The sequence below is a fragment of the Microbacterium oleivorans genome, from assembly GCF_001691565.1.
In the GTDB taxonomy this organism is placed as follows: domain Bacteria; phylum Actinomycetota; class Actinomycetes; order Actinomycetales; family Microbacteriaceae; genus Microbacterium; species Microbacterium oleivorans_B.
Genome location: NZ_MAYO01000003.1, coordinates 2,259,373 through 2,314,109 on the forward strand (window position 1 = coordinate 2,259,373; position 54,737 = coordinate 2,314,109).

Here is a 54,737-nt window from a genome sequence, read left to right on the forward strand (position 1 = left end):
TCCGGGGTCGGGACCGCGGCATCCGTCGTTTGTGCTGTGAGGTGTGTGCGGATGCAAGGGATTCGAGGGGACACGCCGGGGTCATTCACCTGTCGCCGGGGCGCCGCGCCGAATCCCTTGCATCGGCGCACAGGTGGGGCGGATGCCGCGGGTGGGGGCCCACGGCATCCGCCCCTTTCCTGAGGGGAGTCAGACGGTACGGCGGCGCAGGGTGAGCAGCGCTCCGGCGGCGAGCAGCGCCAGGGCGAGCGCGGGGAGCCACGTCACCGCGACTCCGCCGGTCTGTGCCAGCGTCCCGACCGGGGTGCTCGCGCTGGCCTGGGGGGCCATCGGAGCGGCGCCGGCGCCGGGGATCTGGTCGTCCGTGCCCATGCCCGGAGTGTCACCGGGGACCGTGCCCGGGTTCGCCGGGTTGGTGCCCGGGTCCGTCGGGTCGGTGGGGTCCGTGCCGGGGGTCACCGGGTCGACCGGGTCGGTCGGGTCCACAGGGTCGGTCGGGTCAACCGGGTCGGTCGGGTCCACGGGATCGACCGGGTCGGTCGGGTCCACGGGGTCGACCGGGTCGGTCGGGTCCGTGCCGGGGTCGGTCACCGTGCTGTCGCCGATGATGGAGACCGCGGTGTCGCCGATGGTGACGGGGATGTCGATCGGCAGCAGGATCTGCGTACCGCTGCCGACCCCGTTCTCACCCGAGGTGACCGGGGCGCCGGGCGTGGTGCCCGTGCCAGGAGTGCCGGACGTGCCGCCGCCGACGGTGGTGCTGTCGCCGATGACGGAGACGGCGGTGTCGTCGATGGTCACCGGGACGGTGACCGGGGCGACGACCTGGGTGCCCGAGCCGATGCCGTCGGATCCGTCGGTGGACGGGGTGCCGGTGGTGCCGGTGGCGGGTGCGGCCGGGGTGGCTGCGTCGGTGCTTTCGGTGGTGCTGTCGCCGATGATCGAGATCGCGACGTCCTCGACCGTCACGGGGACGGTGATCGGCGCGACGACCTGCGTTCCGGAGACGGCGCCGTCGGAGCCGTCGGTGGTGACCGACGGTGCGGTCGACGACGGTGCGGCCGGGGCCGCGGCATCCGTGCTCTCGGTCTTGCTGTCACCGATGACCGACACCGCGGTGTCCTTGACGGTCACCGGGGCCTTCACGGGGGCGACGACCTGCGTGCCGGACCCGATGCCGTCGGACCCGCTGGTCGACGCTGCGGGAGCCTTGGCGGGCTCCTTTGCGGGTGCGGCAGGTGCGGCATCCGTGCTCTTAGTCGAGCTGTCACCGATGACCGAGACCGCCGTGTCCTTCACGGTGACGGGGACGGAGACGTTGATGATCGCCTGCGAGCCGGAGGCAGCACCGTCGGAGCCGCTGGTGGATGCAGAGCCCGAATCGCGCGACGGAGCCGGGGAGGATCCCTTGTCGCTCGAGCTCGTGGACGAGTCGCCGAGCAGCGAGATCGCGGTGTCGCCGACGCTGATGGGGACGTCGACGTTGAGGAGCGCCTGGGTGCCCGAGAGCAGCCCGTCTTCTCCTGAGGTGGTCGGTTCTGCAGCCTGTGCGGCTGCCGCGCCGAAGAGGGTGATCCCCCCGGCGACAAGCGTGCCCAGCAGGGCGCGCGACAACATGGTGTTCATTTCTCTCTCCTGGAACATGACTGGGGATGGCGCGGGTGCGCCGTCACGCGGGACGTGCGGGATGCGTGCCGCGAAAACGCGCGGCGCAATCCCCGTCAGTCGGGAGAGACGTCGGTGTCGAAGAAGGGAGCGGGCAGGCCGTGCTCGTCGTTCGGCCGTCCGCGTCGCGCCCAGGCACGGTGCGCGACGGGGACGCCGAACGGAAGCAGGGCGAACAACCCGGCAGCTCCTCCAGAGGAAGTACAAGTCGGAGAACCGGTTCCCGCCAGGGGCGCTGCGGGCGCGGGCGGGGCGGTGTCAGGCCTGGGGGATGCCGCGGGCCCAGCAGCGGTCGACGATACGTCGGCGGCGGAGCCAGCCGCCACGGCCACCTGGAAGGCGTCACGCGTTGCCAGAGCGGCGGGGCTCACCCCGGCGGCGGAAGCGGGCGTCGAAGGTGCAGCGGCAGCGATCGCGGCGGGTGTCCTGCCGGTCGCGGGAGCGTCGGCATCGGGCGCCGCCAGCGACACCGGAAGAGGGAAAGCGGGAATGACGCCGAGGCCGGGTGCGGCGGGCTCTGTCACGGGGTCGACGGCGTCCACGACCGGGGGGAGCACGGTGTCGATCACCGGGTCGATCGCGTCCACGACCGGCTCGACGACCGGGCGGACGGCATCCACGACAGGAGCCACGACACTGTCCGTGATCGGTGTCACGACGGTGACGACGGGCCGCAGAACGGTGTCAGTGACGGGCTTCACCACCGTGTCGACGACGGGCTTCACGACCTTGTCGGTAGCGGGTGCGACCACTTTGTCGACGACCGGCTGGACGACCTTGTCTGTGACAGGCCTTACGACCTTGTCCGTGACGGGCTTGATCGCCTTCTCGGCGACCGGCTTTACGATCTTCTCGGCGACCGGCTTCACGACCTTGTCGGCGACGGGCGTGACGACCTTCTCGATGACGGGTGCGACCGCCTTCTCGGCCACGGGCGTGACGACCTTGTCCGTGACGGGCTTCACTACCTTGTCGGTCACCGGTGCCACGGTCTGTCCGACGACTTTGGTCACCCCGCTGAGCAGTCCATCGTCTTCGCGGTCGGCGGCGTGAGCGTGCGATGCGCTCAAGACGACCGCGAAGGCCAGCCAGAGCAGTGCAACGCCGAATCCGATCGCAGCGAGGAGACCGAGTCGGACGAACGCGCGTTGCGTTGTAAGCACAGGTCACCTCCACGATGTCTCATCGGAACGCGCGCCGTGATGGCCGCGTTCTGCGGGGTGCCTGGACCACACACGGTACCCACTTCCTATGAATTTGACAAGAGCACTTCCGGCATCCTGCCGAGGGGCAGAGACACCGCGGAAACCGGCCGACTTTCTCATTTGACAAATCCGAGATTCTGCACATGGGTGGGGATAACCCTGAACCTTCAACCGGCACTTGAGGTCGGATATCTATCCACAGACTGTGGGAAAGAAATAGCCCGGCCAGGTGCCTTTTGTTGGGGCTGCTTTTGTGAGATTCCACGCGTTGTCCACAGGCTCTCTGCACAGGGTGTGCGGCGTTTCGCGCAGATTCTCCACATAGTTATCCACAGGCTGGTTTGCGTGTGTCCGACCCCCTCCATAACGTGTGCGAGGGCCTTCCAGCGGGCCCGGAAGAGGGGCGTGCATGTCGATCGCGGATCTGTCGGACGACCGAATCGGCGGATCCCGCGGTCCGGAACGCACCCCGCCGCACGACATGCTCGCCGAGCAGAGCACCCTGGGCGGAATGCTCCTGTCGGGAGACGCGGTCGCCGATGTCATCGAGGCGCTTCGTGGAACCGACTTCTACGTGCCCAAGCACGAGCTGATCTTCGAAGCCGTCCTCTCGCTCTACTCGCACGGTGAGCCGACCGACGTCGTCGCCGTCACCGATGAGCTGATCAAGACCGGCGATCTGCAGCGCGCCGGCGGTGCCGACTACCTGCACTCCCTCACCTCGATCGTCCCGACGGCCGCCAACGCCGCGTACTACGCCTCGATCGTCCGGGAGCGAGCGCTGCTGCGTCGCCTCGTCGAAGCCGGCACCCGCATCGTGCAGATGGGCTACAACGGCCAGGGCGAGGCCCTCGACCTCGTCAACAACGCTCAGGCCGAGATCTACTCCGTGACCGGGCAGGAGCAGTCCGAGGACTACGTCCCGCTGCAGGTCGCCGTCGACGCCGCCGTCGAGGAGATCGAAGCCGCCCGCGGGCGCGACGGTCAGATGACCGGCATCCCGACCGGCTTCGCCGCCCTCGATCAGCTCACCAACGGCCTGCACGGCGGGCAGATGGTCGTCGTCGCCGCGCGACCCGCCATGGGTAAGTCGACGCTCGCGCTCGACTTCGCCCGCGCGGCCGCCATCAAGCACAACCGGCCGACCGTCTTCTTCTCGCTCGAGATGGGACGCAGCGAGATCGCCATGCGCCTCATGAGCGCCGAGGGTGCCGTGCCGCTGCAGAGCATGCGAAAGGGCATGCTCGACAGCCGCGACTGGACGACGATCGCCTCGACCCGCGGGCGGATCAACGATGCGCCGCTGTACATCGACGACAGCCCGAACATGACGCTCGTCGAGATCCGCGCGAAGTGCCGCAAGCTCAAGCAGCGCGTCGGGCTCGAGATGGTCGTCATCGACTACCTGCAGCTCATGACGAGCGGTAAGCGCGTTGAGTCGCGCCAGCAGGAGGTCTCGGAGTTCTCGCGTGCGCTGAAGCTGCTGGCGAAGGAGCTGCAGGTTCCCGTCATCGCCCTGTCGCAGCTGAACCGTGGTGCCGAGCAGCGCGCCGATAAGAAGCCCGCGATCAGCGACCTGCGTGAATCAGGCTCGATCGAGCAGGACGCCGACATCGTCATCCTGCTGCACCGCGAGGCCGCCTACGAAAAGGACAGCCCCCGCGCCGGCGAAGCCGACCTCATCGTCGCCAAGCACCGAAACGGCCCGACCGACACGGTCGTCGTCGCGTTCCAGGGCCACTTCTCGCGCTTCACCGACATGGCCGTCGGCATGGACTGAGCCGACGGGTTCGCCTCGCCCGGCGATGCGTGCCTCAGCCGCGAACAAAGACACACGACAAGCGCGTGGACGAACGAGCGGATGCCGGACAGGTACGGAGTGAGACCACGTCACTCCTGGAGGCATCATGACCCCTGATCCACTCGACTCCATCCTCGAGCGCTCCGCACCCGCGACGAGCGAGGCTGACGCGAGCGACCTCCGGGCGATGATCGCGTCAGCCCGCGCCCAGGTGCGTCGTCCGCGGCGCCGACGTCTCGGCATCGTTGCCGGCGCTCTCGCGCTCGCTCTCGCCGGGGGAGCGAGCTTCGCGGCGGCCTCCTCGTCGTGGGACTGGAACGCCGGGATGAACCCGAACCGGAGCCACACGTACACCTCTCCGACCTGGGGCGAGTGCGAGCTGAGGGTGGGCAACATCGTCGCCGCGAACCCGCTCCGCCAGTTCGAGCTCGATCGTGCCATCGACGACTGGTTCGCGACGGCAGACGTCGCCGCGGAGGTCGAGCCCTACATCGCCGGTCACCTCGCCGTGCTCGAGGGTGATCAGTCGGACGCAACGGATCCGCGCTCGGCCGACGCCTACTACTGGGTGGCCGTCGATGAAGCGCTCGGGGATGCGATGTCCGCAGGCCTCAGCGAGCGAGGATTCGACAACGCGAGCATCAGCACCGGCAGTGGTCAGGTGCACTGCGAGGGCGAGCAGTGGAAGTGACTCGCGCACTCGACGCGGCGCTGGCCGCGGCATCCCCCTCTCTCCTCGCCTACCTCCAGCGACGCGTCGGGTTCGACGACGCTCCGGACCTGCTCGGCGAGACGATGGTCGCGGCCTGGCGCCGGGTGGGGGACCTGCCGAGCGATCCGGAACGGGCGCGCATGTGGCTGTTCGGGATCGCCCGCGGAACACTGCTGAACCACGCCCGCGGCGAGCGGCGACGGTGGGCGCTCGCCGACAGGATCCGCCGGTCGACGGCGGCCGAGGCGACATCCCGCGCGGCCGATGACGGCGCCGAAGTGCGGGACGCGATCGCGCGACTCGACCCGGACCGGGCCGAGCTCGTCAGATTGCTGCACTGGGACGGTTTCACCCTCGTCGAAGCGGCCGAGCTTCTCGGCGTCCCGTCGTCCACCGCCCGCAGTCGGTACGCGAAAGCCAAGGAGGAACTGCGAGCCTCGCTCGGCGCGATGAGTGAGGCGCCACGCTGACGCACGAACTCGCAGAGGGACGACCAGGAAAAGGGAATACGCGGGGGCCGACAGGCTTATGGTTGACCAAACACAACTTCTTCCGGCGGTCACCGCCGGCCCCCCGTCGCGTGAGACCCGCCGCGCGGCATCCCTATCGGCCTTCACCCCTCCGAGGAACCGTGACCACTGCTGCCGTGTCGAGCCCGACCACCCGAAGCGCCCCGGTGATGACCCACCGCCAGATCCTGTTCGTCATCTTCGGGCTCATGGCGGGCATGTTCCTCTCCGCGCTCGATCAGACCGTCGTCGGCACCGCGATCCGCACGATCGGCGACGACCTCAACGGCCTCAGCCAGCAGGCGTGGGTCACGACCGCGTACCTGATCGTGTCGACGATCTCGACGCCGATCTACGGCAAGCTCTCCGACATCTTCGGGCGCCGCCCCCTCTTCATCATCGCCATCGCGATCTTCATCGTCGGCTCGGTCGCCGCCAGCTTCTCGACCTCGATGATCGAGCTCTCGGCCTTCCGAGCCATCCAGGGTCTCGGTGCGGGTGGTCTGATGTCGATGCCGCTGGCGATCATGGGCGACATCCTCGCCCCGCGGGAGCGCGCCAAGTACCAGGGTTACTTCCTGGCCGTCTTCGGAATCTCGTCGGTGATCGGCCCGCTCGTCGGCGGCCTGTTCGCCGGCTCGGGTGAGATCCTCTTCATCGCCGGCTGGCGCTGGGTCTTCCTCATCAACGTGCCGATCGGCCTCGTCGCTCTGGCCGTCGTCCTGCGGTTCCTGCACATCCCGCGGCACCCGCACGGCGCGGTGCGCATCGACTGGTTCGGTGCGGCCGCGGTCATCATCGCGCTCGTTCCGCTGCTGCTCATCGCCGAGCAGGGCCGCGAGTGGGGCTGGACCTCGCCCATCGCCATCGCCTGCTACGTCATCGGCGCGATCGGCATCGTCGCCTTCATCCTCATCGAGCGCGGCATGAAGGACGACGCGCTCATCCCGCTGAAGCTCTTCCGGTCGTCGACGTTCTCGATGGCGACCGTCATCGGCGTCTTCGTCGGCTTCGCGATGTTCGGCGCGATGCTCACGCTGCCGCTCTACCTGCAGCTCGTGCTCGGCTCGACGCCCACCGAGAGCGGCATCCAGCTGCTCCCGATGATCCTAGGGCTCATGATCTCGTCGATCGTCAGCGGTCAGATCATCGCGCGCACGGGTCACTACCGGATCTTCCCGACCATCGGCACCGCCTTCATGGTGCTGGGCTTCTTCACGCTGATCTTCGTGCGGTACGACTCGTCGTACTGGCACCTCGCCGGCGCGATGCTCCTCATCGGTCTCGGCCTCGGTCAACTCATGCAGACCCTTACGATCGCGTCGCAGAACTCCGTCGGCCCGCGCGACATCGGCGTGGCCACCTCGGGGTCGACCTTCTTCCGTCAGATCGGTGGCACGCTCGGCACGGCCGTGCTGCTGTCGCTGCTCTTCACGCTCGTGCCGCTGAATCTGCAGACCAACTTCAAGGACCAGGGCACTCTCGCCGACGCGTTGGATGCGGCCCTCGACCCGACGGTCGCCAGCGCACCGGCCAACGCCGGCATCATGTCGAAGGTCTACGACCCGTTCGTGGCGCAGCTCTCCGACGGGACCCTCGACGGTGCGCAGAAGGGTGTCGACGAGGCGAAGGCCGCGGCAGCCGACGCGGTCGCCCAGCAGGTCGCATCCGGTGCGATCCCCGCCGCCGCTCAGCAGCAGGCCACCGCCGACGCCGAGCAGCAGGCCGTCGCGCAGGCGGGGGCGAAGATCACCGAGCAGCTGCCCGTCGCGACGGTCGCAGCCGACGGCACGGTCACTCTCGACTTCACGGATGCCGCGGCCCGCCGCGCGTTCGTCGACCAGGCGGTCCCGAAGATCATCGACGGGATGTCGGGCTCGTCGGGTTCATCGTTCGACGACAGCACGATGGACGACACCTCGTTCCTCAACGGTGCGGACCCGCGCCTGACGAAGCCGCTCCTGGTGTCGTTCAACCAGTCGACGGTGAGCGTGTACTGGGTGGCGATGGGCGTCGCCCTGATCGCCTTCGTCCTCACCCTGTTCTTCCGCACTCCGCCGCTGCGCCAGAAGTCCGCTCTGCAGGAGTCCGCCGACGCCGAGCGTCAGCCCGAGCCGATCGCGCTCGGCTGACGCCCGGGTGGGACTGTCTCGCTACTCGCGGTCGCGTAGAAAGGGAGCCATGCGAGACCTCGTCTACTACGTCGCCGTGAGCATCGACGGCTGTATCGCGGATTCCCGCGGCGGGTACGACGCCTTCCTCATCGAGGGCGACCATAACGCCGTCATCTTCGGCGAGTACGCCGATGCGCTGCCCGGGCACGTGCAGCGAGCGGTCGGCATCCAGTCCACGAACACGACGTTCGACACGGTGATCATGGGGTGGAACACCCTGATTCCCGCACTGGATGCCGGGATCACGAGCCCGTACCCGCACCTCCGGCAGGTTGTCGCCAGCCGTCGGGAGCGCGAGGTCGATGCGGCCGTCGCCCTCACGAACGATCCGGTGGCCACCGTCCGCGCGCTGAAGCAGGAGGACGGCGCGGACATCTGGCTGTGCGGTGGAGGGGAGCTCGCCGGGGCGTTGCTGCCTGAGATCGACCGGCTCGTGCTGAAGCGCCATCCGGTGGCGCTGGGCTCTGGCATCCGGTTGTTCGGCGAGGCCGCCCCGGCGGAGTATCCCTTCACGCGGACGCGCGTGCGCGAGTTCGGCTCGGGTGTCGCGATCGAGGAGTACGACCGCCGCGTGAGCTGAGGAACGTTCCGGGGACGCAACATGACGCGTGCGGATGCCGGGGGCGACACATCGCGTCCCCGGAACCTGACGGCTAGGTCCCGCGTTTGACCCCGCGCGGCCGCCAGCGCCACCACGTGAAGTGGTGGTCGCCCTGCTCCACGTCGAAGACGCGGCCGCACACGGTGCACGCGCACTCGTAGGTCATCGACCAGCCGGGTTCGCTGGTCGACAGGATCCGAACGTTCCCGGCCTTCTGTTCGCGCTCGGGATCCCAGTGAAGTGGCCCTGGGTAGTCCTCGCACCAGCACAGGCCCTGCCCGCGGTGCTCGAGCTTCGTGAGCGCGAAGTCGACGTTCGCCGAATTGGGTCGGATCAACCCGCCCAGATCGAGCTTCTCCGTCGCCCTGCGGATGCGGGCGGCATGCGGCACGAGCGGGTCCACGAGGTCGGGGTCGCGACTGCCGAGCACCTCCCACGTCGCGTGGAGAACGCGGTCGGTCTCGCCGGAGAGGAAGTCCTCGAGCAGGGTCATGCGGGATGCCTCCGGATCAGTTTCTCGGCCACCATCATCGCTCCGCCGAGCACGGCCGGGATGCCGCCGCCCGGGTGGACAGAGGCGCCGACGCGCCACAGCCATGGCCGCCGGAGATCGTGGTGCGCCGGCCGATGGAACGGCCCGCTCATCCACAGCGGACGCGCCGCCCCGTACAAGGCGCCGTGGCGCTCGCCGAAGGTGCCGAAGTACCGCGGGTCGAGGACCGCGGCATCCGTCATCGCATCGGTCAGGAGCCCGTCGAGGCCCATCGTCCGCGAGATCCGCTCGATCTCGCGCCGGACGAACGGGTGGTCGAGGCTGTACCCCGACCCGTCGGCGGGCGCGGTCAGCAGGACGGCGAGCGTGCTGCGGTCGTTCGGGTACACCTGGCCGGCGCGGTAGAGGTTGACGAACGCCATCGTGTCGGCGGGCTCGTCGCCCGCGGCGAGGCTGCGGTGGAGTGCGTCGGGCTTCGTAGGGAGGATGACGCTGTGCGCGGCGATCCGCTCGGGCAGGGGCTCGCGGAGCGTGCCGTAGATCGCGACGGCCGAGCACGACAGGGCGCCCGGTGCGCGCCGCCGCCTGCCGACCAGGTCATTCACCCGGTCCGCGTCGAGCGCACTCACGACGATGTCGGCCGCGAACGACCCGCTCGCCGTGGTGACCCGCCCGCGCTCGATGCGCGTCACGGTCTCACCCGTGCGGATGTCGACACCCGCGGCATCCGCCATGCGCTTCAGCGCGAGCGGGATCTCGTAGACGCCGCCGCGAGGGACCCATACGCCGGATGCCGCCATGACGGCCGGCATGCTCGCGTAGAGGGCGGGCGTGCGCTCGGGCGGGACGCCCGCGTTGAGCGTGTGGATGGCGATGATCTCGCGAAGGCCGTCGGGCATCCACGTGAGGCTGTCGAGGTACGCGCGGGTGCTCAGCCGCTGGCCGTAGACGGCGAGCAGACGGCGTAGTGCGGGGAGCGAGCGCCGGTCGAGCGGATCGGCGACGAGGAGCGCCGTCACGTCGTCGGCGAGCGGCGCATGCTCGTCGCTGAACCGTTTCCACGCCGGGTACCAGCGGTGCTCCGGCGGCACGGGGAGGGTGACCTCCTCGCCGTCGTAGTAGTAGCGGCCGACCTCCGGCAGGCGCTCCAGTTCGAGCGCGGAGTGGTCCGCGCCGAGGCGTGCGCACAGCTCCTGCCACACGCCGGGGAAGGTCACCAGCGAGGGACCCGAGTCGATGCGCTCGCCGTCGACCTCGAGCCGCCGGCTCTTGCCGCCGACGGCGTCAGCCCGTTCGAGGAGCGTCACGTCGTGTCCCGCGTGGGCCAGCAGAGCGGAAGCCGCCAGGCCCCCGAGTCCTGCTCCGATGACGACGATGCGGCTCATCCGTACACCTCGAAGAACATCTTGGCGAGCTGCAACCCGCTCGCGAGCGAGCCGGCGACGTAGGGGAACGCGATCGAGACCGGGTACAGGCGCCGGCCGGTCGCTGGGGTCGGGCGAAGCAGCATCCACACGACGAGGACGCCCGCGATCGCGAGGTTGAGAGCGGCGACCGGGATGCTCACGAGCGCGAACAGGACGGTGGAGGCCACCCACCAGCATCCGCTCCACACCGCGGTCCCGCGGGGGCCCAGCAGGACCGCGGTCGTGCGGATGCCGGCCGCGCGGTCCTCGTCGATGTCCTGCACGGCGTCGTAGGCGTGCTTCGCGACGCTCCAGACGAGCAGGCCGATCACGGCGGGCCAGAGCGGCGGCTCACCGAGGGCGACCGGGACGATCAGGAGCGGGAGGCCGTAGGCGGCGTTGCTGAGCGAATCGAGGAACGGACGCTGCTTGAACCGCAGCGGCGGCGCCGAGTAGAAGACGAACACGGCGGTATAGAGCAGGATCAGCGCCACGGCCGCGGGCGGGTACGCGATGACGAACCAGACGAGGAACGGCACGTTCGTGATGGCGACCGCCCACACGATCAGCCGCACCTCGCGCGGCTCGATCCGGGCACCCTCGATCGAGCCCTTCCGCGGGTTCAGGGCGTCGGTGTCCTGATCGAAGATGTCGTTGACGCCGTAGATCAGCAGGTTGAACGGCAGCGTCAGCCACAGCAGGAGCGGCATCGCCGCGGCATCCAGCAACTGCCCCGTGAGCCACATGCCGAGCACGCCCGTGCCGATCGTGTTGATCCAGAGGACCGGGCGCGAGATGTGCACCAGGCGGCCGATCGTCGACCGCGCCGAGACGCGGGGAGCCGGAGCGGGCTGATGGTCGATGGCGGGACTCCTCGGGTGGCGACGGCGCGGACGACCGTGTCCCGCGATTGTATGCGGCGGCGACGAACCCCCGGCCGCTCTTGCGCCGGGGGTGGTCGGGTGCCGGTCAGGCGCGTGTGCCCGACAGCCAGGGGGCGAGGATGTCGCGGGCCGTCGTCCAGGTCTGACGCCCGTAACGCTCGTTGTCGACGTGGCGCAGTTCGCCCTCGCCGCTGAACATGCTCACGAAGTACTGCATCCCCTGCCAGGCGGGGAACGTCTCGTCAGGGTCGCGCGAGAGGCGTCGTCCCACCGCGGCCATCGCCGAGAGCGTCCTCGTCGTGCCCGCCCACTGCAGTTTGAAGGTCTCGCCACTGAGCTCGGAGGCGAGCTCCGCCACCTGGCGGGCGGTGATCCGGTCGCCGGCGACCTCGACGACGCGAGGGGCGTCGGCATCGAGGGCGACCAGGGCGACGGTCCGGGCGGTGTCGTCCTTCGTGGTGACGTCGAGCGTCTGGTCGGCCGACGACCAGAACAGCACGCGCTTGCGATCGCGGAGGATCATCGGTGCCTGACCGGCGAGCAGTTCGGTGAACATGCCGTTCAGCACCGACGTCGCCTGGATCGGCGCCGCGTCGAGGTCCGCGGCGAACTCGCGGCGCAGCTCGAGGTTGCGGTTGGTCCCCGGGGTGAGGCGCCGGTAGTCGGCGGAGTAGTCCGACGGGAGGAAACGGGGCACGCCGGCCGCGACCGCCGCGGCGAGGAGTGCGCGCTGCGCGTCGACGATCACGGGGCGGATGCCGCTGAGTGCCGAGACGACGACGTCGACACCGGATGCCGCGGCCACGAGCGCGTCGTGGTCCGCGTAGTCGGCGGTCACGACCTCGACCCGCGGGTCGTCGCCGAACAGCTTTGCCGCGGTTGAGCTTCCGGGGCGGGTCAGCACCCGGAGCTGGACGTCGTGGGACAGGAGCTCGCGGGAGATGCGGCTGCCGATGTCGCCGGTTGCGCCGGCGACGAGAACGGTGGTGGTCACGAGGGGGTCCTGTCTGTGGGGGTGGAGGTTCCGCGGCGCGAGCGCTCGGGCGCGGCGACGGGGTGTTCGAAGTCGGGGTCGGTGCGGGCCGCGTCGGCGGCGACGGCGACACGGGCGAGCAGGCTCCGGAGCATCGAGCGCTCAGCGGGGTCGAGTGCTCCGAGCAGACGATCCTCCGCCCGGCGGAGTTGTGCACGCGCGGTGTCAAGGGTGGCGCGGCCCGCGTCGGTCGGGTGGACGTGGCGCACGCGGCGATCGGTCGGCGCCGGCCTGCGCGAGACGAGGCCCTCGGCTTCGAGCGCGTCGAGCAGGTAGGTCATCTGCGTCTTGTCGATCCCGAGACGCTGGGCCAGCTGTAGCTGCGACGAAGGCTCCTCGGTCGTGATCGCGACGAGGACCTGATACCCGCGCGGACCCTGCGGCACCGCGCTGACCGCCTCCGTACCCAGGCGCGTGAAGGTCTGAAAGGTGAGGGGAAGGGCCCAGCCCAGCTCGGTCTCGATGCCGCCGGCATCCCAGTCGATCTCGAGCGATTCTGTGTCGGTCACGTCGTAACCGTACACACGAGAGATCGTCTTTTGCAAATACGATATCCGCTAGCGACCGAATCAGGGGCGACGGGCGATGATGTCGAAGACGTGCCAGTGCTTCGGCCCCCGACCTGACGGGCCGTCCCTCTCGCGTTCGCTGAGTTCGACGATCTGCCAGTGCGCAAGAAGATCCGCAACCTCGCTCGCCGAGTGTGTGAGCACGTCGTCGCGCGCGGCCCAATCGTCGCGATGTCCGAAGAGCTGACCCGCGAAGACGCCACCCGGGCGAAGCGCCGCAGTGATCAGCGTCCAGATGTGGGCGAATTCGGCCGCGCGAGCGAACGGAAGCGAATAGCTTGCGAGGACGAGATCGGCATCCGGCAACTCGTCGAGATGCTCGAACGACGCATCCCGCGCATCGAGACGAGATGATGCGTCCGCACGTGCCGCGATGCGCTCCCGCAGTCCGGGTGTCGCGTCGACGGCCACGACCTGCCAGCCCCGATCGAGGAGGAATCGCGAGTCCACGCCGTCCCCGGCGCCGAGGTCGATCGCCGTCCCCACGCGGCTCACGTGTTCGAGAGCCGCGATGAGGTGGGGCCGTGGCGCCCGGCCCGCCGCTGCGGAGTAGTACTGCTGCCAGTCGCTCGTCTCCGCCATCGGGCCATTCTCGCGCGGCGCGCTGCTCGCGGGCGCAGCATCCGCTCGCCTGTCGCGAAGTGCGCGGCCGCATGGCGTGTTGCGACAGGGAAGGGGATGCCGCCGGGGGCGCCCCTAGGCGCCGTCGAGGGCGACGCGCGCGCGGCGGGCGACGTCGAGGATGCGACCGACGTTCTCGACCGCGACGCCCGCCTCGTCGGCGCCGAGGTGTTCGAGGGTGGCGAGCTGCGAGGCGAGGAGCGCGGGCGGCATGAAGTGCTGCCTCGACCGCATCCGACGGTCCAGTTCCTCGGGTGAGACGACCAGCTCGACGAAGCGCGCGTCGGGAGCGGCGGCGCGGATGCGGTCGCGGTAGCGGCGCGCGAGAGCGGAGCATGCGACGACGAGGCCCGGGGCCTCGGCGAGGGTCTGTCCGACGATGTCGAGCCAGGGCGCGCGATCGTCGTCGTCGAGCGGGTGACCCGCTTCCATCTTCTCGACGTTGGCGGTCGGGTGCAGATCGTCCGCATCGACGAAGTCCACGCCGAGGTCGACAGCGAGGGCCGCGCCGACGGCGGTCTTGCCCGATCCGCTCGGACCCATGACGACGACGCGCGGTGCAGTGCTCACGATTCCACCTTCGCAGAGTTCATCGCGACGACGACCTTGCTGCTCTCAGCGGAGCGGCGGGCGGTCTCGAACGCGTCGACGGCCGCGTCGGGGCGGAACTCGTGTGTGATGACGGCCTCGATCTCGGGGCGACGCCGCAGAACCTCGATCGCCTCGTCGATCTCGTCGAGGAAGCGGAACGCGCCGGTGAGCGTCGCCTCCTTCGAGATGAGCGGGGCGATGTTGATGCCGACCGGCTGGTTCGGCAGCATCCCGATCTGGACCACCGTGCCGCGGCGGCGCACGGCGGCGATCGCCGACGACACCGCGGGCGCGGCTCCCGAGCACTCGAGGACCACGTCGTAGGCATCGGCGGGGATGTCGTCCTCGCCGACGCGCCAAACGCCGTCGACTCCGAGCGCGCGCGCCCGCTCCAGCGGCTCGGGCAGCAGGTCGGTGATCTCGACACTCGCCGCTCCCGCCTCCTGCGCGGCGACCACGGCGAACAGCCCGATCGGACCGGCGCCGCAGACGAGCACGCGGGCGCCGACGAGGGAGCCGGCCCGACCGGCGCCGTGGAGGGCGACGGCGAGGGGCTCGGCGAGGACGGCGCGACGCACGGGGAGGCCCTCGGGCAGGGCGCGGATCATGCCGGCATCCACCACCAGGTACTCGCTCATCGCGCCCTGCGTGTGCGGGGTCGTCGCGGCGCTGCCGAGGTAGCTGCCGCCGGGACGCAGGTGCGGCTCGACCGGGGTCGGCCCCTCAGGACCGAAGCGGGCCGGGTGCACCGTCACGGGCGTCCCCGGTGACAGGACGCCGGACGGGTCGAGGTCGACCCACCCCGACAACTCGTGCCCGGGGACGAGGGGCTCGGTGACGACGAACGCGCCGTTCGCCCCCTCGGAGTAGTAGTGCAGGTCCGACCCGCAGATCCCTACGTATCCGACGCGGATCCGTACCTGCCCGGCGTCGGGCTCGGGGACGGGGTGCTCCGCCACGGTGAGGTCGAGTTTTCCGTTGATGACGACGGCGTCCATGTGTGTCTCTCCTCGGTTCAGACGACCGCGGTCATGCCGCCGTCGACGAACAGGTTCTGGCCGTTCACGAAGTCGCTCGCCGCCGAGGCGAGGAACACGAGCGGTCCGCGCAGTTCCGCGACATCGCCCCAGCGGCCGGCCGGGGTGCGCTGGGCGACCCAGTCCGAGAAGTCCGCGTCGGCGACGAGCGCCGCGTTCATCTCGGTCGCGAAGTAGCCGGGCGAGAGCGTGTTGACCTGGATGCCGTGGCGCGCCAGATCCGCTGCCATCCCGCGACTGAGCTGGGCGATGCCGCCCTTGCTCGCCGCGTACGGTGCGATGGTCTGACGCCCGAGCAGCGACTGGACGGAGGCGATGTTGATGATCTTGCCCGAGCCGCGCGCGATCATGCCGGGCGCGACGAAGCGCGACACGTAGAACGCGCTCGACAGGTTGCTCGAGATCAGGGCATCCCAGTCCGCGACGGGGAACTCCGCGAAGGGCGCCCGCCGCTGGATGCCGGCGTTGTTGACGAGGATGTCGGGGGTGCCCACGCGCTCGACGAGGTCGCCGATCGCCGCTTCGACAGCCGCGGCATCCGTCACGTCGAACAGCGCCGTCTCGGGACGGATGCCGGTGCGCTCGGCGATCGCGTCGGCGCTGCGCTCGACCGCCTCGGCGTCGCGGCCGTGCACGATGACGCGGGCACCGGCATCCGCCAAGCCGACGGCGAGACTGTGCCCGAGCCCCCGCGAGGATCCCGTCACGAGGGCCAGGCGGCCGGTCAGGTCGAAGACGTCAGACAAGGGACACCAGGCCGAAGATGCCGAGCACGATGAGGAAGCCGACGAGCGACTCGATGGCCTGCTGCACGGTCCACGTCTTGAGCGTGGTCTTGACGTCCATGCCCATGAGGCGGCCGACGAGCCAGAAGCCCGAGTCGTTCACGTGACCCGCGAAGACGGAGCCCGCCGCGGTGGCGAGGACGATACAGGCGACCTGCAGCGGGTTGAAGCCGCCCGACACGACGGCGGGTGCGACGAGCCCCGCCGCGGTGACGAGGGCGACGGTCGCCGAACCCTGGGCGACACGGAGGAGAACGGCGATGATGTAGGCGGCGAAGATGACGGGGACGCCGATGGAGGCGAGCGAGTCCGAGAGGGCGTCGCCGATGCCCGATGCGCGCAGGACGCCGCCGAACATGCCGCCGGCACCGGTGATGAGGACGACCGAGCAGATCGGTCCGAGAGCAGACTCGACGATCTTGTCCAGCGCGCTGCCGCCGACGCCGCGGCGGGTGCCGAGGACGAACAGCGCGACGAGTACGGCGATGAGCAGGGCGACCTGGCTCGTGCCGATGAGGCCGAGTGCCTGCACCCAGACGGCGGTGCCGTCGACGGCTCCGGCCGAAACGAGCGCGGCGGACCCGGTGTTGAGGAGGATCAGGACCAGCGGGATGGCGATGACGCCGATGACGGTGCCGGCCTTCGGCGGGTTCGTGGGCTCGACGTCCTCACCGAACAGGCGCGGGATGGCGAGCGGGATGCGGCGGTCGATGAAGCGCGCCCAGAGGTAACCGCTGAGGTACCACGTGGGGATCGCCACGACGAGACCGATGAGCAGCACGAGCCCGAGGTTCGCGCCGTAGGTCTCGCTCGCGGTGATGGGGCCGGGGTGCGGCGGGACGAAGACGTGCATGACCGAGAACGCGGCGGCGGCCGAGATGCCGTAGAGCAGCATGTGCTTCCCGCCGATGCGTCGGGCCACCGCGAAGATGATCGGCAGCATGACGACGAGGCCGGCGTCGAAGAACATCGGGAAGCCCATGAGGAGCGACGCGACGCTGAGGGCGATCGCGGCGCGCTTCTCACCGAAGACCGAGACCATCTTCTCGGCGAGCACGCGCGCGCCGCCCGAGCTCTCGATGAGGGCGCCGAGCATCGCTCCGAAACCGACGAGGAGCGCGACCGTGCCCACCGTGGAGCTGAAGCTGTCGATCAGCACCTTGCCGATGCTGCCGACGGGGATGCCGGTGGCCAGCGCCGTGAGCAGCGAGACCAGCACCAGCACGATGAACGCGTGCAGGCGCACCTTGATGATGAGAAGGAGGATCAGGGCGACCGCTCCGGCCGCGATCAGGAGGAGCGGTAGCGCTCCGAGTGTTTGCGTCCACTCATCCATGGGTGTGTTCTCCAGTGAATCGTCCCGGTGCCGGGGTCATTCCCGGCAGCGAGCCCACGGTGCCACATAAGTACTACCTTTCGCAAGCGAATGATCGTACTTTTCGCGGTAGCGTGAGCATCGCCACGAAGGACACTGATGCCCACGCCTGCCACCACCGCATCCCACGCTCACATCGTCGAGACCCTCGGCCGGAGGATCGTCGGCGGTGAGCTGCCGCCCGGAACCGGGCTGACTCTCGCCGGTCTCGAAGAGTCGTTCACCGCGTCGCGGACGGTCGTACGCGAAGCGGTCCGGGTCCTCGAAGCGCACGGGCTGCTCACCTCCCGTCGCCGCGTGGGGCTCGTCGTCCGGCCGCAGGCGGAGTGGGACATCCTCAACGCCGACATCATCGAGTGGTCGCTCGACAGCCCGCGTCGGCGCGACGTGCTGATCGAGCTGACCGACCTGCGCGTCGCCGTCGAGCCCGTCGCCGCGCGGCTGGCGGCGGATCGCGCGTCGAGGTCCGATCGCGATGAGCTGCTGCGGTGGGCGACGTTGTTGAGCGACCTCGGCTCCCAAGGGCTCGGTGACTCGGACGAGTACCTCGAGGCCGACATCGCCTACCACCGGCTTCTGCTGAAAGCCTCGGGCAACGCCCTGTTCGAGAAGCTCGGCGACCCCATCGCCGAGATCCTGCGGGGCCGCGCGGTGCGAGGTCTGACGCCCGGGATGCCGCGGGTCGGCACTCTCGAGGCCCACCTCGCGACAGCCCAGGCGATCCATGACGGGCGCGCGGCAGATGCCGAGGCGTCGGCGCGGGAGCACCTGACGCTCGTGTCGGACGAGGTCGTCGAGGCCTGAGGTCCGACCGCTTGACGCGTATACCCTAGGGGGGTACCGTATCTGCCATGAACGGGTACGACGCGAACAAGGACGACCTGCAGAAGCGGCTGCGCCGCGTCGAGGGCCAGGTGCGCGGGATCGCGCGCATGGTCGACGAGGACAAGTACTGCATCGACATCCTCACGCAGGTCTCCGCCGCGACGAAGGCGCTCGAGACCGTCGCGCTCTCGCTGCTGTCCGACCACCTCAGCCACTGCGTCGCCGAGGCGAGCGCCGAGGGCGGGCAGGTCGCCGCCGACAAGATCCGCGAGGCGAACGACGCGATCGCGCGTCTCGTCCGCTCCTGAACCTGTTTCTGACCACAGAGGAAAGACCATGACCGACCGCATCCAGCTCGGACTCACCGACGTCTCCGCATCCGCGACGCCTGCCGCACCGGCATCCGCCGTCACCGAAGAACTGCTCGTCACCGGCATGACGTGCGCGCACTGCGTCGCGAGCGTCCGTGAGGAGCTCTCCGAGATCGACGGCGTCGAGGCCGTGTCCGTCGACCTCGTCGCCGGCGGCACCTCGCACGTCACCGTGCACAGCGCGACCCCCCTCGACGACGACGCCCTGACCGCCGCCATCGAGGAGGCCGGATACACCCGGGTGTCCGCGTGAGCACCGACGTCGAGCTCGACATCTCGGGGATGACGTGCGCCTCGTGCGCCACCCGGATCGAGCGGAAACTCAACAAGCTCCCGGGCGTCGAGGCATCCGTCAACTACGCCACCGAGAAGGCGCGCGTCCGGGCCGACGGCGTCGAGGCGGCGCAGCTCATCGCGACCGTCGAGGCCGCGGGATACGGCGCGACGGTACCGACGCCCGAGCCCGAGGCGGCCGAGGCGGACGACGAGACGAAGCCGCTCCGCCAGCGGCTGCTCATCAGCGCCGCCCTGTCGCTGCCGGTCGCGCTGATGTCGATGATCCCGGCGCTGCAGTTCGAGAACTGGCAGTGGCTCGCGCTGACCCTCGCGGCTCCCGTCGCGGTCTGGGGGGCGTGGCCGTTCCACCGCGCGGCCGCCGTGAACCTGCGCCACGGCGCCGCGACGATGGACACCCTCATCAGCCTCGGTGTGATCGCGTCGTTCGGCTGGTCGCTCTACGCGCTCTTCTTCGGCGGCGCCGGCATGCCCGGCATGACGATGACCTTCACGCTGGTCGGTGCGCCGCAAGCGGGCGGGCACGAGATCTACCTCGAGGTCGCCGCGCTCGTCACGGTCTTCATCCTCGCGGGCCGGTACATCGAGGCCCGCGCGAAGCGGGCGTCGTCCGAGGCGCTGCGCGCGCTGCTCGAACTCGGGGCCACGGATGCCGCGAAGCTGCAGAACGGTGTCGAGACGCGCGTTCCGGTGTCGCAGCTCGTCGTCGGCGACACGGTCGTCGTCCGCCCCGGCGAGAAGATCCCGTCGGACGGACTCGTCACCGCGGGGATGAGCAGCGTCGACGCGAGCATGCTCACGGGTGAGTCGATGCCCGTCGAGGTCGCCGAAGGTTCTCGCGTCGTCGGCGCGACGATCAACGTCGGCGGACGCCTCGAGGTGCAGATCACCCGCGTCGGCGCCGACACCGAACTGGCCCGGATGCGGCGGCTCATGGAGGAGGCGCAGACCGGCAAGGCCGAGGTGCAGCGCCTCGCAGACCGCGTCTCGGCCGTCTTCGTGCCCGTCGTGATCGTGCTCGCGCTCGCCGCCCTCGTCGGCTGGACGATCGCGGGCGCGCCGTGGGAGCTCGCGTTCACCGCCGCTGTCGCGACGCTCATCATCGCCTGCCCGTGCGCTCTGGGACTTGCGACCCCGACCGCCCTGCTGGTGGGAACCGGACGCGGGTCGCAGCTCGGCATCCTGATCCGCGGACCTCAGGTGCTCGAGCAGACCCGCACCGTCGACACGATCGTGCTCGACAAGACCGGCACCGTGACGACGGGTCGCATGAGCGTGACCGACGTGCTGCCCGCCGGGGTTTCGCGGGACGAACTGCTCGCCGTCGCTGCGGCGGTCGAGTCGGGGTCGGAACACCCCGTCGCCCGCGCGATCGTCGCAGCCTCTGCGCCGGGGAGCGTCGACTCGTTCCAGTCGCACGCCGGATTCGGGGTGCAGGGCGTCGTCCATGGAGCGGCGGTCGTCGCAGGCCGGCCGTCGTGGCTCGCGGAGCAGTGGGCCGTCGCCGTGCCCGCCGATCTGCCCGAGGGGACGGTCGTCGCCGTGGCTCGCGACGGTGCGTACCTGGGCGCGATCGTCGTCGCAGACACGGTGAAGGATACGAGCGTCGCGGCGATCGCCCGGTTCCGCGAGCTCGGGCTCGAGCCGATCCTGCTGACGGGCGACACCGCGTCCTCGGCGGCGCGCGTCGCCGCCGAGGTCGGGATCTCCCGCGTCGAGGCAGGCGTCACGCCGGCGGGCAAGCTCGACACGATCCGTCGCCTGCAGGCCGAGGGCCGGGTCGTCGCGATGGTGGGCGACGGCGTCAACGACGCCGCGGCGCTCGCGGCCGCCGACCTCGGGATCGCGATGGGCGGCGGAACGGATGCGGCGATCGCGGCATCCGACATCACCGTCGTCTCCGGCGACCTTCTCGTCGTCGCCGACGCGGTGCGCCTCGCGCGGCGGACCCTGGGCGTCATCAAGGGCAACCTGTTCTGGGCGTTCGCGTACAACGTCGCCGCGATCCCGCTCGCGATGGCCGCGCTGCTGAACCCCCTCGTGGCCGCGGCGGCCATGGCGCTGTCGTCGGTGTTCGTGGTGACCAACAGCCTGCGCCTGCGCGGGTTCCAGGCGGTGGGGCGGGGCTGAGGGTCCGGGCGCGCGCGGGTGCGGGCGCGGTGCCGTTCGCGGATGCAATAGTTCGCGCGCGACACGCCGAGCCGCGGCATCCTTCACCGGGGTGTCGCCCCGGATCTCTTGCATTCGTTGACAGGGTGGCGGGCGGGAAGCGTCGAGGGAAATGTTCACCGATGCAATGGATGCCGAGCGACACGCCGCACTCCGGCATCCATCACCCGCGTGTCGCTTCGGATCTCTTGCATCGGCGCACGCCGAAGCGCGTGGAGGTGCAAGCGATGATGGAGCCGATGCTCGCGAACAGCCACGTCCTCCTCACCCCAATCACTCCTGACATCGCCCGCCGGATCATCGATCGCACCGAGCAACCGGGTGACGACTGGCATCCCGACTACCCGTTCGTCGACGAACTCGACCCGTTGGCCGCGCTGGCGGCCTCGGAACTGTCGGAGACTCCGTTCACGATTTACGCGATCCGACGCCCTGATGACCGCGCCGCCGTCGGCGGATTCGGGTTCTTCGGGCCGCCCGATGCGAGCGGCGCGGTCGAATTCGGCTACGGCCTGATACCCGCGGCACGAGGGTATGGGCTCGCATCGGCCGCGGTCATGCTCGCCCTGCATCACGCCGGGCAGTGGGGTGCGCTTCGCGCGAAGGCTGACACCGAACGCACGAACGCGGCATCCCGCCGGGTGCTCGAGAAAGCAGGGCTTCACGAGGTCGGCCGACGTGGGGACCTCGTGTTCTTCGAACGCGCCCTCGGCACCGTGACACGATCGGATCATGACTGACGCCGTATACGCCGAGCTCGATCGACTGCTGGCCGCACGCGATCGCGACGACATGGCGCCGACACTGGCGGCTCTGAAAGTCATCCACGACGACCATCCGACGGACGCGCGGGTGCTCTACGAGTACGCGGGCGCGCACGACACGGCCGGTCAGGAACAAGCGGCTGCCGAGCTCTACGCACAGGCTCTCGCGGCTGGCCTCGAGGGAGATGTTCGTCGCCGTTGCCTCCTGCAGTACGGCAGCACGCTGCGCAACCTCGGTCGGCTCGATGAGTCGATCGCGCTTTTCGCCGCGGCACGGGACGAGTTTCCGGATGTCGCATCCCTCGCCGTCTTCGAGGCGATCACGCTGCACGCGGCGGGACACGTCCACGCCGCGCTCGGATCGCTCCTCGATGTGATCGCCAGCTACGTCGACTCTCCCCGAGCTCGAGCGCTACAAGCCGGCGATCCGCGGCAACGCCGCCTATCTGCGCGACCTGGACGCGGGAGAATCCGCCGGCTAGACCCCGGCCTCGCCGTGGCGCGCGTTCCGCAGCGGCTAGAACACGATCACCAACGCAGCGACGGCGAAGACCGCGGCCGCGACGCCGAGGCTGGCCGCGTACCCGAGCCAGGTGGCGAGCACCCCGGCGCCGAGGGCACCGAAGAAGAAGACGATGCGGTTCGTCGTGCGGATCGTCGCGTTCATGCGGCCCTGGATCGCATCGGGCGCGATCGCCTGGCGATACGAGATGTCGTTCGCATCCTCGATGCCCATCGCCAGGCCGAAGAGGAACTGCGCGATCGACACGATCACGAGGAGCACCGTGATGGTCGTCGCGCTGCTGAGAGGGACGACCGCCAGGAGCAGCCACGGCACGACCGTCAGGCTGCGGCCGACGAGGATCGCGTTCAGGATGCCGATCTGCGCCGGCGTCGCCGCGACCACCGTGACGATGAGCACTTGGAACGCGACGTTCGCGATGGCCGACCCGAACCCGCGGATGGTCGTCGCCGTCCAGAAGAGCCGGAATGCCGGGATGCGCAGGACCTCGGTTCGGCCTTCGCCGGACGATCCCGGCGGGCCCGCGTTGCGCATGGTGCGACCCTATCCGCGCGGGTGGGCGGGTGATGCGCGGTCAGCGGAAGTAAGCATCCGGGAGCAGTTCGCCGACCGGCCGTATCACGGGACCGTCGGCAGTGGGGATGGCGACCAGGATGTCCGGGTGCTGGTCGAGCAGGACCTGACGGCACCGGCCGCATGGTGGGATCAGGCCGCGCCCACCGTCGCCGGCCGCAGCGATGGCGAGGAGTCGCGGTGCCCCAGCGGTCGCCGCGACGCCGAGAGCGACCAACTCTGCGCAGGGCCCGCCGGTGAAGTGGAAGACGTTCACGGCCTCGTGGACGCGACCGTCGATGTCGATCACGGCGGCGGCGACGGTGTGGTTCGCGTTCTCCCCCAGCGTGCGGGCACGGGCCTCAGCCGCGGCGATGACCTGTTGGTCAGGTTCAGAGGGTCGCATGGAGGGCAACTGTAGTGTGCGCTGGGTCTTGTCATCGCTGGTGCGCAGGTTCGGACGACGCACACCTTGTCGACCTAGGCGGCGGCGTCCGCTCAATGCACGGCGCTGGCGGGTCGGAGTGTCGCGCCCATCTGCACGCGCCGCCCGTAGCGGTCGAGTCCGAGGCGTGCCTCGACCTCGACGAGGGAGCGGTGGAACGCGGTCGAGGGCTCCTCCTCGGCGAAGCCCACCGTCGCGTAGAACGGTGCGTTCCACGGCACGTCCGCAAACGTCCGGAGCGTGATCCGCGAATGCCCGCGTTCACCGGCGTGACGCTTCGCGGCCTCCGTCAGGGCCCGGCCCAGGCCCCGCCGCGCGAACGCCGGACTGACGGAGAGCTGCTCCAGGTGGCACGCGTCGTCGATCTCCAGAACGTGCACGAAGCCCACGACGTCCTCGTCGACCTCCGCGACGAGAACGAACCCCAGGTCCGTGATGCGCTCCGCACTCGGGGGCGCCTGCGACCATGCATCGGGTTCGAGCCGGTCGATCAGGAGACGGTCCGCGTCGTTCTCGATCCGTTCGATCGAGGTCGCGTCCGCCGTGGTTGCGAACCTGATGCGTGGCGACACCTGACCAACGTACAAGTAGGCGGCATTCGGGGTCATGGTCGGAAGCCCGCGAAGCCAGCCTGTCGAGGTGATCTTCCGGCCCCGCCGGTGACGGATGTAATAGTGCAGGGGCGGCACGCCGGTGATGGATGCCGGGGCGCGGCGTGTCGCGCGGCATCCATTGCATCCGTGCACGGCCGCACGCTCAGCACGCCGGTCAGCCCGAGCCGGCCGCCTCGGATAGGGTCCCGGAGTGTCCACAAACCCTTTCGGCGAGGTCTCCGTCCTGCCTGTAGCGATCCCGCTGGGCATCGCGTTGTTCGTCCTGTTGATCGCCGTGCTGGCGCGCCGCAAGAAGCTCACGTGGGCTCGGGCCGTGACGGCCGCCGTCGCCGCCGTCTACGCCGCCGGGATCTTCGCCAACACGATCTTCCCGATCTACCTGTCTCCCGTCGACAGCGGTCAGCCGTGGACGCCGAAGCTCGCACTCGTCCCGTTCTACGACTACGAGGTCGACGACGCGCTCATGAACATCGCGGTCTTCGTGCCGCTGGGAATCCTGATCCCGCTCCTCATGCGTCGCCCGTCGTGGGTGAAGGTCGTGCTGACCGCCGTCTCGGTCAGTCTGGGGATCGAGCTCGCGCAGCTGGCCGCGCAGGCCTTCTTCGCGGGCGGTCACATCGCCGACGTCAACGACCTGATGTGGAACACCGTGGGCGGCGTCGTCGGCTACGCCGTCTATCTGCTCGCCCTGCGGATCCCGGGTCTGTCCTCGCTCGTCCGGCTGTTCCGCTGGCATGACGACGCGGCGCCACGGACGGTGGCGAGCGCTCGTCACGCCGGAACGGTTTCCTGACGGCGCCTCACACGGAGGAGGGCCCCACCGGCTGACCGGCGGGGCCCTTCACCTTGTTCTCGGGCTGGCTTACTTGAACACGTCCTTGACGTTCTCGCCGGCCTTCTTGAGGTTCGCTTCGCGCTGGTCGGCTTCGCCCTCGCGGCGAAGGTCCTCGTCATTGCGGTGCTCACCCAGGGCTTCCTTCGCCTTTCCGGCGATGTCCTGCGCGGCGTTCTTGATCTTGTCGTCGAGACCCATGGCACACTCCTCAGTTCGTGGGGATCCCAGAATCCGACTCGCGCCGATTCCACTCAACCGCTTGATTTCGGCGTCGATTGGTGGGAGGCGGATCTCGCGCCGCACCCGGCACCTAGGGTGAGGACATGTTCACCGTCACCGAGTCCGTCACCATCGACCGCCCGGTGACCGAGGTGTTCGGCTTCTTCACCGAGGGCCGCGCCCGGTGGGACGAGTCGGTCATCTCCGAGGAACTGACGTCACCGCGGCCCGTCGGTGTCGGGTCGACGATGCACACGCGGATGCGGGCGGTCGGCCGCGAGGTCGAGTTCGACTGGCGCGTCACGGCCTACGACCCTGGCGTGCGGATGGCGGTCACCAGCACGAGCGGCATCATGGCGACGTCCTCGGACCTGCAGTTCGCTGACGCGAACGGCGCAACGGTCGTCGCCGTGCGCATCGACGCGGAACCGACCGGCATCATGCGTCTGGCCGAACCCATGATCGCCGACTCGATCCGCTCGTCGCTGTCGACGTCGCTGGGCAGCGCGAAGCGGATGCTTGAGAGCGCCTGACCGAACGTCATCCTTCCGGCTGACACGGATGCCTCTCCGGGCCGACGCCCAGCGCTCGACGCCTGCGTAGACATGGAGCATGAAGCGCACACTCGCCGCCCTGTCCTTTGTTCTCGTCGCCGCCGGCGTCATGACGGCCTGCTCGCCGGTCGACGGTGACGTCGAGAACCACGTTGTGAAGACCGTCAGCGAAGGGTCGACGATCCCTGTCGCCGACCTCGCCCCCGACGACGCGACGCGGTTCACGGTCGTCTGCCCCTACGAGAGCGCGGCGGACGTCGCCGTGCGCCTGGGCGTCGCGACCACGACCCTCCCGGATCTCTCGAAGCGTGACGACGCGCAGGCCCTCGTCGTCGTGACGGCGGACGGCGTCGATTCGGCCGAGTTCCCCCGCGACCGCGTCGACCTGTGCTCCACCGAGGGCGCGTGGCCGGTCTACGAGAAGACTGACACGGCGACTGCCGCCGTCGCGCAGAAGGACGACGTGTACGTCGTCACCCGCGACAGCTGACGCGTCACCTCACGAGCGGACGCACCGTCGTGAAGCCGCCGTCGACCGGGATCACCTGCCCGGTGATGCGCCCGGCATCCGTCGACAGCAGCCAGTCCATGACCGCGGCGACGTCGTCGGCCGTCTGCACGCCGCCGAGCGGGTACTGCTTCTCGGCACCCTCGCGCTGCATCGGAACGCTCAGCATCCCGGCCGTCATCGGGGTGTCCGTCATACCGGGAGCGACCGCGTTCACACGGATGCCGCGCGCGGCATACGTGGCGGCGGCACTGCGCACGAGCGCCTCGACGCCTCCCTTCGCGGCGGCGATCGCCTCGTGGTTGGCGACGCCGATGCGGGCGACGACGGAGCTCGCGAAGACGGCGGCGCCGGGCTGCTTGCCCGTCGCCTCGAGCCAGGCCTGCAGGATCCAGATGCTGCTCTCGAGGTTGACGCGCAGGATGTCGCGCGCGGCGTCGGCCTTCGTCCGATGCAGCGGGGTGATGAGCGTGCTACCGACCGCGTGCGCGAGCCACGCCGGTGCGTCACCCAGCTCGGACCGGCAGCCCTCGAGCGCCGCGGCGGCACCCTCGGGCGTCGTCACGTCGGCTTCGATGTGCGCGTCCGCATCGACGGAGGCGAGGGATGCGGCATCCCGCCCCACGGCGGCGACGCGCAGACCGCGCGCCCGCAGCCGTGCGACGAGGGCGCTTCCGACCCCACCACGGGCGCCGGTCACGAGGGCGATGTCGGTCGAGGTCATGATGCTCTCCTTGCTCAGGTGTGGGGAACCGCGATGTCGCCGCGCCGGATCGCGTCGGCGCGCTCACGGATGCCGGCGATCTCGTCGTCGTCGAGGCGCGACACGTTCTTCACCTGCAGTGACATGCGGTGATTGGCGGCGAGGGGCTCCTCGTGCCGGATGAGGTAGTCCCAGTACAGGGTGGTGAAGGGGCACGCGTCGTCGCCTACCCGCTTGGCAGGGTCGAACGGGCACGTCTTGCAGTAGGGGCTCATGCGGTCGATGTACTTGCCGGTAGCGGCATACGGTTTGCTGCCCATCAACCCGCCGTCGGCGTATTGGCTCATCCCGAGCGTGTTCGGAAGTTCCGCCCACTCGACCGCGTCGACGTAGACCGCGAGGTACCAGGCGTGGACCTCCTTCGGATCGACGCCGAGCAGCATCGCGTACAGCCCGGTGACCATGAGCCGCTGGATGTGGTGCGCGTACCCGTTCTCGAGCGTCGTGCCGATCGCGTCCTGCAGGCACGCCATCGCCGTGTCGCCGGTCCAGTAGAAGTCGGGGAACGGTTCGAACGCCTCGAACGCGTTCCGCTCGAGATACCCGGGCATCTGCGTCCAATAGATGCCGCGGACGTATTCGCGCCACCCGAGGATCTGTCGGATGAAGCCCTCGACGGCAGGCAACGGCGCCTTCTTGTCGCGGTAGGCCGCCTCCGCCGCGGCCACGACCTCGCGCGGAGTCAGCATCTTCAGGTTCATCGACGACGACAGGTGCGCGTGCCAGAGCCACGGCTCGCCCGGCCACATCGCATCCTGCGTCTCGCCGAACCCGGGCAGACGTTCCTCGATGAACAGGTCGAGGGCCTCGAGCGCCTGCGCGCGGGTGACGGGCCACCCGAACGAGTCGAGCGAGCCGGGGTGGTCGGCGAACCTGTTCTCGACGAGGGCGATGACCTCGCGGGTGGTCTCGTCGGGGTCGAACCGAGCGCGCGGGGGAACCAGCCCGGGTCCCTGCTTCGGGAACGCCTTGCGGTTGTCGGCGTCGTAGTTCCATGATCCGCCGACCGGCTGCCCGCGGGTCGTCATCAGCACGTCGTGCTTCTTGCGCATCTCGCGGTAGAAGTACTCCATCCGCAGCGACTTCCGGCCCTCGGCGTGCGCGGCGAACTCGGCGACGGTGCTGAAGAAGTGGCGGTCCTCACGGATGTCCAACGGGATGCCGCTGTGCTCGGCCACGTCGCGCAGCGCTTCGCGCACCCGCCACTCGCCGGGCTCCGTCACGACGAGTCCCTCGGGCTTCAGCGTCGTCACGTCGGCCGCGAGCTGGTCGGCCAGCGAGTCCTTCGTCGAACGGGCGTCGAGCTTCGCGTAGTGGAGGGGACGCCCGGCATCCGTCACCTCCGCGGCGAAGTGCCGCATCGAGGCGAGGAAGACGGCGGTGCGCTGCTTCGTGCTCCAGACGTGCTCGGATTCGCCCGCGACCTCGGCCATCCAGACGGCGTCCCGATCGGGGTCGAAGTCGTCGAATGCGCTCGATTCGTGATCGAGCTGATCGCCCAGCACGATGACGAGGTGTCGCAGCATGGCGCCAGCGTAGGAAGGGGCTCGGACGGTTCCCACCGCTTGTGTCAGGCGGTCGGGCTGCGCTAGCGGGCGGGGGCGGACCTGGCATCCTGGGTGCATGCCTGCGACCGACGATGCCCCCGACGTCGACGTCGAACACGTCGGCCACGGCACCCATCGCACGCGGGTGACGCGGGTCGAGACCACGGCCGGCGACGGCGGGCGCCCGTTCGTCCTCGTGGCCGGCGTCGGCGTCGCGGCGACGTACTTCGAGTTCCTCGCGCCCTCGCTCGCCGAGCACGGCGACGTGTTCGCGCTCGACCTGCCCGGGTTCGCGGGGATGCCGCGGCCCGGTGACCAGCCCACCGCGGAGTTCTTCGCAGATCGCGTGGAGGAGGTCCTCGACCACTACGGTCTCGAGGATCCGGTGGTCATCGGCCACTCGATGGGGACGCAGGTCGTCACCGAGGTGCTGATCCGGCGGCCGCAGCTGCGGCACGCGGTGCTCGTCAGCCCCGTCGTGAACGACCAGGAGTCGTCGCTCCCGATCGTCGCGCTCCGCTTCGCGCAGTCCGCGACCCGTGAGACCTTCCACCTCGCGATGACGGCGCTCTCCGCCTACGTCCTCTGCGGGTTCGTCTACTTCGTGCGGGTGCTTCCGCACATGCTGCGGTACCGGCTGATCGAGCGGATGCCGCGGGTCGAGGCATCCGTCCTGTTCATCCGCGGCGAGTACGACGCGACGTCGCCGCGCCGGTTCCACTCCCGGCTGGTCGCGGCGGCGGGGAACGCCCGTCGCTGGGAGATCCGCGGCGCGGCGCACTCGATCATCAACGCGCACGCTGTCGGCGCGTCCGAGCTCATCGTGAAGCACGCGAACGATTCCCTGCCGCCGAAGGGGCGGATGCCGGCCGAGAAGGCCGCCGTTCCTCCGCCGCCGCACGCCGGGATCAGCATCGTGTGGAGCGCGCTGCGCGAACGCGCCGCCGAGTGGTGGTCCGCCGCACGTCGCGACGAGGCGGGCGTCGAACGCGCGAAGGAACGGCACGCCCGCATCCTGTGGCGGGCGTACTCCCGCTCCCGTCAGGACCCGCGCCGCGAGGTGCGCTGACTCAGCCCTGCCACACGTCGAGCGCTCGCTCGCGCGCCGATGCCACGGCGGCGGCGACCGCCCCCGTCACGACGACGTCGCCGCTCAGCGTCGAGGCGACCAGTTCGGGCGCCGGCAGGTCGAGATCGGTCGGTAGAGATCGACGCGCGGCGGCGACGACCTCGTCCACACCGTCGGCGATGGCGCCCGAGACGACGACCCGCTCGGGGTCGAACATGCTCCCGAGGACGCTCACGATGCGCGCGAGCGCGAGGCCGACGCGGTCGACGATCCGCAGCGCATCGGCGTCCCCGCGGGCGGCCATCGAGAGGACCGTCCGGGCGTCGAGATCCTCGGGCGCGACATCCCGGAACCCTGCAGTCGCCTCGCCCGACTCCGCGAACTCGGCGGCCCACGACGCCACCCGCGAGCCGAGACCCTCGGCGCCGCGTACGCCGTCGACGTGGTCGAACGCGACCATCTCGCCGACCCCGCCGTGATGGCCGCGCAACAGATGCCCGTCGACGACGACTCCGGCACCCAGGCGGGATCCGGCCAGCAGGGCGATGTAGTCCCGGCATCCTCTCGCCGCCCCGACCGACCCCTCCGCGACGGCCGCCAGCGACGCGTCGTTCTCGATCCGCACGATCGGCGCCCACGAGAGGACGTCGACGAGGTCGGGGTTCATCCGCTCCCAGAAGCGGGTGGGATGCCGCGGCGACCGGCCCGTGCGGTCGACCGGCGCGGGCACGCCGGCGCACACGGCGAGGACGTCCGCGCGTGACCGACCCGCTGCGGCCAGGGCACGGTCGACGGTGTCGCTGACGACGCGAGCGCGTCCCGCCGCGTCGTCACGATCCAGGACGAGGCGCGCATCGGCATCCGCCATCGGCTGTCCGCGCAGGTCCGCGATGGACACCGACACGTGCTCGTGGCCAGCGTCGATACCGACGACGACGGCGGCGTCGCCGCGCAGCGCGAATCGGCGCGCCGGGCGGCCCTTGCGGTAATCCCCGGCCAGGCGCGCATTCGGCAGTTCGGTGAGCAGCCCCCGAGCGACGAGGGCCGCGGTCGCTTCGATCGTCGTCGACCGCGTCAACCCCGTGGACTCCATCGCGTCGGTGGCAGTGAACTCGAGTGTCTCCCACGCGAAGGCGAGCACGGCGTCCTGACTCGCCGGGCGAGTCGGGGGGGAGACGAGTGTCGACATCGGGGTCTTGACCTTTCGGGATCTGCCCTGCAATATTGCCTGCATCGTATTGATTTGGCGACTAAATATAGTCGCTGGGTCGAACGGTGAGGGAACTTTCGTCCGCAACGACGCGATCGGATACACATGTCATCGACCTCTTCCCGGATGCGGCGGATCGCCGCCGCACTCGCCGTCACCGCGCTGGGCGGCGCGTTGCTCGCCGGATGCTCGTCCGACGGCCGCGAGACCTTGCGCTTCACGTTCAGCAAGCGCGAGGCACTGCCGTTCATGCAGGACGTGGTGCAGAAGTACAACGCGTCGCAGGAGCGGGTCACCGTCGAGATGGACACCTCGGGCGTCGACGTGGTCTCCGCCAGCTTCGTCCGCGGCAACCCGCCCGACATCATGCTCGCGAACTACAACTACGAGGTCGCCCGCTTCGTGCAGCGCTGCGCCCTCAGCGACCTCAGCGGGACGGACGCCGCCGGCACGGTGCGCGAGGACTTGCAGCCGCTGATGGAGCAGTACGGGACGTGCGAGGGTCGCACCAGCGCGCTGCCGTACTCGGTGATGGCGTCGTCGGTCATCTACAACACGCAGATCTTCGAGGACAACGGCCTCGAGGTGCCGACGACCTGGGATGAGCTCATCGCCGTCTGCGACGCGCTCGAAGAAGCCGGGGTCACGCCGTTCTACGGCACGTTCAAGGACGACTGGACCGTGGCGCAGGGCTGGTACGACTACGCGATCGGCGGATCGGTCGACGTGATCGACTTCTTCGAGCGTCTCGCCGCAGAGGGCGCCGAGGTCGACGGTTCGTCGGAGGTCTCGTTCGAGAAGACCTTCACCGAGCCGGTCGAGAAGGTGCTGCAGCTCGCGACCGAGTACACGAACGAGGATGCCGACAGTCGGGCCTACGGCGACGGCAACCTCGCGTTCGGTGAGGGTGAGGCGGCGATGTACCTGCAGGGCCCCTGGGCGTTCAGCGAGATCGCGAAGACCGCTCCCGACGCCCCGCTCGGCACGTTCCCGCTTCCCATGACGGACGACCCCGACGACCTCGCGATCCGCGTCAACATGGACCTCGCGGCCATGATCCCCGACGCGTCCACGAAGAAGGATGCCGCCCGGGACTTCCTCGAGTACCTGTACCAGCCCGACATCATCGAGGCCTACAACGAGTCGCAGCTCGGCTTCGCGCCGACGACGGATGCCGCTCCGCCGCAGGATCCGCGCATCGAGGGCATGCAGTCCTACTACGACGAGGGTCGGATCTATCAGGGGCCGTCGGTCCTCGTCCCGAAGACGATCCCGGTGTTCGCCTACGCGCAGGCCATGCTGTTCGGCCAGGACCCCGCGCGCACGTTCGCCACCATGGACAGCGACTGGTCGCGACTCGCGTTCCGTCAGCCCGTCCTCACCGACGAGGCCGAGGAGGCAGCGCGATGACCACCACCACCGGGTCGACGACGACCCTCGTGACCCAGGGCGACCGGAAGGCGAGGCGCAGTTCGAAGCGCGTCGAGCCGATCTACTACCTGTTCCTGCTGCCGACGGTGCTGCTGTTCACCCTCGCGATCACCGTCCCGGGTCTCATCGGCATCTTCTTCAGCCTGACCGACTCGATCGGGCTGGGGGAGTGGAACTTCATCGGGTTCACGAACTACATCGCCCTCTTCAGCGACCCGGCGATCCTGCAGAGCTACCTGTTCACGGCGGGCTTCGCGATTGCGACCGTCATCGTCGTGAACATCGCGGCCTTCCTGCTGGCCGTGGGGCTGACCTCCCGCATCCGCTTCAAGACAGGCCTCCGGACGATCTTCGTGATCCCGATGGTCATCTCGGGCATCATCATCGCCTACGTCTTCAACTTCCTGTTCTCCAACTCGTTGCCGTCCGCGGGGTCGACCCTGGGCATCCCGTGGCTGCAGGAGAGCCTGCTCGCCAATCCGGACCTCGCCTGGGTGGCGATCGTCATCGTGACCGCGTGGCAGGCCGTCCCGGGAACGCTCCTCATTTACATCGCCGGACTCCTCTCGGTGCCGGGCGACGTGTACGAGGCGGCCGACATCGACGGCGCATCGAAGCGGCAGCAGCTGTTCCGGATCACCCTGCCGTTGGTCGCGGGCTATGTAGTGATCAACGTGATCCTCGGCTTCAAGGGCTTCCTGAACGCGTACGACATCATCGTCGGCCTCACCGGCGGCGGTCCCGGCACGGCGACCCGCAGCGTCGCGATGACGATCATCGCGGGCTTCAACGGCGGCGACTACGCCTACCAGATGGCCAACGCGACGATCTTCTTCATCGTCGCCGTCCTCATCTCTCTCCTCCAGCTCTCGCTCACGCGGGGAAGGAACAAGGTCTGATGTCCACCTCGCAGCCCGCGCTCGCCTTCGAACAGGCCGACGCCGTCACCGCTCCCGACCGCCCGACCGAACCCCCGCGTCGCCGGCGCAAGACGGGCGCCGAGCGCCCCAACTGGTCGGGCACCGTCATCCTGTTCCTCTGCTCCATCACGGTGCTCCTGCCGTTGTACGTCACCATTTCGATGTCGCTGAAGACGACGGGGCAGGCCGTCGACGGCAACGCGTTCTCGCTCCCGGCGCCGATCAGCTTCGACGGCTTCGTCCAGGCGTGGAATCTCACGCAGTTCCCCACCGGAGCCGCGATCTCGTTCTTCGTGACGGCCGGCACCGTGATCGCGACGATCATCCTGGCCGCCTTCGCGTCGTACGCGATCGTCCGCAACTGGGACCGGAAGCTTTTCCGCTACTCGTTCTTCTACCTGCTCGCGGCGATGTTCATCCCGTTCCCCGTCGTCGCGCTGCCGCAGATCCAGCTCACCGGCCGACTGGGGCTCGACAACCCCTTCGGGGTCATCCTGCTGGCGACGATGTTCCAGTTGAGCTTCAGCGTGCTGCTGTTCACCGCGTTCCTGCGGTCGATCCCGATCGAGCTCGAGGAGAGCGCCCGGATCGACGGCGCGTCGACGTGGCAGACGTTCTGGAAGCTGATCTTCCCGCTGCTCGCCCCCATGAGTGCGACGGTCGGCATCTTCGCCTTCCTCTACGCGTGGAACGACTTCATGCTGCCGTCGCTGATCATCTCCGATCCGTCGATGCAGACCCTGCCCGTGCGACAGAACCTCTTCCAGACGCAGTTCAGCAACAACTACAACGTCGCCTTCGCGTCGTACCTCATGGCCATGGCCCCCGCCATCCTTGCGTACCTCTTCACCCAGCGCTGGGTGATGGAGGGCGTGACCCAGGGTGCCGTCAAGGGCTGATCGACCACCGAACCCCCGAAAGGACACCGTGACCTCCGACGTGCAGACCGCACCCGAGACCGCCGATGAGATCGTGACCCCCGAATGGTGGCGACAGGCGGTCGTCTACCAGGTGTATCCCCGCAGCTTCGCGGATGCCGACGGTGACGGCATCGGCGACCTGCGCGGCATCCGTTCCCGGGTGCCCTATCTGAAGGAACTGGGGGTGGATGCCGTCTGGCTCAGCCCGTTCTATCCGTCCGACCTCGCGGACGGCGGCTACGACGTCGCCGACTACCGCGACGTCGACCCGCGGCTGGGAACCCTCGACGACGCGGACGCGATGATCGCCGCCCTGCACGACGTGGGCATCAAGGTCGTCATCGACATCGTCCCGAACCACACCTCCGATCGGCACGCGTGGTTCCAAGAGGCGCTCGCCTCGCCGCGCGGGTCGGCCGCGCGGGCGCGCTACATCTTCCGCGACGGCAAGGGGGAGAAGGGCGAGGAACCGCCCGCGGACTGGCAGTCCGTCTTCGGCGGCCCGGCGTGGGAGCCCGTCGGCGACGGCCAGTGGTACTTCCACAACTTCGCGGTCGAGCAACCCGACCTCGATTGGTCGAACCCCGAGGTGCGCGCCGACTTCGTTCACACACTACGGTTCTGGTCCGACCGGGGTGTGGACGGATTCCGCATCGACGTCGCCCACATGCTGACGAAGGACCTCCCGGATGAGCTGCCCACGCAGGCGGAGCTCGATGCGATGCCGCACGACGGGCAGCATCCGATGATCGACCGTGACGACGTGCACGAGGTGTACGCCGAGTGGCGGGCGGTGTTCAACTCCTACGATCCGCCGCGCACCGCTGTCGCCGAGGCGTGGGTCGCCCCGTCGCGCATCCCGCTTTACGCGAGCGCCGAGAGCCTGGGCCAGGCGTTCAACTTCGACCTGCTCGAGGCGGACTTCGACGCGACCCAGTTCCGGCGGATCGTCGCCGACAACCTCGCGCTCGCCGCCTCGTCGGGGTCGTCGACGACGTGGGTGCTGTCGAACCACGACGTCGTCCGGCATGCGACGCGGTATGGGCTGCCGCATCCGGATCGGGATGCCTCGGGTCGCCCCTCGCGCAAGCACGGCAACGAGTGGCTGCTCTCGGGTGGCGCCGCGTCGACCGTCGATGCCGAGGCAGGGCTCCGCCGGGCGCGCGCCGCGAGCCTGTTCGTCCTCGGTCTGCCGGGATCGGCGTACATCTACCAGGGCGAGGAGCTCGGTCTGCAGGAGGTCGGGGACATCCCCGACGCGGACCGACAGGACCCGACCTTCTTCCGCAGTCCCGGCGAGGACATCGGCCGGGACGGATGCCGCGTGCCGATCCCTTGGACAGAGTCGGGGACGTCGTTCGGCTTCGGCGCAGACGGATCACATCTGCCGCAGCCGGAGTGGTTCGGCGGGTTGTCGGTCGAGGCCCAGGAGGGCGACCCCTCTTCGACGCTGAATCTCTACCGCCGTGCGCTGTACCTGCGTCATGAGTTGCAGACGGCCGAGGAGCTGACGTGGGTCGACACCGGGCGCGGTGACGTGCTCGCCTTCATCCGGCCGAACGGGTGGACCGTGGTCACGAACTTCGGTGATGAGCCGGCCGATCTGCCCGCGGGTGAGGTGCTGCTCGCGAGCGCAGACTTGGACGGCGGTCGGCTGCCCGGCGCAACGACGGTCTGGTTGCGCGCCGGGGGCTGACCCCTCCACGTCGTCGAGGCAGCGTCTGGCGAGGTTCCGTTCTCCGGATCGATGGGGCTTCACGGCCGGCGCAGCGCTCTTGTGCCTCGATCCTCCGGAGAACGGTCCGTTGTCGTTCCCCCTCCGGTGGGGCGCTCACGCAACCAGCCGTGCCGGAATGCAGGACGATAGGCGGAGATTCGGCGCGCGGGAGGAGGACGGATGCCCGAGGGTGACAGCGTGTACCGGTTGCGGCAGCGGCTGGCCGCGGCATCCGTCGGTCACGTCGTCGTCGCGGGGGAGCTGCGTTCCGGCGCGGCGGCGGGCACCCCGCTCGCCGGAGCGCGGATCGCCTCGTACGACACGCACGGCAAGCACCTGCTGACCCGCTTCGACAGCGGGCAGACGCTGCACACGCACCTGCGGATGCAGGGGAGTTGGACGGTGACAAGGCCGGGGCGCCGCATCCCGTCCCGCGAGGATCACCGGGTGCGCGTGCGGATGCGGCTCGACGACGGGTCGACGCTGTGGGGCATCGACCTGCCGGTCGTCGAACTCATCGCCACGGCTGACGAGGGTGCGCTGCTGGCGTATCTCGGTCCCGATCCGCTGCGCGAGGACTGGGATGCCGCCGAGGCCGTCCGCCGTCTGTCGGGGCGGCCCGAGCGCCCCCTCGTCGCGGCGCTGCTCGACCAGCGGAACATCGCCGGGCTCGGGAATCTGTGGGTCAACGAGACCGCGTTCCTCTCCGGCGTGCACCCATTCGCGCCGATCGCCTCGGCGGACCTCGGGTCGCTCGTCGAGCGGGCAGCCAGGATGCTGCGGATCTCCGCCACTGTGCCGGGCATGTACCAGGTGACCACAGGCTCGACGCGGAAGGGCGAGTCCCACTGGGTCGTCGGTCGCGCCGGGCGCCCATGCCTGCGGTGCGGCACCCGGATCCTCGTGCGGGACGAGGTCGCGAACGACCCCGAGCGTCGCCGCACGTGGTGGTGTCCGCGGTGTCAGCCCGAAGCATGACGGTTACATTGGGCGCATGATCGAGCTCGCCGACTTCGTCCCGCATGCGCCCGTCGAGCCGGAGGTCATCGCGGCGTACCGCGACCGAGTTCCGGCGGAGATCGTGGAGCTCTGGGAGACCTACGGCTACGGGACGTTCGGCGACGGCTTTCTCCGGGTGATCAACCCAAGGGTGTACGAGGAGGAGCTCGGCGACCGGATCGGCAAGACGCAGGGCGACGGCATCGCGATTCCTGTCATGGTGACGGCGCTCGGCGACCTGATCACATGGGAGCCGAGCATTGGAGGCCTCGTCGCGCTGATGTTCCGCAGGAACGACGGCACCGGCCTCGGGAGTCCGAGGACGTTCTTCGGACTGTTGCGTCTCGACGGCGCGGAGCACCTCGCGGACGAGTTCCACTGGGACGTGTTCCCCGAAGCGGTCGCGCAGGAGGGGGCGCCGGCGTTCGACGAATCCTTCATCTTCGTGCCGCTGCCGTCCCTCGGCGGACCGGGTACAGCGGACACGCTGAAGAAGCGTCAGACCATCTCGGCGATCCAGGTCATGGTCGACCTGCAGGGCCCGATCGGGCACTGAGCGGCGCCCGCCGGCATCCGCAACCCCTTCGCCCGTGTCGGCCGCTCGACGTAGCGTCGCCGCATGGCTTCCATCCCTGCACCCAAGACGTGCGCCTCGTGCGGACGCGAGATCCAGTGGCGCAAGAAGTGGGAGAAGAACTGGGCCGACGTGAAGTACTGCTCGGGCGCGTGTCGGAAGCGCGGCATCCGTCCTGTCGACGAGAAGCTCACGGCCTCGATCCGGGAGTTGCTCGACGCGCGCGCAGCGTCGGCGACGATCTGCCCGTCCGAGGCGGCGCGGGCCGTCGGAGGCGAGGACTGGCGCGACCTCATGGAACCCGCCCGTCGCGCGGCGCGACGCCTGGTCGCGATCGGCGAGGTCGAGATCACCCAGCGCGGACAGGTCGTCGACCCGTCGACCGCCAAGGGGCCGATCCGCATCCGGAAGGCACGCTGACGTGCAGACCTTCGTCCCGTTCGACGACCTCGCCCGCGGCATGGCGGCGCTCGACACGAAGCGGCTCGGCAAGCAGCGCGTCGAGACGCTGCAGGTGATGCGCACGCTCACGATTCCGGATTACGGCTGGCGACACCATCCGGCCGTCAAGATGTGGCGCGGGCATCGCGCCGCGCTCATGGTCTACCAGGACCTCACGGTCGATGAATGGGTGCGGCGCGGCTTCGCCGACACGACCCGCGCCTCGACCCTGGCGACGCTCGACGAGATCCCCGAAGACGGTGCCGAGTACCGGTCGGGGACGGTCCGGATGCCGCCCTGGTTCGGCCGCGAGGACGTCCACCGCTCGCACCGCTCGAACCTGCTGCGGAAGGACCTCGAGTACTACCGCGCGCAGGGCTTCGACGACCCCGACGACCTGCCCTACGTGTGGCCGACGGCCGAGGGCGGGTAGCGCAGCGGGTCAGTACTCGATGCTGGGCGAACTACCCTCGGGCAGAACGAAGCAGGGCGAGAAGGATGCCACGTCCACCGCGTTCGCTGCGCGCCGCCCAACGATGTACCCCGAGCCGTACGGACCGAGCAGCTGCACCGCCGGGCCCACGGAATCGGTGATGTCGCGCGGGCGGAACTCGTCATCGTCCCCGTACGCCGTGAGGACCTCGTCGATCACGCTCTCCGGCGAGGTCGACTCCGTCAACGTGACCACGGTCCGCCCGGTCCATTGGTACCCCCGGTCCGCGTCGCAGGGGAGGAGGATGCCCGTCGCCCTCTGCTCGACCGACGACACCATCGTCTCGGGCAGCTTCGCGACGATCGCGTCCTCGACGCCCTGCGCCACGCGCTTCGCCTCGCCGATCGTCAGCCCCGGCCGCGTCTTCTCGACCGTCCTGTCCTCGTCGGCTGACGGTACGCATCCGACCAGCATCAGCACGGCCGCAGTCGCCGCGGCCATTCCCGTCGCCCTGTTCATCATCGGTGCCTCGATCCGTCGAGTCTGACACCCGCCCCCCGGCCGGATCCTCGAACCCTAGCCGGTGTTCGGCCGTGGGCAACCGGTTACACCGGCTCTGCGCTGTTCGATCAGGCGGATGCCGCCCACTCCCGCACCTGCGCGAGGAGATCCGCTTTCCGCCCGGCATCCGCGAAAGACGCCTCGATCGAGTTCGCGGCGAGCTGCGCCAGTTCCGCCGTGTCGAAGCCGAGCGAGGCGACGGCGGCGTAGTTGTCGCCGATGTAGCCGCCGAAGTACGAGGGATCGTCGGAGTTGATCGTCACGACGACGCCCGCGTCGACGAGCTCGCGCAGGGGGTGGGCGCCCAGTTCGGGCACGGCCCGCAGGCGCACGTTCGAGAGCGGGCACACCGTCAGCGCGACGCGGTGCTCCGCGAGATGCGCCAGCAGCTCGGGGTCGTCGATCGAACGGATGCCGTGGTCCACCCGCTCGACCTCGAGCAGCCGCAGCGCCTCCCAGACGTATGCGGCCGGTGCCTCCTCGCCGGCGTGGGCGACGCGACGCAGTCCCAGCTCGGCGGCTCGGCGGAACACGCCCTCGAACAGCGCCGGCGGGTAGCCGACCTCCGCGGAGTCCAAGCCGATGCCGAGAAGCTCGTGCGCACGCGGCGCGATCTCGTCGAGCAGCGCTTCGGCCGAGGCGACCGGGTGGTCGCGGACGATGCAGGCGATCAGTCCGCCGGTGATGCCGAACCGCTCCTGCCCGGCCGCGAGACCAGCGCGGAGCCCGTCGATGACGACGTCGACCGGCACACCGTTGGCGGCGTGGACCTGCGGATCGAAGAACATCTCGACGTGACGCACACCGTCAGCCGCGGCCCGCTCGAAATAGGCGACAGCGAGGTCGGTGAAGTCCTGATCCGTTCGCAGCACCGCCATGCATGCGTAGTAGAGGTCGAGGAACGACTGCAGATCCTCGAAGTCGTAGCGTCGCCGCAGATCGTCGACGTCGGCGAACGGCAGGGTCACGCCGTTGCGCTCGGCGAGGGCGAACGCGAGTTCCGGCTCGAGCGTGCCCTCGATGTGCAGGTGCAGCTCGGCCTTCGGGAGGGTGCGCAGATCAGGGCTCGTCACGGGGAGCCATCGTACGCACCCGCGCCCAGCGATTGCGGCCCACACTCGCGCCCCACGCCTCGGCGCACTACGGTCTCGAGAAGCGGCCATGGTGGCTTTTCCGGGGGGACGAGATCGTGACGACTATTCGACGTCGAGAATTCTTACAGGGTGCCGCCGTTATCGCGGCATCGGGAATGAGTCTCCTGCATGGCCCTGGGCCAACCGCGTCCACCATTGTCGATGGTGATAAGCAGGATTGGCGCAGGGCGTTGGCAGGCGAGTACTTGCCCTCTGGCGCCTTAAACGTGAGACCCCTGCAGGACGACCTCGAGCTGTGGGAGGTGGAGGGCGGTGGATATATGGTGGTTGATGCTGGGCGACAGACCCTCCTTGAAGCGTCGCCCACCGCTCTCAGCCCGTTCGACGGGGTTCCGGGCAACCTCCTGTACGGCGGCCTAGGTCAGTACTTCACCTTCGACTCCATCCGCGCGGTCGACCTGCGAACCGGAATCAGCGAGTCCTCCCGCGAGCTTCTGGCTGCAACGAAGGATCAAATCGCGGCGACTCGCGATCGCCTGGTGGTCTCAGCGATGGACGTCGAGGCGGTGCGAAGGAAAACGGACCCTCGTTGGAAGAACCCTGCTGCATCATTGAACTCAACTTCCAGCGACTTGGAACACGTGAAGAGCGGTGACATCAGGCAACGTGTTCCGAATTATGGTTACGTCACGGGTTCGAGGATTTACGAGAACGCAACCGGAATCTGCGGGTGGGTCGCGGGTTCGATAGTGACCCGGTATTGGCATGCGAGGTCCTCCTCTCGGAAGCTCTTGCCTACCAAGTATCGAAGCGGCACCAACATGACCTCGACCCCGAACTTTGCCACCTACCTGCAGGGGAAAGGGGGAGATGCTACCTGGGCACCCAACATCGAAGAAAGACTTGCTTGGAATGCGAAGCAGCAGAAGGTGGGGTACGTCTCTTCCTGGGCACTCGGCGCGATCGGATTGTTTCCGGAAATCGACGGAGGTTATCCCGTAATCGTGTTTGGGGATCTACCCCTCGGGAAGAAGAAGAAGAAGGGAGCTCATGCGGTTGTTGCCTACGGCGAGACGAATAGCGGCTATCCGATAGCGCACTACGGATGGGACGGCTACACCAACATCATCCTCAACGGCGCGACCGTGGGCTCGACAGCAAGGTTTCGACTCAAATGAAGGCACGACGTAAAACCATCCTGGTGTGGGGAGCTATCGCGCTACTTCTCTTGACAGGATGTGCGGGCACGACCACGCGGTCATTGGGGGTCGACGCGAGCGACGTCGCCGAGATTCAGTACTACGAATACCCGTGGGGCAGCGTTCCCTCAACGCTCGACCGGCTGACGATCGACGATCCGGCGGCGATCGCAGAGTGGCTTCGAGGCTATAAAGACATGCCGACGACCGCATGGGACCCGGAGGACGCAGGCGACGCCATTGGCAAAGAGACCCGGTCGACCCGCTTCATCCTGACTGACGGTGACATCGTCGAGGTCACCACCATCTGGGTGTCAGGGCACAACGTAATCGTGGTCTGGCCGGATGGAAAGGTCTACACGACGGAATGGGGATCTCCCGGGACGATGAAAGCCTGGCAGGAGCGGGGCATGATCCAGGAGGTCGACGCCGCAGAACGCCCGAAGGTGGCATTACCCGGCTGACCCGCCGCGGACACCACCGCCGCGCGATCAGCGCTTGGCGCCTTTGCGGCCGAACAGTGCGCCGTAGATCAGCAACACGATGAGCGAGCCGCCGATCGCGAGCAGCCACGTCGACAGCGAGAAGAACTCGTTGAGGTTGACGTCGAAGATCAGCCCGCCGAGCCAGCCGCCGAGCAGAGCTCCGACGATGCCGAGCAGCAGCGTGACGAACCAGCCGCCGCCCTGCTTGCCCGGCAGGATGAGCTTTGCGATGGCGCCGGCCAGCAGGCCGAGGATGAGGAAACCGAAAAAGCCCATGATGACTCCTTAGTGATGGTGTGTCTGATTCCGTAGCAGCGGATGCCGTCAGTTCAGTCGCTTGCGCACGTCGTGCGCCACGTCCTTGACGGCGGCGACAAAAGTCTTCGCCGTGTTGCGCATGGTCAAGCGATGCGCGACTCGGTCTGCTCGTCCTCATCGTCGGCGATGTGGACGTCGTGGATCTCGACGTTGACCTCGACGACGTCGAGTCCTGTGAGTCGCTCGATGGCGCCGGCGACCGAGGCGCGGACCTCGTCGGCGACGCGGCCGATCGGCGCCGGGTACTCCACGACGACCTTGAGGTCCGCGGCGGCCTGCGTCTCGCCGACCTCGACCTTGACGCCCTGCGTCAGGTCGGTCGCGTTGACGGCGTCACGGATGGCGCCGAGCGCGCGAGCTCCGCCGCCGCCGAGCGCGTACACGCCGCTGACCTCGCGGGCGGCGATCCCGGCCACCTTGGCGACGACGCCGTCGGCGATCGTGATCCGGCCCGCGACCTTCGGGTCGCCGGCGGGCGCGGCGGATGCCGCACGGTCGACGCGCGTCGCCGTCTTGGGCGTCGTGGTGGTGGCGGTGCTCGTGGTGGTCTTCTCGTCAGCCATGGGGGTATCCCTCACTGTGTCGTCTCGTCCGACGCCGTGCCGTCGGGGCCGCGTCGGAGGGCGTGGTCTGCGCCCTCGGAGATAGGAGGTGCCCACAGCCCGAAACGTCACAGAAAAGTGCACACGGGATACCCTCGAGGCATGACGATCACGGCACGCTACCGCCTCGAGCGGGCACTGCCGTCGGCGATCGGCATCCGCACGCTCAACGCGCCGCAGCATCCCGGAACGAACGGGTGGGTGAGCGAATGGGGTACCAACGCGCACGGCGAGATCGCCGGCTGCCCGCCGTCAGCGGCCTGACCCGCACCGCTCGTCGGTGCGCCCTCAGCGACCCCTGATCACCGACGCGGAAAGCGATCCGTCATGTCCACTTCCCCTTCACCCCACACGGCACCGCACGAGATCTGGCGCGGGATCCGCCAGACCGTCCGCACCGACACCTTCGGCGGCATCCTGCTGCTGGCCGCCACGGTCGCGGCCCTCGTCCTCGCCAACTCGCCCCTCGCGGACTGGTACGTGGGCGTCCGCGAGACCTCGTTCGGCCCCGAAGCCCTCCACCTCGACCTCACCGTCGCGCACTGGGCAGCGGACGGCCTGCTCGCGATCTTCTTCTTCGTCGTCGGCCTCGAGCTGAAGGAGGAGATCGTGGCGGGCCGGCTGCGCTCGCCGCGCGTCGCCGCGGTCCCGGTGATCGGCGCCCTGGGCGGGGTCATCGTCCCCGCCCTCATCTTCACCGCCTTCACCTTCACCCTGCCCGGCGACGCCGTCCGCGGCTGGGCGATCCCCACTGCGACCGACATCGCCTTCGCCATCGCGGTGTTCGCCGTCGTCGCGAAGGGGCTGCCGGCCGGGCTCCGCGTGTTCCTGCTCACCCTCGCCGTCGTCGACGACCTCTTCGCGATCACCATCATCGCCACCGTCTACACCGACGACCTGCAACCGCTGTGGCTCGCGGCCGCCGTCGTTCCGCTGGTGCTGTTCGCCGTCGCGGTGCGGCGCGGCATCCGTCACTGGTGGGTGCTGATGCCGCTCGCGATCGTCACGTGGGGCTTCGTTCACGCCTCCGGCGTGCACGCCACGATCGCGGGCGTCGTCCTCGCGTTCATGGTGCCGGCGACCGTGACGCCGCGCGCCCGCGTCGAGGTGGGTACGGATGCCGACGGTTCCCCCATCCACGATGCGTTGACGGCGCACTTCGCCGACCGCTTCGGGCCGATCTCGACGCTCGTCGCGTTGCCGATCTTCGCGTTCTTCTCGGCCGGCGTCACGGTCGGCGGGTGGGAGGGGCTGACGGCTGCCTTCGCCGATCCGGTGACCCTCGGCATCCTCGTCGGCCTCGTCCTCGGCAAGCCGATCGGCATCCTGCTCGCGGTGTTCCTGCTGACGCGCATCCCCGCGGTCCGGCGGACGTTCGAGCTGCGGTGGGGTGACATGGTGGGCGTCGGCCTGCTCGCCGGCATCGGGTTCACCGTCGCGCTGCTCGTGGGCGAACTCTCGTACGGCGTCGGATCGCTCGAGGACGATCACGCGAAGATCGGCATCCTCGCCGGCTCGGTCGTCGCCGCGATCGTGGGCGGCGCCGTGCTCGCCTGGCGTGCCCGTCGCGTGCGTCAGACTGGAACGACACCCCCGTCCTGAGGAGCCCCGTGAGCCGCACGCAGCCGACGCCCGCGACGTACCAGCGCAACGCCCTCGCGCCGAGCCTCCTCGCAGCCGCGGTCCTGTTCGTCGCGCCGGCGCTGATCGAGAGCGACTGGTTCCTCACGGTGCGCTTCGTCGCGACGATCTTCGCGATCATCATCGGATGGTTCGCGTTCCAGGCGAAGCACTGGTGGTGGATGCCGGCGATGCTGGCGATCGCGGTGGTGTGGAACCCGGTCATCCCGTTCGAGTTCTCGGGCCCGATCTGGAGCGCCGCTCAGGTCGCCGCCGCGTTCGTCTTCCTCGGCGCCGGAGCGACGATCAAAACGCGTCGCGAGGCCTGACTCAGCGCAGGTCGAGCGTCACGCCGGGATGGCCCGCGAACACCTCGAGCACACGGTCGAAGTAGGTCGTCCCCGCGCCGGCGAGCACGTCGTCGAGCTGCCGCTGCAGGTCATCGGCCCGGAACATACCCGGCTGCGCGAGCTTCGCGCGTAGCCATCGCGCGGTCTCGGCGACGCCGAGCGCGTTCCGGCTGCGGGCGGCATCCCGCCAGACGACCCGGACGGCGTCATCCTCGGCCAGCGATCCGTACCCGCCGTAGAGCAGGTCATCCAGCGCGTCGAGGCTGGCGCCCAGGCGCCACTCCTCTCCGCTCATGAACAGCCGATTCAGCTCCTCGTAGAGATCCGGGATGCCGCCGATGCGGCCGCCCTCGATGACGTACTCGGCCACGCGGCTCAGGGGACCTTGTGCCCTGCGGCGGTGATGAGGCCGTACCACTCGGGTCGGGTGAGAGGGATGTCCGAACCGGCGGCGGCATCCGCGACGCGCTGCGGGTTCGTGGTGCCGAGGACGACCTGCATGTGGGCGGGATGCCGCGTGATCCAGGCGGTGGCGATGGCGGTCGGCGTGACATCGTACTTCGCTGCGAGCCGGTCCATCAGCTCGTTCAGCTCGGCGTATTCGGGGGCGCCGAAGATGACGCCGTCGAAGAAATTCTTCTGGAACGGCGACCAGGCCTGCAGCGTGATGCGGTTGATGCGCGAGTAGTCGACGAGACCGCCGCCGTCGCGGGTGATCGAGTCGTCCTCGCCCGCCATGTTCGAAGCGAGCCCCTGCGCGACGATCGTCGAGTGCGTCACGGACAGCTGCACCTGGTTGGCGACGATCGGCTGCGTCACCGCGGTCTTGAGCAGATCGATCTGGCGCGGAGTGTGGTTGGAGACGCCGAAGGCGAGGACCTTGCCCGACGACTCGAGGTGGTCGAACGCGCGCGCGACCTCCTCGGGCTCGACGAGCGCATCGGGGCGGTGGAGGAGCAGCACGTCCAGGCGGTCGGTGTTCAGGGCCCGCAGGGACTCCTCGGCGGACGCCACGATGTGCTCGTACGAGTGGTCGAAGTGCCAGTCGTCGGCGACGATGCCGGTCTTGGTCTGCAACGTGATCTCATCGCGCTCCGCAGGGCCGAGGTTCAGCGCCTCGGCGAAGCGGCGCTCGCAGCCGTGGCGGCTGCTGCCGTACAGGTCGGCGTGGTCGAAGAAGTCGACGCCGCTCGCGCGGCACGCGTCGTACAGCGCCCGGATCGCCTCGTCGGACATCTCCTCGATGCGCATCATGCCGGCGACGATGTTCGGGGCCTGGCGATCGGTGGGACCGAAGGGGACGAGGCGCATCGTGCTCCGTTTCTGCGCCCGGTGGGCGCTGCCGAGTGATCAGTCTGACCCGTGACGGCTCGTCCGTCGAGGAGGGTGCGCGACAGGACCGTGGAACCGGCCACGGCGGCGGGCATCGCGATGACGGCCCCGAGTGGCACGAGGAAGCACAGCTGGGTGGCGACGCCGAACCCGAGCACGCGCGCGCGGTGGCCCTTCCGCAGGCGACGGCGGGCCGCGGCATCCAGCCCCCGTGCGGCGAAGGCCCGCGAGGTGAGTTCGTCGGCGAGCAGCCACCCTGTGAGGAAGGCAGCGACGACGGCGCCGAGAGCCGTGCCCACGAGGGGGATCAGTCCGAGGAGGGCCGCGGCGATCGCCGCGAGCAGACCGCGGAGGATGAGCCCGATGCTGTCGCCGAGGGAACGCCAGAACCCGTAGTCCGATTCGACCGGTGCATCGCCGAGGTGCTCCTCGACGGAGCGCCAGATGCGCTCGTAGAAGGGATCGCCCACGAGAAGCGTCAGAGCGGTGAACGAGACCACTGCCAGGACGATCGCACCGCCGAGGATCCCCGCGCCGATACCGAACCGTACGAGCGACGCGGCGACATCGGACCATCCGTCCGCGAACCCCGTGAGCGTCGTGACGATGTCGCGCAGGAAGACGACGAGCGCGATGATCCCGGCGAGAAGGAGGAGGCCGACGATGACGGCCGGGATCAGCCCGAGCGCCATTCGGCCGGGCAGGCGTGCCCAGAAGCCGAATCCTCGACCGAGGTCGCCGACGCCGCGGAAGAACGAGGTAAACGGATGCCGCGAGGCGGCGGGCGTGGTCATGCCCCCATCCTGCCGTGCCGATTCACACGCGGGGTCGACTAAGACCGCCGTTTATCGATATACATATATCGACTATCGATAGATCGGAGTCTCATGATCGTGCTCTCGAAGTGTGCACTCGCGGGCCTGCTCGCGGGGATCGTCGTCGCCCAGGCGTGGATCGTCCCCGACGTCGCCGGCGGGTTCGCGCAACTCGCCCCCGAGTTCGCCGGGCTCCGGCTGCCGGGGGTCATCCTCGTCGACCTCCTGCTCCTGTTCGTGCAGGGAGCGCTGCTGTGTCTCTGGCGACTTCTCTCCCTTGCGGGGGAGCGGCGGCTGTTCGAGGACGGATCCTTCCGCTGGGTCGACACGATGATCGCGTTCGTCGGTGCGAGCATGCTGACGGTGATCGTCGGAGGCGGAGTCATCGGCGGCGCGGGCGCCGGGAGTCCGTTCGTCCTGTTCCTGGTGGTGATCGCTCTCGCCGTCGGGACCGCCGCCGCACTCCTGCTGGCTGCGCTTCGGGATGTCCTGCGAGACGCCGTGCACCTGCAGGATCAGGTCGCCGCACCTGCGCCGGCCGCCGCGTAGGCACGTTCGACCGGTCCGCAGAAGGGGTTGCGCCGAGCCCGCATGTTCGTTGAAGTGGTGCGATGACAAACGAGACGTCGGCTTCCCCTGTGCAGGACAAGCCCGGTCTGAAGCGCGCGGTCGGTACGTGGCTGCTCTTCGCGTTCATCGTCGGTGACACCCTCGGCGCGGGCATCTACACGCTCGTCGGGACGATGGCGACCGACGTCGGCGGGGTGATCTGGCTCCCGCTGCTGATCGCCCTCGTCGTCGCGCTGCTCACCGCCGGCACCTACGCCGAATTGATCACCAAGTACCCGCACGCCGGAGGCGCCGCCCGGTACGTCGACAAGGCGTTCGGCATCCCGTTCCTGTCGTTCCTCGTCGGCTTCCTGATGATGGCGTCCGGGATCACGACGGCCGCCGCCCTCGCGAACGCATTCGCGGGCGACTACTTCACCGCTTTGGTCGACATCCCGCCGATCCCCGTCGCCATCACGTTCATCGCTCTGCTGACCCTCATCAACCTGCGCGGTGTGAAGGAGTCGCTCGCGACGAACATGGTCGCCTCGATGATCGAGGTCTCGGGCCTGGTCATCGTGATCGTGATCGCGGCGATCGTCTTCGGCAGCGGCGGCGGCGAGCCGTCGCGCATCTTCGAGTTCGCCCCGGACGTACCGCCGCTCCAGGGGGCGTTCGCGGCATCCATCGTCGCGTTCTTCTCGTTCCTCGGCTTCGAGGCCGCCGCCAACATGGCAGAAGAGGTCAAGAACCCCTCCCGGGCGTACCCGCGAGCGCTCTTCGGCGCGATCCTGACCGCCGCCGTCGTCTACCTGCTCATCGCGATCGGCGCCGTCATCGTCGTCGAGCCGACGAAGCTCGCGACCTCGACGGGTCCCCTGCTCGAGGTCGTCACGGCCAGCGGTCTCGCCGTCCCGGGATGGCTCTTCAGCCTCATCGCCCTCGTCGCGATCGCCAACGGCGCTCTGCTGTTCATGGTCATGGCGAGCCGTGTCGCGTACGGACTGGCCGAGAACGAGTTGCTGCCGCATGCGTTCGGCAAGGTCCTCCCGAAGCGGCGCACGCCGTGGGTCGCGATCATCGTCGTCGCGGGTGTCACGATGCTCCTCACGGTCGTCGGCGACATCTCGACCCTCGCCAACACCACCGTGCTGCTCCTGCTGCTGGTCTTCCTGACGGCGAACGTGAGCGTGCTCGTGCTGAAGAAGGACAAGGTCGAGCACACGCACTTCTCCGTTCCGCGCATCGTGCCGATCCTCGCGATCATCGCCTCGATCGTTCTGCTCACGCAGCAGGAGTGGCCGGTCTGGCTCGCGACGGCGGGGTACGTCGCCGTGGGGACGATCCTGTTCTTCGTCGCGCGCTACGGACGCCGTCGCGGCGACCGCAAGATCGCCGAGCGGACGGGCGCGATCCCGACGGTGGGCACCTCGCGCGACTAGGAGCCGTGCGCCGGCAGCCTCACCGTCGCGCGCAAGCCGCCGACTGACCGTGCTGCGAGCGCGAGCTCGCCGCCGTGCGCGCCGACGATCGCGGTCACGATCGCGAGTCCGAGTCCGTTCCGCTCGTGGTCGGAACGGCGGATGCGGGCGGTCCCGCGTTGGAACGGCTCGGCGATCGTCGAGACGAGGGCGGGGTCGAGGCGATCGCCGCCGTTCTCGACGATCAGGACGGCGCCGCCGTCGTCGCGGTGCGTGGTGACCGTCACGGGTCCGGTCGCGTCGCCGTGGATCAGGGCGTTCTGCAGGAGGTTCAGCACGACCTGTCCCAGCAGGCTCGACGATCCGAATGTCGTCGCTTCCCCGCCATGGACGACCAGCTCGACGCCGCGCGCTTCAGCGAGAGGCAGCAAGGTTTCGACGGCGTCTTCCGCAAGCAGGGACAGGTCGACGGATGCCTGCGGGAAGCCGCCTCGGTCGACGCGGGCGAGGAGCAACAAGGCCTCGACCAGATCGACGCCGCGCTCGTTGACGGCGGCGAGTCGGCCCAGCAGGTCGTCGACGTTGCGATCCGGATCCGCCCGCGCCACGTCGAGAAGGGTTCGCGTGATCGCGAGCGGAGTGCGGAGTTCGTGCGACGCGTTGGCGGCGAACCGCCGCTGCTCCTCGACCTGGGATTCGATGCGCTGCAGCATCCCATCGAACGAGTCGGCGAGCTCGCGGAACTCGTCCTGCCGGCCCGCCATACGCACCCGTGTCGACAGGTCGCCGGCGTCCGCCCGGCGGGTCGCCTCGGTGAGAGCGTCGAGCGGTGCGAGCATCCGGCCCGCGAGGAACCAGCCGCCGACCGCGCCGATGATCAACAGGGCGACCATCGCCGCGCCGGCTGGCCCGGCGAACGCGCGCAGCAGGTCGCGCTGGCTCGGCGCGAAGCCCGTGTCGGTGAAGAGGGGCTCGTCGGGCACGTACCGCAGGAGGAACAGCCAGACGACGGTGAGGATGAGCGCGCCTGCGACGAGGACGAGCCCGACGTAGCTCAGGGTGAGCGTGATGCGGGCGCTGAGTCCCCGCGGCCGCGTCACGGGGACGCCTCGACGCGATACCCGACGCCGGGCTCGGTGACGATCACCCAGGGTTCGCCGAGTCGCTTGCGGAGCGCCGACACGGTGATGCGCACCGCGTTGGTGAAGGGGTCGGCGTTGGCATCCCAGGCCTGCTCCAGCAGCGACTCCGCGCTGACGACCCCGCCTTCGGCTGCGACGAGTACCTCGAGGACGGCGAACTGCTTGCGGGTGAGCGCGACGTAGCGGCCGTTCCGGTAGACCTCTCGGCGGAAGGGGTCGACGCGCAGTCCGGCGTACTCGCGAACAGGCGGACGGACCGAGGCGCGTCGGCGGTCGAGGGCGCGCAGACGCAGGACGAGTTCACGCAGCTCGAACGGCTTCGTGAGGTAGTCGTCGGCGCCGAGCTCGAATCCGGATTCCTTGTCGTCGAGCCGGTCCGCGGCGGTCAGCATGAGGATCGGCATCCCGCTGCCGGACTCGACGATCGAGCGTGCGACCTCGTCCCCGGACGGACCCGGGATGTCGCGATCGAGGATCGCGATGTCGTAGGAGCCGACCGCGAGGAGCTCGAGTGCGGCGTCGCCGTCGCCCGCGATGTCGGCGGCGATCGCCTCCAGGCGCAGGCCGTCGCGGATCGCTCCCGCCATCAGGGGTTCGTCCTCGACGATCAGCACACGCACCCCTTGATCGTACGAAGCGGGTCGTATCGCGGGCGTATGGATTTCCGCGTACGCCCTCGCAACATCGGGGCCCGTGGGATGGGGGTATGAAATCCGCCGCCCCTGCTGCTGTCCTCCTCGCCCTGGCCGTCGTGCTCGCCGGGTGCGCCGCCCAGGGATCGGTCGGAGGCCCTGGCATCCGTTCCGTCCTCTCACCGATCGACCAGGGCGAGGTCCCCGACGACACGACCGTCCACGACACGGATGTGCCGGCTGTTGCGCGGCTCGACGCCGACCTGCGGGCGGCGCTGACAGCGGCATCCGATCGGGCGGCGGGCGAGGATGTCACGCTCCGGATCAACAGCGGGTGGCGCTCGCCGGAGCTGCAGGAGCGGCTGCTCCGGGATGCGGTGAAGACGTACGGATCCCTGGAGGAAGCGACTCGGTGGGTGGCGACTTCCGAGACGTCGGCGCACGTCTCGGGGGACGCCGTCGATGTGGGCCCCTTCGATGGTGCCTACTGGCTGGATCTCCACGGGGCGGAGTTCGGGTTGTGTCGGATCTACGTCAATGAGCCCTGGCATTTCGAACTCCGACCCGAGGCCGCGACCGAGGGGTGCCCCAGCCAGTACCTCGATCCGACGGAGGACCCGCGCATGGCGGGCTGACCCGAGCCGCGTGGTTCGGGCGCCCGTAGGCTGGCTCACATGAGCGACGGCGCAGGCGAGAACTGGTCCCGGAACATCCGCTACACGGCGGAACGGTACGTCGCGCCGAAGACGGTCGACGAGTTGCGCGAGGTGGTCGCGGCATCCGATTCGGTGAAAGCGCTCGGTTCGCGGCACTCCTTCACGCGCATCGCCGACACGGGCGGGACGCTGGTCTCGACCGCCGAGCTCGACCTGCCGATCCAGGTGGATGCCGCGCAGAAGCGGGTGCGCGTCGGCGGCGGCGTTCGCTACGGCGAACTCGCGCAGGAGCTCGACCTGCAGGGGTGGGCGCTCGCGAACCTGGCGTCGCTGCCGCACATCTCGGTCGCGGGTGCGGTCAGCACGGGGACCCACGGGTCCGGTGTGGGAAACCGCTCGCTCGCCGCTGCGGTGACCGGTCTCGAGCTCGTCACCTCGACCGGCGAGCTGATGCAGCTGACCGATCGCGACGACGCGCTCGCCGGTGCGGTCGTGGGTCTCGGTGCGCTCGGGATCGTGACGACGGTCGAACTCGCGATCGAGCCGACCTACGAGGTCGCGCAGACGGTCTACGAGAACGTGCCGCTCGAAGCCGTCCGCAAGAACTTCGACGTCATCGCGGGATCGGCCTACAGCGTCTCGTTCTTCACGACGTTCCGCGACGGCATGTACGTCGACCAGGTGTGGCGCAAAGAACGCACGGATGCCGCGGCGACGCCGATCCCCGCGGCGTTGCGCGATCGCCAGGCGTCGGGCGCCCGGCATCCGCTCCCCGGCGTCTCGGCGGCGTCGTGCACGGTGCAGGGTGGCAAGGCGGGCCGCTGGCTCGATCGGCTGCCGCACTTCCGGCTGGAGTTCACGCCGTCGAACGGCGAGGAGCTGCAGTCCGAGTTCCTGTTGCCGTTCGCCGACGCGGTGGGTGCGTTCGACGCGGTGCGGGAGCTCTCCGAGCGGCTGAAGCCCGTGCTGCAGGTGTGCGAGGTGCGCACGATCGCCGGCGACGACCTGTGGCTGTCGCCGAGTTCCGGTCGGGATTCGGTCGCGTTCCACTTCACGTGGACCGACGACGAGGCCGGGGTCGCGGAGGTGCTGCCGGAGCTCGAAGCGGCGCTCGCCCCCTTCGGCGCGCGGCCGCACTGGGGCAAGGTGTTCACGCCGCGCGATCCCGCCGAGCTGTACCCGCGGTGGGCGGAGTTCGTGCAGCTGCAGCGCGCGCTCGACCCGCGCGGTGCGTTCCTGAACGACTACCTGCGGGCGCTCGGGCTGTAGTCGGGGCGCAGGAGTTCTGTGTGCGCGGGGCGCGGGTGTTCTCGCGTGCGCGGGGCGCGGGTGTCTCGCGTGCGCGGGGCGCGGCGTTTCTGTGTGGGCTGAGCGCGGGGCGCGGCGTTCCTGTGTGGGCCGAGCGCGGCGTTCTCGCGTGCGCTGAGCGCGGCCCGTGCGGGAGCCAGGGTCCGCGTCGTCGCTCGTGGTCGCTCGTACGTGGTTCGGTCGCGGGTTGGTGGCGCGTGGCCGCGGGCGCGCGGTTCGGCGCCGTCTCAGAAGGGTGCGGGGTCTCCGGGGTGCGTTTCGGCAGGGGTGAAGGCGACGGCCGGGGTGGGTGCGTCTTCTCTGTAGGTCCTGCCGAGGGGTGAGGTCCATTCGAGGACTCCACCCGTGAGTTGTCGGACTCGCCATGCGGTGAATTGCTTCATCGAATGGTGTCGTTGGCACAGGTGGGCGAGGTTGGTGAGTTCGGTCTTGCCGCCGAGGGCGTGATCGTGGGTGTGATCGACTTCGCAGCGGATGGCGGCGATGCGGCATCCGGGGAACCGGCAGTGCTGATCCCTGGCCTGCAGGAACCGGCGCATTCCGGACGGCACGCGGTATGAGTCGGTGGCGACGGTGACGCCTGTGGTGGGGTCGTGGAAGAGGCGCTCCCAGACTCCGGTGTCGCCGGCGAGTGTGCGGGCGGTCGCCGGGTCGATCGGGGACCGGCCGGTCAGGTCACAGGGCCCGTCATCCGCACCGGTGAGCGTCGCCGCGGGAACCAGGACTTGAACCCGCGCCCGGATGGCTCCGAGGGGGCCGGCGGTGGTGTCGCGGGTGTCGTCCAACGCGGGTGTGCCGGCGAGGAGCAGGTCGGTGAACACGTCCGCGCGGACCTGGTCGGTCGACCGCTGATCTGTTGAGATGACCGTCGCGGCATCGTCGCCGTCGCCGTCGCCGTCGCCCTCGCCGTCGCCGTCGCTGTGCTTCGCGGCGGTCCCCCCGAACGCGACCCCGATACCGCCGCGCGCATCGGCGCGCTCTGCGCGGGTGTCGACGATCGCCCGCGCTTGCTGGGTGAGCCGGTCGTGGATCCCCTCGGCGATCACGGTCGGGAGGGTCGCGATGAGGTCGCTCATCCCGTCCCGCCCCGGAACGAGTCGGACACACCTTCCCGCGGCGGCCTCCTGATGCCGTTCAGCGAATGACCGGGGGTGCATCCGGTGGGCGAGGATCTCCAACTCACCTCGCACCCGGTTCGGGGTGTCGCGTTCGCAGCGTTCGATCGCGACCTTCTCGAACTCGGCCCACAGTTCTGCGGGCAGGTTCGCACCGGCATCCACGATCGCGAGCACGTGACCTCGCACGATCCGGCCCGCCTCCCACGCGGCGACCGCGGCGGGGAATCCTTCGATGATCATCCGGGCTTCACCGATGCGGCGTTGCACGGTGCGGTCCGCGACGCGCATCACGCCGCCGACCTCCGCCGAGATCGACCGGAGCACCATGTCGCTCAGCCGCACTTTCACGTGCGGGTGCCCACCCTGCTCCTCGGCCAACCGTCCCGCCGCGGCGAGCACGCGAAGCTCCGCGATCTGCCCCGCGGCGACCTGCCGGCCGACACGTTCGACGTCCGCAACGATCCCCGTGACGGCGGCGAGATACGCCTCACCATCGGGGGTTTCCGCTGCGTCCGTCATACCTGCACTCTCTCACCCACCTCCGACATCCGGATCCCGAAATCCACCCAAACCACACGATATGAACAGCCCGAAAAATGAGAAAGCTTTCATTATCAGTGGGGGCTGAAAATCCGCCACGCACCTCAGGAGTTCACGCGCGATCTGGGTCACCCGTCGCGTTCCTGAAGCGAGAGAGCCACGACCTTCGCGTACGTGTGGCGAGCTCCCCGACGCCGAGCCACAGCGATAGATAGAGCTCCTCTGCTGCGCGGGAATCGACGGACCACACAGGGTCGAGCCGCTCGGCCACCGCATCGAAGACCGGGGTCACGCTCGTCACATCGAAGAACGGCGCGCCGTCGTCGAATCCCGCGAGCGCGGCCCGGGTCTCACTGATGACCTTCTGGTCGAGTGCAGGCGGTTCGGCGTCGCCGACCCACAGGTCGTACCAGCGATCCTGAACGCGCCCCGACAGGCGCTCCAACTCCTTCCGGGACATGCCGCTGAGCGCCGCAAGAGTGTCGGGCGACACCGTCCGCTCGAGGGGCAGAACTTCTGTGCCGTCCAGTTGCTCGTCATCACTCACTGCGTAATCTCACCATCGCGGTGCGTCGGGTGCCACCGCTCGCGGCATCCTGGAATGCACCCCACCCCGAATAGGACTCATGCCCCACCTCCACACCCGCCCCGGCGACCATGACGCGACCGTCAGCTTCTTCATCGTCCGCACTGACGGGCCCGAGCCTCGTCTGAGCTTCCACCTGCACATCAGAGTGCAGAAGCTCATGATGTTCGGCGGGCACATCGAGCGCGACGAGACGCCGTGGGCAGCGGTCTTGCGCGAGCTCGTCGAGGAATCCGGCTATCAGCCGTCAC

The 54,737-nt window shown here is 69.3% G+C and carries 62 protein-coding genes and 1 pseudogene (1 of these 63 running past the window's edge); 33 read left to right on the top strand and 30 right to left on the bottom strand.

Annotation, left to right across the window (positions count from 1 at the left end; translation table 11 throughout):
• Window positions 1-189: 189 nt before the first annotated feature.
• Window positions 190-1,626: an LPXTG cell wall anchor domain-containing protein gene (locus BBA86_RS13660; protein WP_065572050.1), complete on the bottom strand. Its 1,437-nt coding sequence runs from the start codon at window positions 1,624-1,626 to the stop codon at window positions 190-192.
• A 95-nt stretch (window positions 1,627-1,721) separates the two neighbouring features.
• On the bottom strand, window positions 1,722-2,828 hold the full coding sequence (locus BBA86_RS13665; RefSeq protein ID WP_065572051.1) for a hypothetical protein: 1,107 nt from the start codon (window positions 2,826-2,828) through the stop codon (window positions 1,722-1,724).
• Window positions 2,829-3,279: 451 nt separating this feature from the next.
• Here BBA86_RS13665 and dnaB point away from each other — a divergent pair, with 451 nt between their 5' ends.
• The 5 genes from dnaB (at window position 3,280) to BBA86_RS13690 (ending at window position 8,646) form a co-directional block, all read left to right on the top strand.
• Window positions 3,280-4,650, top strand: coding sequence for a replicative DNA helicase (dnaB, locus tag BBA86_RS13670; protein ID WP_065572052.1), 1,371 nt, complete (start codon window positions 3,280-3,282; stop codon window positions 4,648-4,650).
• A gap of 127 nt (window positions 4,651-4,777) precedes the next feature.
• Entirely contained in the window at window positions 4,778-5,362 is a 585-nt protein-coding gene (locus BBA86_RS13675) for a hypothetical protein (protein WP_065572053.1), read from the top strand.
• Window positions 5,359-5,853, top strand: coding sequence for an RNA polymerase sigma factor (locus BBA86_RS13680; RefSeq protein ID WP_065572054.1), 495 nt, complete (start codon window positions 5,359-5,361; stop codon window positions 5,851-5,853). The genes BBA86_RS13675 and BBA86_RS13680 overlap by 4 nt, the downstream gene beginning before the upstream one ends.
• 209 nt (window positions 5,854-6,062) lie before the next feature.
• On the top strand, window positions 6,063-8,024 hold the full coding sequence (locus BBA86_RS13685) for an MDR family MFS transporter (RefSeq protein ID WP_065572055.1): 1,962 nt from the start codon (window positions 6,063-6,065) through the stop codon (window positions 8,022-8,024).
• A 49-nt stretch (window positions 8,025-8,073) separates the two neighbouring features.
• The gene (locus tag BBA86_RS13690; RefSeq protein ID WP_065572056.1) at window positions 8,074-8,646 is read left to right on the top strand and encodes a dihydrofolate reductase family protein; all 573 of its coding nucleotides are present in this window, start codon (window positions 8,074-8,076) and stop codon (window positions 8,644-8,646) included.
• 73 nt (window positions 8,647-8,719) lie between these two features.
• Here BBA86_RS13690 and BBA86_RS13695 read toward each other — a convergent pair whose 3' ends face one another.
• The 10 genes from BBA86_RS13695 to BBA86_RS13740 form a co-directional block, all read right to left on the bottom strand.
• Window positions 8,720-9,160, bottom strand: coding sequence for a hypothetical protein (locus BBA86_RS13695; protein WP_065572057.1), 441 nt, complete (start codon window positions 9,158-9,160; stop codon window positions 8,720-8,722).
• Window positions 9,157-10,545: a phytoene desaturase family protein gene (locus BBA86_RS13700; protein ID WP_065572058.1), complete on the bottom strand. Its 1,389-nt coding sequence runs from the start codon at window positions 10,543-10,545 to the stop codon at window positions 9,157-9,159. Before BBA86_RS13700 ends, BBA86_RS13695 begins: the two co-directional genes overlap by 4 nt.
• On the bottom strand, window positions 10,542-11,381 hold the full coding sequence (locus BBA86_RS13705) for a UbiA family prenyltransferase (RefSeq protein ID WP_083199603.1): 840 nt from the start codon (window positions 11,379-11,381) through the stop codon (window positions 10,542-10,544). Before BBA86_RS13705 ends, BBA86_RS13700 begins: the two co-directional genes overlap by 4 nt.
• Before the next feature lie 154 nt (window positions 11,382-11,535).
• Window positions 11,536-12,444 (bottom strand): NmrA family NAD(P)-binding protein, encoded by a 909-nt coding sequence (locus tag BBA86_RS13710; RefSeq protein WP_065572060.1) that lies wholly within the window; start codon window positions 12,442-12,444, stop codon window positions 11,536-11,538.
• A complete protein-coding gene (locus tag BBA86_RS13715; RefSeq protein WP_223247107.1) occupies window positions 12,441-12,992 on the bottom strand; it encodes a MarR family winged helix-turn-helix transcriptional regulator in 552 nt (183 codons plus the stop codon). Before BBA86_RS13715 ends, BBA86_RS13710 begins: the two co-directional genes overlap by 4 nt.
• Before the next feature lie 60 nt (window positions 12,993-13,052).
• Window positions 13,053-13,634, bottom strand: a complete 582-nt coding sequence (locus BBA86_RS13720) for a class I SAM-dependent methyltransferase (protein ID WP_065572062.1) — start codon at window positions 13,632-13,634, stop codon at window positions 13,053-13,055.
• A gap of 114 nt (window positions 13,635-13,748) precedes the next feature.
• Window positions 13,749-14,243 carry a gluconokinase gene (locus BBA86_RS13725; protein WP_065572063.1) on the bottom strand — a complete coding sequence of 165 codons (495 nt, stop codon included), beginning with the start codon at window positions 14,241-14,243 and terminating at the stop codon, window positions 13,749-13,751.
• Entirely contained in the window at window positions 14,240-15,262 is a 1,023-nt protein-coding gene (locus BBA86_RS13730; protein WP_065572064.1) for an L-idonate 5-dehydrogenase, read from the bottom strand. Before BBA86_RS13730 ends, BBA86_RS13725 begins: the two co-directional genes overlap by 4 nt.
• Before the next feature lie 17 nt (window positions 15,263-15,279).
• Window positions 15,280-16,047: an SDR family oxidoreductase gene (locus tag BBA86_RS13735; RefSeq protein ID WP_065572065.1), complete on the bottom strand. Its 768-nt coding sequence runs from the start codon at window positions 16,045-16,047 to the stop codon at window positions 15,280-15,282.
• Window positions 16,040-17,422: a GntP family permease gene (locus BBA86_RS13740; protein ID WP_065572066.1), complete on the bottom strand. Its 1,383-nt coding sequence runs from the start codon at window positions 17,420-17,422 to the stop codon at window positions 16,040-16,042. Before BBA86_RS13740 ends, BBA86_RS13735 begins: the two co-directional genes overlap by 8 nt.
• Window positions 17,423-17,560: 138 nt before the next feature.
• Between BBA86_RS13740 and BBA86_RS13745 the strand changes: the two genes are divergently transcribed.
• From BBA86_RS13745 to BBA86_RS14340, 6 genes and pseudogenes are all read left to right on the top strand, one after another.
• Window positions 17,561-18,265 (top strand): FadR/GntR family transcriptional regulator, encoded by a 705-nt coding sequence (locus BBA86_RS13745; protein WP_065572067.1) that lies wholly within the window; start codon window positions 17,561-17,563, stop codon window positions 18,263-18,265.
• A 47-nt stretch (window positions 18,266-18,312) separates the two neighbouring features.
• Window positions 18,313-18,594, top strand: a complete 282-nt coding sequence (locus BBA86_RS13750; RefSeq protein ID WP_018187744.1) for a metal-sensitive transcriptional regulator — start codon at window positions 18,313-18,315, stop codon at window positions 18,592-18,594.
• 28 nt (window positions 18,595-18,622) lie between these two features.
• On the top strand, window positions 18,623-18,910 hold the full coding sequence (locus tag BBA86_RS13755) for a heavy-metal-associated domain-containing protein (RefSeq protein ID WP_065572068.1): 288 nt from the start codon (window positions 18,623-18,625) through the stop codon (window positions 18,908-18,910).
• Window positions 18,907-21,081 (top strand): heavy metal translocating P-type ATPase, encoded by a 2,175-nt coding sequence (locus BBA86_RS13760; protein ID WP_262981989.1) that lies wholly within the window; start codon window positions 18,907-18,909, stop codon window positions 21,079-21,081. Before BBA86_RS13755 ends, BBA86_RS13760 begins: the two co-directional genes overlap by 4 nt.
• A gap of 266 nt (window positions 21,082-21,347) precedes the next feature.
• Complete coding sequence (locus tag BBA86_RS13765) at window positions 21,348-21,860, top strand: GNAT family N-acetyltransferase (RefSeq protein WP_065572330.1); 513 nt, start codon at window positions 21,348-21,350, stop codon at window positions 21,858-21,860.
• Between the two features lie 52 nt (window positions 21,861-21,912).
• Window positions 21,913-22,215 (top strand): annotated as a pseudogene (locus BBA86_RS14340) (tetratricopeptide repeat protein); the annotation flags it as partial.
• A 186-nt stretch (window positions 22,216-22,401) separates the two neighbouring features.
• On the opposite strand, the gene BBA86_RS13770 reads toward BBA86_RS14340, so the two are convergent.
• From BBA86_RS13770 to BBA86_RS13780, 3 genes are all read right to left on the bottom strand, one after another.
• On the bottom strand, window positions 22,402-22,941 hold the full coding sequence (locus BBA86_RS13770; protein WP_065572069.1) for a hypothetical protein: 540 nt from the start codon (window positions 22,939-22,941) through the stop codon (window positions 22,402-22,404).
• Window positions 22,942-22,981: 40 nt separating this feature from the next.
• Complete coding sequence (locus BBA86_RS13775) at window positions 22,982-23,365, bottom strand: cytidine deaminase family protein (protein ID WP_065572070.1); 384 nt, start codon at window positions 23,363-23,365, stop codon at window positions 22,982-22,984.
• 92 nt (window positions 23,366-23,457) lie between these two features.
• A complete protein-coding gene (locus tag BBA86_RS13780; protein WP_223247108.1) occupies window positions 23,458-23,976 on the bottom strand; it encodes a GNAT family N-acetyltransferase in 519 nt (172 codons plus the stop codon).
• Between the two features lie 232 nt (window positions 23,977-24,208).
• On the opposite strand from BBA86_RS13780, the gene BBA86_RS13785 reads away from it, so the two are divergent.
• Entirely contained in the window at window positions 24,209-24,811 is a 603-nt protein-coding gene (locus BBA86_RS13785) for a VanZ family protein (protein ID WP_065572072.1), read from the top strand.
• A gap of 69 nt (window positions 24,812-24,880) precedes the next feature.
• On the opposite strand, the gene BBA86_RS13790 is transcribed toward BBA86_RS13785, so the two are convergent.
• Window positions 24,881-25,051, bottom strand: coding sequence for a CsbD family protein (locus BBA86_RS13790; RefSeq protein ID WP_065572073.1), 171 nt, complete (start codon window positions 25,049-25,051; stop codon window positions 24,881-24,883).
• Between the two features lie 125 nt (window positions 25,052-25,176).
• On the opposite strand from BBA86_RS13790, the gene BBA86_RS13795 reads away from it, so the two are divergent.
• Both BBA86_RS13795 and BBA86_RS13800 read left to right on the top strand, forming a co-directional pair.
• The gene (locus tag BBA86_RS13795) at window positions 25,177-25,605 is read left to right on the top strand and encodes an SRPBCC family protein (RefSeq protein ID WP_065572074.1); all 429 of its coding nucleotides are present in this window, start codon (window positions 25,177-25,179) and stop codon (window positions 25,603-25,605) included.
• Between the two features lie 79 nt (window positions 25,606-25,684).
• Window positions 25,685-26,116 carry a hypothetical protein gene (locus BBA86_RS13800; protein ID WP_065572075.1) on the top strand — a complete coding sequence of 144 codons (432 nt, stop codon included), beginning with the start codon at window positions 25,685-25,687 and terminating at the stop codon, window positions 26,114-26,116.
• Window positions 26,117-26,120: 4 nt separating this feature from the next.
• On the opposite strand, the gene BBA86_RS13805 is transcribed toward BBA86_RS13800, so the two are convergent.
• Both BBA86_RS13805 and BBA86_RS13810 read right to left on the bottom strand, forming a co-directional pair.
• A complete protein-coding gene (locus BBA86_RS13805; protein ID WP_065572076.1) occupies window positions 26,121-26,858 on the bottom strand; it encodes an SDR family NAD(P)-dependent oxidoreductase in 738 nt (245 codons plus the stop codon).
• Window positions 26,859-26,872: 14 nt separating this feature from the next.
• On the bottom strand, window positions 26,873-28,423 hold the full coding sequence (locus tag BBA86_RS13810) for a cryptochrome/photolyase family protein (RefSeq protein WP_065572077.1): 1,551 nt from the start codon (window positions 28,421-28,423) through the stop codon (window positions 26,873-26,875).
• A 97-nt stretch (window positions 28,424-28,520) separates the two neighbouring features.
• Here BBA86_RS13810 and BBA86_RS13815 point away from each other — a divergent pair, with 97 nt between their 5' ends.
• Window positions 28,521-29,513, top strand: coding sequence for an alpha/beta fold hydrolase (locus BBA86_RS13815; protein ID WP_065572078.1), 993 nt, complete (start codon window positions 28,521-28,523; stop codon window positions 29,511-29,513).
• Window position 29,514: 1 nt separating this feature from the next.
• Here the strand turns inward: BBA86_RS13815 and BBA86_RS13820 are convergent, their stop codons facing one another.
• Complete coding sequence (locus BBA86_RS13820) at window positions 29,515-30,702, bottom strand: ROK family protein (RefSeq protein WP_065572079.1); 1,188 nt, start codon at window positions 30,700-30,702, stop codon at window positions 29,515-29,517.
• Window positions 30,703-30,828: 126 nt separating this feature from the next.
• On the opposite strand from BBA86_RS13820, the gene BBA86_RS13825 reads away from it, so the two are divergent.
• The 8 genes from BBA86_RS13825 to BBA86_RS13860 all read left to right on the top strand — a co-directional run bounded on the left by BBA86_RS13825 (window position 30,829) and on the right by BBA86_RS13860 (window position 38,158).
• Window positions 30,829-32,133, top strand: a complete 1,305-nt coding sequence (locus BBA86_RS13825; RefSeq protein ID WP_065572080.1) for an ABC transporter substrate-binding protein — start codon at window positions 30,829-30,831, stop codon at window positions 32,131-32,133.
• Window positions 32,130-33,053: a carbohydrate ABC transporter permease gene (locus tag BBA86_RS13830; protein WP_065572081.1), complete on the top strand. Its 924-nt coding sequence runs from the start codon at window positions 32,130-32,132 to the stop codon at window positions 33,051-33,053. The genes BBA86_RS13825 and BBA86_RS13830 overlap by 4 nt, the downstream gene beginning before the upstream one ends.
• Window positions 33,053-33,973, top strand: a complete 921-nt coding sequence (locus BBA86_RS13835; RefSeq protein ID WP_065572082.1) for a carbohydrate ABC transporter permease — start codon at window positions 33,053-33,055, stop codon at window positions 33,971-33,973. The genes BBA86_RS13830 and BBA86_RS13835 overlap by 1 nt, the downstream gene beginning before the upstream one ends.
• A 28-nt stretch (window positions 33,974-34,001) precedes the next feature.
• Window positions 34,002-35,690, top strand: coding sequence for a glycoside hydrolase family 13 protein (locus BBA86_RS13840; protein ID WP_065572083.1), 1,689 nt, complete (start codon window positions 34,002-34,004; stop codon window positions 35,688-35,690).
• A 201-nt stretch (window positions 35,691-35,891) separates the two neighbouring features.
• Window positions 35,892-36,689, top strand: a complete 798-nt coding sequence (locus BBA86_RS13845) for an Fpg/Nei family DNA glycosylase (RefSeq protein ID WP_065572084.1) — start codon at window positions 35,892-35,894, stop codon at window positions 36,687-36,689.
• Between the two features lie 16 nt (window positions 36,690-36,705).
• The gene (locus tag BBA86_RS13850) at window positions 36,706-37,266 is read left to right on the top strand and encodes a GAD-like domain-containing protein (protein ID WP_065572085.1); all 561 of its coding nucleotides are present in this window, start codon (window positions 36,706-36,708) and stop codon (window positions 37,264-37,266) included.
• 63 nt (window positions 37,267-37,329) lie between these two features.
• Window positions 37,330-37,704, top strand: a complete 375-nt coding sequence (locus BBA86_RS13855) for a DUF2256 and DUF3253 domain-containing protein (protein ID WP_065572086.1) — start codon at window positions 37,330-37,332, stop codon at window positions 37,702-37,704.
• 1 nt (window position 37,705) lies between these two features.
• Window positions 37,706-38,158: an MSMEG_6728 family protein gene (locus BBA86_RS13860; RefSeq protein ID WP_065572087.1), complete on the top strand. Its 453-nt coding sequence runs from the start codon at window positions 37,706-37,708 to the stop codon at window positions 38,156-38,158.
• A 9-nt stretch (window positions 38,159-38,167) separates the two neighbouring features.
• On the opposite strand, the gene BBA86_RS13865 is transcribed toward BBA86_RS13860, so the two are convergent.
• The gene (locus tag BBA86_RS13865) at window positions 38,168-38,677 is read right to left on the bottom strand and encodes a hypothetical protein (RefSeq protein ID WP_141677888.1); all 510 of its coding nucleotides are present in this window, start codon (window positions 38,675-38,677) and stop codon (window positions 38,168-38,170) included.
• Window positions 38,678-38,787: 110 nt separating this feature from the next.
• On the bottom strand, window positions 38,788-39,792 hold the full coding sequence (locus tag BBA86_RS13870) for an adenosine deaminase (protein WP_065572089.1): 1,005 nt from the start codon (window positions 39,790-39,792) through the stop codon (window positions 38,788-38,790).
• 251 nt (window positions 39,793-40,043) lie between these two features.
• Between BBA86_RS13870 and BBA86_RS14480 the strand changes: the two genes are divergently transcribed.
• Window positions 40,044-40,991: a hypothetical protein gene (locus tag BBA86_RS14480; RefSeq protein ID WP_141677889.1), complete on the top strand. Its 948-nt coding sequence runs from the start codon at window positions 40,044-40,046 to the stop codon at window positions 40,989-40,991.
• On the top strand, window positions 40,988-41,476 hold the full coding sequence (locus BBA86_RS13875; protein ID WP_065572090.1) for a hypothetical protein: 489 nt from the start codon (window positions 40,988-40,990) through the stop codon (window positions 41,474-41,476). Before BBA86_RS14480 ends, BBA86_RS13875 begins: the two co-directional genes overlap by 4 nt.
• 27 nt (window positions 41,477-41,503) lie before the next feature.
• On the opposite strand, the gene BBA86_RS13880 is transcribed toward BBA86_RS13875, so the two are convergent.
• Window positions 41,504-41,773, bottom strand: coding sequence for a GlsB/YeaQ/YmgE family stress response membrane protein (locus BBA86_RS13880; RefSeq protein WP_065572091.1), 270 nt, complete (start codon window positions 41,771-41,773; stop codon window positions 41,504-41,506).
• 125 nt (window positions 41,774-41,898) lie between these two features.
• Window positions 41,899-42,378 (bottom strand): Asp23/Gls24 family envelope stress response protein, encoded by a 480-nt coding sequence (locus BBA86_RS13885; protein ID WP_065572092.1) that lies wholly within the window; start codon window positions 42,376-42,378, stop codon window positions 41,899-41,901.
• 141 nt (window positions 42,379-42,519) lie between these two features.
• Here BBA86_RS13885 and BBA86_RS14640 point away from each other — a divergent pair, with 141 nt between their 5' ends.
• From BBA86_RS14640 to BBA86_RS13895, 3 genes are all read left to right on the top strand, one after another.
• Window positions 42,520-42,681 (top strand): hypothetical protein, encoded by a 162-nt coding sequence (locus tag BBA86_RS14640; protein WP_189318490.1) that lies wholly within the window; start codon window positions 42,520-42,522, stop codon window positions 42,679-42,681.
• A gap of 63 nt (window positions 42,682-42,744) precedes the next feature.
• Window positions 42,745-44,019, top strand: coding sequence for a Na+/H+ antiporter NhaA (gene nhaA / locus BBA86_RS13890; protein ID WP_065572093.1), 1,275 nt, complete (start codon window positions 42,745-42,747; stop codon window positions 44,017-44,019).
• 8 nt (window positions 44,020-44,027) lie between these two features.
• Window positions 44,028-44,366 carry a DUF6804 family protein gene (locus BBA86_RS13895; RefSeq protein ID WP_065572094.1) on the top strand — a complete coding sequence of 113 codons (339 nt, stop codon included), beginning with the start codon at window positions 44,028-44,030 and terminating at the stop codon, window positions 44,364-44,366.
• 1 nt (window position 44,367) lies between these two features.
• Here BBA86_RS13895 and BBA86_RS13900 read toward each other — a convergent pair whose 3' ends face one another.
• The 3 genes from BBA86_RS13900 to BBA86_RS13910 are packed head-to-tail and all read right to left on the bottom strand — an operon-like array spanning window position 44,368 to window position 46,513.
• The gene (locus tag BBA86_RS13900) at window positions 44,368-44,757 is read right to left on the bottom strand and encodes a ribonuclease inhibitor (RefSeq protein ID WP_065572095.1); all 390 of its coding nucleotides are present in this window, start codon (window positions 44,755-44,757) and stop codon (window positions 44,368-44,370) included.
• Window positions 44,758-44,762: 5 nt separating this feature from the next.
• Window positions 44,763-45,698, bottom strand: coding sequence for an aldo/keto reductase family oxidoreductase (locus BBA86_RS13905; protein WP_065572096.1), 936 nt, complete (start codon window positions 45,696-45,698; stop codon window positions 44,763-44,765).
• Entirely contained in the window at window positions 45,638-46,513 is an 876-nt protein-coding gene (locus tag BBA86_RS13910; RefSeq protein ID WP_083199605.1) for an EI24 domain-containing protein, read from the bottom strand. The genes BBA86_RS13905 and BBA86_RS13910 overlap by 61 nt, the downstream gene beginning before the upstream one ends.
• A 93-nt stretch (window positions 46,514-46,606) precedes the next feature.
• On the opposite strand from BBA86_RS13910, the gene BBA86_RS13915 reads away from it, so the two are divergent.
• Window positions 46,607-47,083, top strand: a complete 477-nt coding sequence (locus BBA86_RS13915; RefSeq protein WP_065572097.1) for a DUF2975 domain-containing protein — start codon at window positions 46,607-46,609, stop codon at window positions 47,081-47,083.
• 62 nt (window positions 47,084-47,145) lie between these two features.
• Window positions 47,146-48,525 (top strand): APC family permease, encoded by a 1,380-nt coding sequence (locus tag BBA86_RS13920; protein WP_065572098.1) that lies wholly within the window; start codon window positions 47,146-47,148, stop codon window positions 48,523-48,525.
• On the opposite strand, the gene BBA86_RS13925 is transcribed toward BBA86_RS13920, so the two are convergent.
• Both BBA86_RS13925 and BBA86_RS13930 read right to left on the bottom strand, forming a co-directional pair.
• Window positions 48,522-49,604 carry a sensor histidine kinase gene (locus BBA86_RS13925; RefSeq protein WP_065572099.1) on the bottom strand — a complete coding sequence of 361 codons (1,083 nt, stop codon included), beginning with the start codon at window positions 49,602-49,604 and terminating at the stop codon, window positions 48,522-48,524. The genes BBA86_RS13920 and BBA86_RS13925 overlap by 4 nt on opposite strands.
• On the bottom strand, window positions 49,601-50,266 hold the full coding sequence (locus BBA86_RS13930; protein ID WP_065572100.1) for a response regulator transcription factor: 666 nt from the start codon (window positions 50,264-50,266) through the stop codon (window positions 49,601-49,603). Before BBA86_RS13930 ends, BBA86_RS13925 begins: the two co-directional genes overlap by 4 nt.
• 86 nt (window positions 50,267-50,352) lie before the next feature.
• Here BBA86_RS13930 and BBA86_RS13935 point away from each other — a divergent pair, with 86 nt between their 5' ends.
• Both BBA86_RS13935 and BBA86_RS13940 read left to right on the top strand, forming a co-directional pair.
• The gene (locus BBA86_RS13935; RefSeq protein WP_065572101.1) at window positions 50,353-50,913 is read left to right on the top strand and encodes a M15 family metallopeptidase; all 561 of its coding nucleotides are present in this window, start codon (window positions 50,353-50,355) and stop codon (window positions 50,911-50,913) included.
• 39 nt (window positions 50,914-50,952) lie between these two features.
• Window positions 50,953-52,203 (top strand): FAD-binding protein, encoded by a 1,251-nt coding sequence (locus BBA86_RS13940; RefSeq protein ID WP_065572102.1) that lies wholly within the window; start codon window positions 50,953-50,955, stop codon window positions 52,201-52,203.
• Window positions 52,204-52,469: 266 nt separating this feature from the next.
• Here BBA86_RS13940 and BBA86_RS13945 read toward each other — a convergent pair whose 3' ends face one another.
• Together BBA86_RS13945 and BBA86_RS13950 are read right to left on the bottom strand one after the other, a co-directional pair.
• Complete coding sequence (locus BBA86_RS13945) at window positions 52,470-53,879, bottom strand: HNH endonuclease signature motif containing protein (RefSeq protein ID WP_065572103.1); 1,410 nt, start codon at window positions 53,877-53,879, stop codon at window positions 52,470-52,472.
• A gap of 133 nt (window positions 53,880-54,012) precedes the next feature.
• On the bottom strand, window positions 54,013-54,447 hold the full coding sequence (locus tag BBA86_RS13950; protein ID WP_065572104.1) for a hypothetical protein: 435 nt from the start codon (window positions 54,445-54,447) through the stop codon (window positions 54,013-54,015).
• Between the two features lie 79 nt (window positions 54,448-54,526).
• Here BBA86_RS13950 and BBA86_RS13955 point away from each other — a divergent pair, with 79 nt between their 5' ends.
• Window positions 54,527-54,737, top strand: the start of a protein-coding gene (locus BBA86_RS13955; protein ID WP_065572105.1) for an NUDIX domain-containing protein. The gene runs 347 nt beyond the window's last position; 211 of the gene's 558 nt are visible here — the first part of the coding sequence; the start codon lies at window positions 54,527-54,529; its stop codon lies off the right edge, out of view.

Bases quoted from the DNA above. Each gene is read 5' to 3' on its own strand.
- BBA86_RS13660 (WP_065572050.1), bottom strand. From the start codon at position 1,626: ATGAACACCATGTTGTCGCGCGCCCTGCTGGGCACGCTTGTCGCCGGG.
- dnaB (WP_065572052.1), top strand. From the start codon at position 3,280: ATGTCGATCGCGGATCTGTCGGACGACCGAATCGGCGGATCCCGCGGT.
- BBA86_RS13675 (WP_065572053.1), top strand. From the start codon at position 4,778: ATGACCCCTGATCCACTCGACTCCATCCTCGAGCGCTCCGCACCCGCG.
- BBA86_RS13685 (WP_065572055.1), top strand. From the start codon at position 6,063: ATGACCCACCGCCAGATCCTGTTCGTCATCTTCGGGCTCATGGCGGGC.
- BBA86_RS13690 (WP_065572056.1), top strand. From the start codon at position 8,074: ATGCGAGACCTCGTCTACTACGTCGCCGTGAGCATCGACGGCTGTATC.
- BBA86_RS13695 (WP_065572057.1), bottom strand. From the start codon at position 9,160: ATGACCCTGCTCGAGGACTTCCTCTCCGGCGAGACCGACCGCGTTCTC.
- BBA86_RS13700 (WP_065572058.1), bottom strand. From the start codon at position 10,545: ATGAGCCGCATCGTCGTCATCGGAGCAGGACTCGGGGGCCTGGCGGCT.
- BBA86_RS13720 (WP_065572062.1), bottom strand. From the start codon at position 13,634: ATGGCGGAGACGAGCGACTGGCAGCAGTACTACTCCGCAGCGGCGGGC.
- BBA86_RS13730 (WP_065572064.1), bottom strand. From the start codon at position 15,262: ATGGACGCCGTCGTCATCAACGGAAAACTCGACCTCACCGTGGCGGAG.
- BBA86_RS13740 (WP_065572066.1), bottom strand. From the start codon at position 17,422: ATGGATGAGTGGACGCAAACACTCGGAGCGCTACCGCTCCTCCTGATC.
- BBA86_RS13745 (WP_065572067.1), top strand. From the start codon at position 17,561: ATGCCCACGCCTGCCACCACCGCATCCCACGCTCACATCGTCGAGACC.
- BBA86_RS13750 (WP_018187744.1), top strand. From the start codon at position 18,313: ATGAACGGGTACGACGCGAACAAGGACGACCTGCAGAAGCGGCTGCGC.
- BBA86_RS13755 (WP_065572068.1), top strand. From the start codon at position 18,623: ATGACCGACCGCATCCAGCTCGGACTCACCGACGTCTCCGCATCCGCG.
- BBA86_RS13765 (WP_065572330.1), top strand. From the start codon at position 21,348: ATGATGGAGCCGATGCTCGCGAACAGCCACGTCCTCCTCACCCCAATC.
- BBA86_RS13770 (WP_065572069.1), bottom strand. From the start codon at position 22,941: ATGCGCAACGCGGGCCCGCCGGGATCGTCCGGCGAAGGCCGAACCGAG.
- BBA86_RS13775 (WP_065572070.1), bottom strand. From the start codon at position 23,365: ATGCGACCCTCTGAACCTGACCAACAGGTCATCGCCGCGGCTGAGGCC.
- BBA86_RS13790 (WP_065572073.1), bottom strand. From the start codon at position 25,051: ATGGGTCTCGACGACAAGATCAAGAACGCCGCGCAGGACATCGCCGGA.
- BBA86_RS13795 (WP_065572074.1), top strand. From the start codon at position 25,177: ATGTTCACCGTCACCGAGTCCGTCACCATCGACCGCCCGGTGACCGAG.
- BBA86_RS13800 (WP_065572075.1), top strand. From the start codon at position 25,685: ATGAAGCGCACACTCGCCGCCCTGTCCTTTGTTCTCGTCGCCGCCGGC.
- BBA86_RS13805 (WP_065572076.1), bottom strand. From the start codon at position 26,858: ATGACCTCGACCGACATCGCCCTCGTGACCGGCGCCCGTGGTGGGGTC.
- BBA86_RS13810 (WP_065572077.1), bottom strand. From the start codon at position 28,423: ATGCTGCGACACCTCGTCATCGTGCTGGGCGATCAGCTCGATCACGAA.
- BBA86_RS13815 (WP_065572078.1), top strand. From the start codon at position 28,521: ATGCCTGCGACCGACGATGCCCCCGACGTCGACGTCGAACACGTCGGC.
- BBA86_RS13820 (WP_065572079.1), bottom strand. From the start codon at position 30,702: ATGTCGACACTCGTCTCCCCCCCGACTCGCCCGGCGAGTCAGGACGCC.
- BBA86_RS13825 (WP_065572080.1), top strand. From the start codon at position 30,829: ATGTCATCGACCTCTTCCCGGATGCGGCGGATCGCCGCCGCACTCGCC.
- BBA86_RS13830 (WP_065572081.1), top strand. From the start codon at position 32,130: ATGACCACCACCACCGGGTCGACGACGACCCTCGTGACCCAGGGCGAC.
- BBA86_RS13835 (WP_065572082.1), top strand. From the start codon at position 33,053: ATGTCCACCTCGCAGCCCGCGCTCGCCTTCGAACAGGCCGACGCCGTC.
- BBA86_RS13845 (WP_065572084.1), top strand. From the start codon at position 35,892: ATGCCCGAGGGTGACAGCGTGTACCGGTTGCGGCAGCGGCTGGCCGCG.
- BBA86_RS13850 (WP_065572085.1), top strand. From the start codon at position 36,706: ATGATCGAGCTCGCCGACTTCGTCCCGCATGCGCCCGTCGAGCCGGAG.
- BBA86_RS13855 (WP_065572086.1), top strand. From the start codon at position 37,330: ATGGCTTCCATCCCTGCACCCAAGACGTGCGCCTCGTGCGGACGCGAG.
- BBA86_RS13865 (WP_141677888.1), bottom strand. From the start codon at position 38,677: ATGAACAGGGCGACGGGAATGGCCGCGGCGACTGCGGCCGTGCTGATG.
- BBA86_RS13875 (WP_065572090.1), top strand. From the start codon at position 40,988: ATGAAGGCACGACGTAAAACCATCCTGGTGTGGGGAGCTATCGCGCTA.
- BBA86_RS13880 (WP_065572091.1), bottom strand. From the start codon at position 41,773: ATGGGCTTTTTCGGTTTCCTCATCCTCGGCCTGCTGGCCGGCGCCATC.
- BBA86_RS13885 (WP_065572092.1), bottom strand. From the start codon at position 42,378: ATGGCTGACGAGAAGACCACCACGAGCACCGCCACCACCACGACGCCC.
- BBA86_RS14640 (WP_189318490.1), top strand. From the start codon at position 42,520: ATGACGATCACGGCACGCTACCGCCTCGAGCGGGCACTGCCGTCGGCG.
- nhaA (WP_065572093.1), top strand. From the start codon at position 42,745: ATGTCCACTTCCCCTTCACCCCACACGGCACCGCACGAGATCTGGCGC.
- BBA86_RS13905 (WP_065572096.1), bottom strand. From the start codon at position 45,698: ATGCGCCTCGTCCCCTTCGGTCCCACCGATCGCCAGGCCCCGAACATC.
- BBA86_RS13910 (WP_083199605.1), bottom strand. From the start codon at position 46,513: ATGACCACGCCCGCCGCCTCGCGGCATCCGTTTACCTCGTTCTTCCGC.
- BBA86_RS13915 (WP_065572097.1), top strand. From the start codon at position 46,607: ATGATCGTGCTCTCGAAGTGTGCACTCGCGGGCCTGCTCGCGGGGATC.
- BBA86_RS13920 (WP_065572098.1), top strand. From the start codon at position 47,146: ATGACAAACGAGACGTCGGCTTCCCCTGTGCAGGACAAGCCCGGTCTG.
- BBA86_RS13935 (WP_065572101.1), top strand. From the start codon at position 50,353: ATGAAATCCGCCGCCCCTGCTGCTGTCCTCCTCGCCCTGGCCGTCGTG.
- BBA86_RS13940 (WP_065572102.1), top strand. From the start codon at position 50,953: ATGAGCGACGGCGCAGGCGAGAACTGGTCCCGGAACATCCGCTACACG.
- BBA86_RS13945 (WP_065572103.1), bottom strand. From the start codon at position 53,879: ATGACGGACGCAGCGGAAACCCCCGATGGTGAGGCGTATCTCGCCGCC.